Source organism: Allobacillus sp. SKP2-8 (assembly GCF_007559355.1).
GTDB lineage: Bacteria > Bacillota > Bacilli > Bacillales > Alkalibacillaceae > Allobacillus > Allobacillus halotolerans.
This window is the reverse complement of sequence record NZ_VMHF01000015.1, coordinates 1-47,084: the sequence shown is the minus strand read 5'-3', so window position 1 is coordinate 47,084 and position 47,084 is coordinate 1. Positions and strand designations below refer to the sequence as shown.

Annotated in this window: 54 protein-coding genes, 7 tRNA genes and 2 other annotated features; of the genes, 23 read left to right on the top strand and 38 right to left on the bottom strand. The window is 40.2% G+C overall.

Going from position 1 to position 47,084, the window contains the following annotated elements; translation table 11 throughout:
* Positions 1 to 263: 263 nt before the first annotated feature.
* From FPQ10_RS10690 to FPQ10_RS10665, 6 genes are all read right to left on the bottom strand, one after another.
* On the bottom strand, positions 264 to 989 hold the full coding sequence (locus FPQ10_RS10690; RefSeq protein ID WP_186278657.1) for a DUF1129 family protein: 726 nt from the start codon (positions 987 to 989) through the stop codon (positions 264 to 266).
* The gene (locus FPQ10_RS10685; RefSeq protein WP_144163496.1) at positions 986 to 1,312 is read right to left on the bottom strand and encodes a PadR family transcriptional regulator; all 327 of its coding nucleotides are present in this window, start codon (positions 1,310 to 1,312) and stop codon (positions 986 to 988) included. The genes FPQ10_RS10690 and FPQ10_RS10685 overlap by 4 nt, the downstream gene beginning before the upstream one ends.
* Positions 1,313 to 1,440: 128 nt before the next feature.
* Positions 1,441 to 2,316 carry an SDR family oxidoreductase gene (locus FPQ10_RS10680; RefSeq protein WP_255439900.1) on the bottom strand — a complete coding sequence of 292 codons (876 nt, stop codon included), beginning with the start codon at positions 2,314 to 2,316 and terminating at the stop codon, positions 1,441 to 1,443.
* A gap of 88 nt (positions 2,317 to 2,404) precedes the next feature.
* Positions 2,405 to 4,003: an ABC transporter permease gene (locus FPQ10_RS10675; RefSeq protein ID WP_144163495.1), complete on the bottom strand. Its 1,599-nt coding sequence runs from the start codon at positions 4,001 to 4,003 to the stop codon at positions 2,405 to 2,407.
* Entirely contained in the window at positions 4,000 to 4,899 is a 900-nt protein-coding gene (locus FPQ10_RS10670; RefSeq protein WP_144163494.1) for an ABC transporter ATP-binding protein, read from the bottom strand. The genes FPQ10_RS10675 and FPQ10_RS10670 overlap by 4 nt, the downstream gene beginning before the upstream one ends.
* A gap of 13 nt (positions 4,900 to 4,912) precedes the next feature.
* Positions 4,913 to 5,548, bottom strand: coding sequence for a TetR/AcrR family transcriptional regulator (locus FPQ10_RS10665; protein WP_186278656.1), 636 nt, complete (start codon positions 5,546 to 5,548; stop codon positions 4,913 to 4,915).
* Between the two features lie 147 nt (positions 5,549 to 5,695).
* Here FPQ10_RS10665 and FPQ10_RS10660 point away from each other — a divergent pair, with 147 nt between their 5' ends.
* Both FPQ10_RS10660 and FPQ10_RS10655 read left to right on the top strand, forming a co-directional pair.
* The gene (locus tag FPQ10_RS10660) at positions 5,696 to 6,094 is read left to right on the top strand and encodes a potassium channel family protein (protein ID WP_144163492.1); all 399 of its coding nucleotides are present in this window, start codon (positions 5,696 to 5,698) and stop codon (positions 6,092 to 6,094) included.
* 79 nt (positions 6,095 to 6,173) lie between these two features.
* On the top strand, positions 6,174 to 6,599 hold the full coding sequence (locus FPQ10_RS10655) for a cupin domain-containing protein (protein ID WP_144163491.1): 426 nt from the start codon (positions 6,174 to 6,176) through the stop codon (positions 6,597 to 6,599).
* 111 nt (positions 6,600 to 6,710) lie between these two features.
* Here FPQ10_RS10655 and FPQ10_RS10650 read toward each other — a convergent pair whose 3' ends face one another.
* Entirely contained in the window at positions 6,711 to 7,361 is a 651-nt protein-coding gene (locus tag FPQ10_RS10650; RefSeq protein WP_144163490.1) for an SDR family oxidoreductase, read from the bottom strand.
* Between the two features lie 127 nt (positions 7,362 to 7,488).
* On the opposite strand from FPQ10_RS10650, the gene FPQ10_RS10645 reads away from it, so the two are divergent.
* Entirely contained in the window at positions 7,489 to 7,809 is a 321-nt protein-coding gene (locus FPQ10_RS10645) for a hypothetical protein (protein WP_144163489.1), read from the top strand.
* Positions 7,810 to 7,890: 81 nt separating this feature from the next.
* On the opposite strand, the gene trhO is transcribed toward FPQ10_RS10645, so the two are convergent.
* Complete coding sequence (gene trhO, locus FPQ10_RS10640; protein ID WP_144163488.1) at positions 7,891 to 8,871, bottom strand: oxygen-dependent tRNA uridine(34) hydroxylase TrhO; 981 nt, start codon at positions 8,869 to 8,871, stop codon at positions 7,891 to 7,893.
* A gap of 261 nt (positions 8,872 to 9,132) precedes the next feature.
* Here trhO and FPQ10_RS10635 point away from each other — a divergent pair, with 261 nt between their 5' ends.
* The 3 genes from FPQ10_RS10635 to FPQ10_RS10625 all read left to right on the top strand — a co-directional run bounded on the left by FPQ10_RS10635 (position 9,133) and on the right by FPQ10_RS10625 (position 10,362).
* Positions 9,133 to 9,591: a hypothetical protein gene (locus FPQ10_RS10635; protein ID WP_144163487.1), complete on the top strand. Its 459-nt coding sequence runs from the start codon at positions 9,133 to 9,135 to the stop codon at positions 9,589 to 9,591.
* Between the two features lie 100 nt (positions 9,592 to 9,691).
* Positions 9,692 to 10,021 (top strand): chaperone CsaA, encoded by a 330-nt coding sequence (csaA, locus tag FPQ10_RS10630; RefSeq protein ID WP_144163486.1) that lies wholly within the window; start codon positions 9,692 to 9,694, stop codon positions 10,019 to 10,021.
* A 14-nt stretch (positions 10,022 to 10,035) separates the two neighbouring features.
* Entirely contained in the window at positions 10,036 to 10,362 is a 327-nt protein-coding gene (locus tag FPQ10_RS10625) for a TIGR04104 family putative zinc finger protein (RefSeq protein WP_144163485.1), read from the top strand.
* 269 nt (positions 10,363 to 10,631) lie between these two features.
* On the opposite strand, the gene FPQ10_RS10620 is transcribed toward FPQ10_RS10625, so the two are convergent.
* A complete protein-coding gene (locus FPQ10_RS10620; RefSeq protein WP_144163498.1) occupies positions 10,632 to 11,258 on the bottom strand; it encodes an alpha/beta hydrolase in 627 nt (208 codons plus the stop codon).
* Positions 11,259 to 11,557: 299 nt separating this feature from the next.
* Here FPQ10_RS10620 and FPQ10_RS10615 point away from each other — a divergent pair, with 299 nt between their 5' ends.
* Positions 11,558 to 11,965: a secondary thiamine-phosphate synthase enzyme YjbQ gene (locus FPQ10_RS10615; protein ID WP_144163484.1), complete on the top strand. Its 408-nt coding sequence runs from the start codon at positions 11,558 to 11,560 to the stop codon at positions 11,963 to 11,965.
* Positions 11,966 to 12,654: 689 nt separating this feature from the next.
* Here FPQ10_RS10615 and FPQ10_RS10610 read toward each other — a convergent pair.
* Positions 12,655 to 13,059 carry a nucleotidyltransferase substrate binding protein gene (locus FPQ10_RS10610; protein WP_144163483.1) on the bottom strand — a complete coding sequence of 135 codons (405 nt, stop codon included), beginning with the start codon at positions 13,057 to 13,059 and terminating at the stop codon, positions 12,655 to 12,657.
* A gap of 187 nt (positions 13,060 to 13,246) precedes the next feature.
* Positions 13,247 to 13,496, top strand: a binding site (T-box leader).
* Positions 13,497 to 13,539: 43 nt separating this feature from the next.
* Positions 13,540 to 13,758 (top strand) — a binding site (T-box leader).
* Positions 13,759 to 13,824: 66 nt separating this feature from the next.
* Between FPQ10_RS10610 and trpD the strand changes: the two genes are divergently transcribed.
* From trpD to FPQ10_RS10585, 6 genes are all read left to right on the top strand, one after another.
* Positions 13,825 to 14,847 carry an anthranilate phosphoribosyltransferase gene (trpD, locus tag FPQ10_RS10605; RefSeq protein WP_144163482.1) on the top strand — a complete coding sequence of 341 codons (1,023 nt, stop codon included), beginning with the start codon at positions 13,825 to 13,827 and terminating at the stop codon, positions 14,845 to 14,847.
* 1 nt (position 14,848) lies between these two features.
* Positions 14,849 to 15,643 carry an indole-3-glycerol phosphate synthase TrpC gene (trpC, locus tag FPQ10_RS13140; protein WP_186278655.1) on the top strand — a complete coding sequence of 265 codons (795 nt, stop codon included), beginning with the start codon at positions 14,849 to 14,851 and terminating at the stop codon, positions 15,641 to 15,643.
* Positions 15,633 to 16,250: a phosphoribosylanthranilate isomerase gene (locus FPQ10_RS13135; protein WP_186278654.1), complete on the top strand. Its 618-nt coding sequence runs from the start codon at positions 15,633 to 15,635 to the stop codon at positions 16,248 to 16,250. The genes trpC and FPQ10_RS13135 overlap by 11 nt, the downstream gene beginning before the upstream one ends.
* Positions 16,247 to 17,452, top strand: coding sequence for a tryptophan synthase subunit beta (gene trpB, locus FPQ10_RS10595; protein WP_144163481.1), 1,206 nt, complete (start codon positions 16,247 to 16,249; stop codon positions 17,450 to 17,452). Before FPQ10_RS13135 ends, trpB begins: the two co-directional genes overlap by 4 nt.
* Positions 17,445 to 18,230: a tryptophan synthase subunit alpha gene (gene trpA, locus FPQ10_RS10590; RefSeq protein WP_144163480.1), complete on the top strand. Its 786-nt coding sequence runs from the start codon at positions 17,445 to 17,447 to the stop codon at positions 18,228 to 18,230. The genes trpB and trpA overlap by 8 nt, the downstream gene beginning before the upstream one ends.
* A gap of 114 nt (positions 18,231 to 18,344) precedes the next feature.
* Entirely contained in the window at positions 18,345 to 18,578 is a 234-nt protein-coding gene (locus FPQ10_RS10585) for a hypothetical protein (RefSeq protein ID WP_144163479.1), read from the top strand.
* 106 nt (positions 18,579 to 18,684) lie between these two features.
* On the opposite strand, the gene FPQ10_RS13130 is transcribed toward FPQ10_RS10585, so the two are convergent.
* Positions 18,685 to 18,855 (bottom strand): hypothetical protein, encoded by a 171-nt coding sequence (locus FPQ10_RS13130; RefSeq protein ID WP_186278658.1) that lies wholly within the window; start codon positions 18,853 to 18,855, stop codon positions 18,685 to 18,687.
* 182 nt (positions 18,856 to 19,037) lie between these two features.
* On the opposite strand from FPQ10_RS13130, the gene FPQ10_RS10580 reads away from it, so the two are divergent.
* Both FPQ10_RS10580 and FPQ10_RS10575 read left to right on the top strand, forming a co-directional pair.
* Entirely contained in the window at positions 19,038 to 19,763 is a 726-nt protein-coding gene (locus tag FPQ10_RS10580; protein ID WP_144163478.1) for an ABC transporter ATP-binding protein, read from the top strand.
* Positions 19,760 to 20,527 carry an ABC transporter permease gene (locus FPQ10_RS10575; RefSeq protein ID WP_144163477.1) on the top strand — a complete coding sequence of 256 codons (768 nt, stop codon included), beginning with the start codon at positions 19,760 to 19,762 and terminating at the stop codon, positions 20,525 to 20,527. The genes FPQ10_RS10580 and FPQ10_RS10575 overlap by 4 nt, the downstream gene beginning before the upstream one ends.
* A gap of 74 nt (positions 20,528 to 20,601) precedes the next feature.
* On the opposite strand, the gene FPQ10_RS10570 is transcribed toward FPQ10_RS10575, so the two are convergent.
* The 4 genes from FPQ10_RS10570 to FPQ10_RS10555 form a co-directional block, all read right to left on the bottom strand.
* Entirely contained in the window at positions 20,602 to 20,784 is a 183-nt protein-coding gene (locus FPQ10_RS10570; protein ID WP_144163476.1) for a YozQ family protein, read from the bottom strand.
* Between the two features lie 91 nt (positions 20,785 to 20,875).
* Complete coding sequence (locus tag FPQ10_RS10565) at positions 20,876 to 21,082, bottom strand: zinc ribbon domain-containing protein (RefSeq protein WP_144163475.1); 207 nt, start codon at positions 21,080 to 21,082, stop codon at positions 20,876 to 20,878.
* Between the two features lie 22 nt (positions 21,083 to 21,104).
* Positions 21,105 to 21,806 carry a CBS domain-containing protein gene (locus FPQ10_RS10560; RefSeq protein WP_144163474.1) on the bottom strand — a complete coding sequence of 234 codons (702 nt, stop codon included), beginning with the start codon at positions 21,804 to 21,806 and terminating at the stop codon, positions 21,105 to 21,107.
* 133 nt (positions 21,807 to 21,939) lie between these two features.
* Positions 21,940 to 22,512, bottom strand: a complete 573-nt coding sequence (locus tag FPQ10_RS10555) for a thioredoxin family protein (RefSeq protein WP_144163473.1) — start codon at positions 22,510 to 22,512, stop codon at positions 21,940 to 21,942.
* Positions 22,513 to 22,684: 172 nt separating this feature from the next.
* Here FPQ10_RS10555 and FPQ10_RS10550 point away from each other — a divergent pair, with 172 nt between their 5' ends.
* Positions 22,685 to 23,944, top strand: coding sequence for an MFS transporter (locus FPQ10_RS10550; protein WP_144163472.1), 1,260 nt, complete (start codon positions 22,685 to 22,687; stop codon positions 23,942 to 23,944).
* A gap of 173 nt (positions 23,945 to 24,117) precedes the next feature.
* Entirely contained in the window at positions 24,118 to 25,092 is a 975-nt protein-coding gene (guaC, locus tag FPQ10_RS10545) for a GMP reductase (RefSeq protein ID WP_144163471.1), read from the top strand.
* Between the two features lie 105 nt (positions 25,093 to 25,197).
* Here the strand turns inward: guaC and FPQ10_RS13125 are convergent, their stop codons facing one another.
* The 3 genes from FPQ10_RS13125 to FPQ10_RS10535 all read right to left on the bottom strand — a co-directional run bounded on the left by FPQ10_RS13125 (position 25,198) and on the right by FPQ10_RS10535 (position 27,153).
* On the bottom strand, positions 25,198 to 25,368 hold the full coding sequence (locus FPQ10_RS13125) for a hypothetical protein (protein WP_186278652.1): 171 nt from the start codon (positions 25,366 to 25,368) through the stop codon (positions 25,198 to 25,200).
* A gap of 77 nt (positions 25,369 to 25,445) precedes the next feature.
* Entirely contained in the window at positions 25,446 to 26,141 is a 696-nt protein-coding gene (locus FPQ10_RS10540; protein ID WP_255439887.1) for a DUF2306 domain-containing protein, read from the bottom strand.
* Positions 26,142 to 26,280: 139 nt separating this feature from the next.
* Positions 26,281 to 27,153, bottom strand: coding sequence for a putative RNA methyltransferase (locus FPQ10_RS10535; protein ID WP_144163470.1), 873 nt, complete (start codon positions 27,151 to 27,153; stop codon positions 26,281 to 26,283).
* A 289-nt stretch (positions 27,154 to 27,442) separates the two neighbouring features.
* Between FPQ10_RS10535 and FPQ10_RS10530 the strand changes: the two genes are divergently transcribed.
* Entirely contained in the window at positions 27,443 to 27,868 is a 426-nt protein-coding gene (locus tag FPQ10_RS10530; RefSeq protein WP_144163469.1) for a DUF2935 domain-containing protein, read from the top strand.
* 127 nt (positions 27,869 to 27,995) lie between these two features.
* On the opposite strand, the gene asnB is transcribed toward FPQ10_RS10530, so the two are convergent.
* From asnB to FPQ10_RS13540, 3 genes are all read right to left on the bottom strand, one after another.
* A complete protein-coding gene (gene asnB / locus FPQ10_RS10525; RefSeq protein ID WP_144163468.1) occupies positions 27,996 to 29,825 on the bottom strand; it encodes an asparagine synthase (glutamine-hydrolyzing) in 1,830 nt (609 codons plus the stop codon).
* 486 nt (positions 29,826 to 30,311) lie between these two features.
* Entirely contained in the window at positions 30,312 to 30,545 is a 234-nt protein-coding gene (locus tag FPQ10_RS13545; RefSeq protein WP_370512043.1) for an SUMF1/EgtB/PvdO family nonheme iron enzyme, read from the bottom strand.
* The gene (locus FPQ10_RS13540) at positions 30,542 to 31,345 is read right to left on the bottom strand and encodes an SUMF1/EgtB/PvdO family nonheme iron enzyme (protein WP_370512042.1); all 804 of its coding nucleotides are present in this window, start codon (positions 31,343 to 31,345) and stop codon (positions 30,542 to 30,544) included. The genes FPQ10_RS13545 and FPQ10_RS13540 overlap by 4 nt, the downstream gene beginning before the upstream one ends.
* Positions 31,346 to 31,574: 229 nt before the next feature.
* Here FPQ10_RS13540 and FPQ10_RS10515 point away from each other — a divergent pair, with 229 nt between their 5' ends.
* Positions 31,575 to 32,066 (top strand): hypothetical protein, encoded by a 492-nt coding sequence (locus FPQ10_RS10515; RefSeq protein ID WP_144163467.1) that lies wholly within the window; start codon positions 31,575 to 31,577, stop codon positions 32,064 to 32,066.
* A gap of 86 nt (positions 32,067 to 32,152) precedes the next feature.
* Here the strand turns inward: FPQ10_RS10515 and FPQ10_RS10510 are convergent, their stop codons facing one another.
* Positions 32,153 to 33,580: a sodium:solute symporter family protein gene (locus FPQ10_RS10510; protein WP_144163466.1), complete on the bottom strand. Its 1,428-nt coding sequence runs from the start codon at positions 33,578 to 33,580 to the stop codon at positions 32,153 to 32,155.
* Between the two features lie 338 nt (positions 33,581 to 33,918).
* On the opposite strand from FPQ10_RS10510, the gene FPQ10_RS10505 reads away from it, so the two are divergent.
* Both FPQ10_RS10505 and FPQ10_RS10500 read left to right on the top strand, forming a co-directional pair.
* Positions 33,919 to 34,131, top strand: coding sequence for a helix-turn-helix transcriptional regulator (locus FPQ10_RS10505; protein WP_144163465.1), 213 nt, complete (start codon positions 33,919 to 33,921; stop codon positions 34,129 to 34,131).
* Positions 34,124 to 34,516, top strand: coding sequence for a DUF2178 domain-containing protein (locus FPQ10_RS10500; protein ID WP_144163464.1), 393 nt, complete (start codon positions 34,124 to 34,126; stop codon positions 34,514 to 34,516). Before FPQ10_RS10505 ends, FPQ10_RS10500 begins: the two co-directional genes overlap by 8 nt.
* Positions 34,517 to 34,673: 157 nt before the next feature.
* Here the strand turns inward: FPQ10_RS10500 and FPQ10_RS10495 are convergent, their stop codons facing one another.
* Positions 34,674 to 35,276 carry a CadD family cadmium resistance transporter gene (locus tag FPQ10_RS10495; RefSeq protein WP_255439902.1) on the bottom strand — a complete coding sequence of 201 codons (603 nt, stop codon included), beginning with the start codon at positions 35,274 to 35,276 and terminating at the stop codon, positions 34,674 to 34,676.
* Positions 35,277 to 35,671: 395 nt separating this feature from the next.
* On the opposite strand from FPQ10_RS10495, the gene FPQ10_RS10490 reads away from it, so the two are divergent.
* Both FPQ10_RS10490 and FPQ10_RS10485 read left to right on the top strand, forming a co-directional pair.
* Positions 35,672 to 36,208 (top strand): DUF3990 domain-containing protein, encoded by a 537-nt coding sequence (locus FPQ10_RS10490; protein WP_144163463.1) that lies wholly within the window; start codon positions 35,672 to 35,674, stop codon positions 36,206 to 36,208.
* Positions 36,209 to 36,538 (top strand): hypothetical protein, encoded by a 330-nt coding sequence (locus tag FPQ10_RS10485; protein ID WP_144163462.1) that lies wholly within the window; start codon positions 36,209 to 36,211, stop codon positions 36,536 to 36,538.
* A gap of 396 nt (positions 36,539 to 36,934) precedes the next feature.
* On the opposite strand, the gene FPQ10_RS13535 is transcribed toward FPQ10_RS10485, so the two are convergent.
* From FPQ10_RS13535 to FPQ10_RS10410, 15 genes are all read right to left on the bottom strand, one after another.
* A complete protein-coding gene (locus FPQ10_RS13535) occupies positions 36,935 to 37,066 on the bottom strand; it encodes a hypothetical protein (protein WP_144163461.1) in 132 nt (43 codons plus the stop codon).
* A 437-nt stretch (positions 37,067 to 37,503) separates the two neighbouring features.
* Complete coding sequence (gene glmS / locus FPQ10_RS10475) at positions 37,504 to 39,306, bottom strand: glutamine--fructose-6-phosphate transaminase (isomerizing) (RefSeq protein ID WP_144163460.1); 1,803 nt, start codon at positions 39,304 to 39,306, stop codon at positions 37,504 to 37,506.
* 384 nt (positions 39,307 to 39,690) lie between these two features.
* Complete coding sequence (glmM, locus tag FPQ10_RS10470; protein ID WP_144163459.1) at positions 39,691 to 41,037, bottom strand: phosphoglucosamine mutase; 1,347 nt, start codon at positions 41,035 to 41,037, stop codon at positions 39,691 to 39,693.
* Between the two features lie 22 nt (positions 41,038 to 41,059).
* Positions 41,060 to 42,301 (bottom strand): CdaR family protein, encoded by a 1,242-nt coding sequence (locus FPQ10_RS10465; RefSeq protein WP_144163458.1) that lies wholly within the window; start codon positions 42,299 to 42,301, stop codon positions 41,060 to 41,062.
* Complete coding sequence (gene cdaA / locus FPQ10_RS10460) at positions 42,294 to 43,115, bottom strand: diadenylate cyclase CdaA (protein ID WP_144163457.1); 822 nt, start codon at positions 43,113 to 43,115, stop codon at positions 42,294 to 42,296. The genes FPQ10_RS10465 and cdaA overlap by 8 nt, the downstream gene beginning before the upstream one ends.
* Before the next feature lie 163 nt (positions 43,116 to 43,278).
* Positions 43,279 to 43,893 carry a zf-HC2 domain-containing protein gene (locus FPQ10_RS10455; protein WP_144163456.1) on the bottom strand — a complete coding sequence of 205 codons (615 nt, stop codon included), beginning with the start codon at positions 43,891 to 43,893 and terminating at the stop codon, positions 43,279 to 43,281.
* A 4-nt stretch (positions 43,894 to 43,897) separates the two neighbouring features.
* The gene (sigW, locus tag FPQ10_RS10450) at positions 43,898 to 44,476 is read right to left on the bottom strand and encodes an RNA polymerase sigma factor SigW (RefSeq protein WP_144163455.1); all 579 of its coding nucleotides are present in this window, start codon (positions 44,474 to 44,476) and stop codon (positions 43,898 to 43,900) included.
* Positions 44,477 to 44,654: 178 nt separating this feature from the next.
* Entirely contained in the window at positions 44,655 to 45,554 is a 900-nt protein-coding gene (gene rocF / locus FPQ10_RS10445) for an arginase (protein ID WP_144163454.1), read from the bottom strand.
* Between the two features lie 728 nt (positions 45,555 to 46,282).
* Positions 46,283 to 46,354, bottom strand: a tRNA-Gln gene (locus FPQ10_RS10440).
* 6 nt (positions 46,355 to 46,360) lie between these two features.
* Positions 46,361 to 46,442: transfer RNA gene (locus tag FPQ10_RS10435), tRNA-Tyr, on the bottom strand.
* Positions 46,443 to 46,450: 8 nt separating this feature from the next.
* Positions 46,451 to 46,526, bottom strand: a tRNA-Thr gene (locus FPQ10_RS10430).
* 5 nt (positions 46,527 to 46,531) lie between these two features.
* Positions 46,532 to 46,607 (bottom strand) — tRNA-Val (locus FPQ10_RS10425).
* A 7-nt stretch (positions 46,608 to 46,614) separates the two neighbouring features.
* A tRNA-Glu gene (locus FPQ10_RS10420) sits at positions 46,615 to 46,686 on the bottom strand.
* A 14-nt stretch (positions 46,687 to 46,700) separates the two neighbouring features.
* A tRNA-Thr gene (locus FPQ10_RS10415) sits at positions 46,701 to 46,773 on the bottom strand.
* Positions 46,774 to 46,775: 2 nt separating this feature from the next.
* Positions 46,776 to 46,850, bottom strand: a tRNA-Asn gene (locus tag FPQ10_RS10410).
* Positions 46,851 to 47,084: the final 234 nt, after the last annotated feature.

Genomic DNA, 47,084 nt, shown 5'->3' with positions numbered 1-47,084 from the left:
GTTTTCTGCCCGCTCGGGGGTATAGAGCACTTCTATAGGACTTTTCGAACTCGTTTTTTGTCCGCTCGGGGGTATAGAGTGCTTCTATAAGACTTTTCGAAGTCGTTTTCTGCTCGCTCAGGGGTATAGAGCGCTTCTATAGGACTTTTCGAACTCGTTTTTTGCCCGCTCGGGGGTATAGAGTGCTTCTATAAGACTTTTCGACTTCACTTGCCTCCCGTTCGTGGGTATAGAGCGTTTCATAAGACTTTCCAGTTTTCGCACTACTCACGATTAAAGTTTGAGCCTTGATCTCTCGATGCTTTTTTACTATTCCCTTTTAACTTAAATATGCCATAAACAATAAGTCCTAACAAGATCCCTGCAATTAAATAGCTATATACCGGGACTTCAAACGATGTACCGAAATCGGGCAGGAAGTAAATGGGCAAAACGAAAACACCGATACTCAAAGCGCTAATTAACCATAAATAAAAAAATTCCAGATATTTATTGATGTTCTTAAACATGGACCACTTTAAATATTCCATAACGATAAATAAGAAGAAGAATGCAATCAACAAGGAGATGCTGGATTGGACGATGGCAGTTCCAAGATAAACCTCATCCATCGCGCTTCCTTTACCAAAGATATAATACATGACCGTATCAATTAATCCATTAAATATGAGCACGGATGCAAAAAATGAAAAACTTCCTAATAAAAATAAATTGAATCGTTCTTTTGTCATGGATTTTGGTATTTCTCCAAGCAACTCATTCGCATATTGCTTTGGATCATCACCGAAAACCTCGGTGAAGTCTTTCCCTTCTTCTTGGGCTTCTAATAAATGGTCAAGCAGCTCGTTTAACAACTCCTCGGTTTCTTGTTCTGATTTAAGAAACGATAAACGAAGGTAAACCAACATGTCTTCGTAATATTTTAGGTTTTCTTCATTGAGCTTTTCTCTTTTTTTGTTGTTTAACTTGATTAATTCTTGAGAATTCATCCCTTTCGCCTCCCCATTAATTGATCGACTGGCGTTTTAATGGCTTCCCAGTTGTTTACAAATTCTATTAATGCTTCCTGACCTTTATCTGTGATGTAATAATATTTTCGATTCGGTCCGCTCGGTGACTTCTCCATCTTTCCATAAATTAGATCGTCTTTTTGTAACCTCAAAAGAATTGGATAGATAGATCCTTCACTGACCTCCAGCCCTTGATCTTGCAGCTTTTTCGAAAGTTCATATCCGTAAACCGTTTCATTGGAGATGACGGCTAACAGACAGCCTTCCAGCACTCCCTTTAGTAACTGACTTCGCATAGACACACTTATCAAACCCTTTTCTCATCTATCTTGTAATACATGATAGTATATCTTTCAGTATATTGCAATACAAGATAGCGGATTAAAAAAAGAAGAATCCGAGTATCAATCGGATTCTTCTCCTCTAATAATTATCCGTTCAAGATTGCACCACCATTGACATGAATCATCTGACCGGAGACATACGTAGAATCATCACTTGCTAGATAAACATAGGCTGGTGCCAATTCGGCTGGTTGGCCTGGCCGCTTCATCGGTTGACTTCCACCGAAGTTATCCACTTGTTTTTCAGAAAATGATGCAGGAATTAATGGTGTCCAAATAGGACCTGGTGCAACCCCATTGACCCGAATGCCCTTTCCGACAACATTTTGAGAAAGGGAGCGGGTAAATGACGTGATCGCTCCTTTAGTAGCTGAGTAATCAATCAACACTGGATTCCCTTCATACGCTGTGATCGAAGACGTATTAATAATACTGCTTCCTTCTTTCAAGTGTGGCATGACAGCTTGCGTTAAATCAACCATACCAAAGAAATTCGTTTCGAACGTGCGCTTTAGTTGGTCACTTGTAATATCCATGAAGTCTTTTAGGACATGCTGTTCAGCAGCATTATTTACGAGAATGTCGATCTTACCAAACTGGTTAAGTGTCTCATCGACAATTTGCTTAGAGAAGTCTTCTTTTCCGATATCTCCTGCAATCAGTAGACACTCGCCGCCTTCTTTCTCAATCAATTCCTTCGTTTTGTTCGCATCTTCGTCTTCATCGTAATAAACAACGACGACCTTCGCCCCTTCAATGGCAAAGTGGAGACTGACGGCTCTACCGATTCCGCTATCTCCTCCAGTTACAATGGCGACTTTATCTTTCAGTTTGTCGCTACCTTTATAGCCTTCACGAATGTACTCAGGCTCTGGATTCATTTCATTTTCAAAGCCTGGTTGACGAGATTGTTTCTGAGCTGGAGGTGTTATTTTTCCATTTTGTTTTTCCATTCCAGACATGTAATCTCTCCTTTATCGAAAATTAGATACACGAATATTTTACCCATTTTCAATAAGAATCAATCTCGCCCACCAATGTCCATGTGAATTACCCTTGAATATCTCGTTTCGAGTAAAACGTAAGTCCAGCGACAACAAGAACAACGGCCACTCCTATTAACCCAAAGAACGGTACGACTTCGAATTCATCAACAGGCAGCTGTGATACATGACCGAATGGTGTAACGTTACTAAACCATTCATCTAATTGAAATAGATTCCCCATATAAACGATGATGAATGAATACACTAAGTAAACCCATGTCAGTGAAACAACATATGGTCTAAAACCGATCAATAAGACGGATAAGCCAATCATGACAAACATAGCAGGAATATATGCCAACGAGGCACCGATCATCGTTCCGAACGAAACAGGATCATCCATAACTGTTGAACCTGCTGCCCATAAACCAATCCCTGCAAGAATCACAGAAACGAACGCATTGATCACTGCAACCAATAAGTAACTGCCCATCATCGTCTTCCGAGAGACAGGCTTGGCATAAAGTAATTCTAGTCTAGATTTCTTTTCTTCACCGTATAATTTATTCATTGAGATTAGTGCAGGTATCGTAGCTATCATTCCCATGACTGTCATGATAATCGAAATAAACTGCTCCGCAATTGAATACCCTTCTTCTTGCACAAGAATTTTCTCTACCATTTCATTTCCTTGAAAAAATGAATCCAAATCACCTAACACAGATCCATATGAGATTCCCAATAAGAGCATACCGACCGCCCAAGAAATAAAAGCCGTGCGTTGCAAGCGGAATGCTAAACCAAAAGGACTCAATAAATTGTTTGAAGCGCGAGCTTTTCCAGGTTTAGAAGGAAATAATCCCGCCTCTAAATCCCTTTTCGCATTTAACCGGTAGGCGAGCAATAAGACGACAAAAGAAAAAGCGAGCATTAAAAAGATTGGCCACCAATGATTCTCTGTGAAAATCATCGTTTTCGTCGTCCAGCCGAGCGGTGAAAATAACGACAATGCTTCACTCCCGATATCACCGATTGCACGGAGGACATAGAAAAACAGTAATAGACCAATCGACCAACCAGTAGCTCCGCGGGAACTGTCAGATAGCTGAGTAAATAGGGCAGTAACCGCCGTAAAACAGATGCCCGTTCCTCCGAGTGTGGCTCCATAAAGAAGTGCCCCTTCGATTCCAAGACTTTCAATCGGTTGTACCATAAAACCAACCGCAACCAGCACTGCAAGAGCGACATTCACAAAAACAACGTAGATCGTAGTGGCATGGAGCGTTGCTAACCGTCCCACTGGCAGGGCTCGAATCAATTCAACTCGACCTTCTTCTTCATCTGTACGGGTGTGTCGTACAAACAGCAGAATACTCATAATCCCTACAAACACTGCAGTAATCAATACCATTTGATGAGCAGACATGGCGCCAATCGTATAATTGTCCAAGTCTCCTTCACCGACCATCGCAACCATCGCCGGATTTTCCATTGTTACCGCCATTGCATCACGATCCTGTTGATCAGGATAAAGATTTTGGAAGGATCCCGGAATAATTAAGGTGAAAAACGCTAGCGCGAAAATCCATATGGAAGCACGTATGCGATCACGTCGAATCGTCAATTTGAACAATTGAAAGGATCGTTTGAATAACTCGCTCATTCAACCACCTCATCAGTTCCTTCATAATGACGCATAAAAAGATCTTCTAAGGTAGGTGGGGCACTCTCGAATTTTTGAATCGGATATTGACTCGCAAACTTAATCACTTGGTCCATCTGTTCAGCATTTACTTGAAATCGATACGTATTCCCATCTTGATTTACGTCATGCACCCCCTCTACATCTCTCAGTCCATCAAGACTCGAAGTCGTTTCTAGTAAAACATGATGGCGCGTTAAATGACGCAATTCTTCCAAACTACCTTGTTCAATGATTGTGCCATCCCGTATGATTCCAACTCGATCGCAAAGCTTTTCGACTTCAGATAAAATATGACTGGACAATAATACGCTCTTTCCTTCTTGTCGTAGATTCCGCACATCCTCTTGAAAGGTCTGCTCCATCAGCGGGTCCAATCCCGACGTCGGTTCATCGAAAATATACAAATCGGCTTCTGATAATAGAGCGGAAACGAGTGCGACTTTTTGACGGTTTCCCTTTGAATACGTGCGACATTTTTTCGTTGGGTCAAGTTTATAGCGTTCCAGCAACTCTTCACGCCGTTTGGTCTGACGCCCACCACGAAGCTTGGCAAACAAATCGATGACCTCTCCACCGGTTAAATTCGGCCATAAATTGACATCACCAGGCACATAGGCAATCTGGCGGTGAATCTCCATCGAATCGTTCCATACGTCTTTTCCGAAAATGGTTGCTTGACCTTCAGTTGCTTTTAAAATCCCTAACAGAATCCGAATCGTCGTCGACTTCCCAGCTCCATTCGGACCGATAAAGCCAAAGACCTCTCCCTTTCGAACGGAAAAATCTACTTCATCAAGTGCTTTGAAATCCCCGAACTTTTTCGTAACGCGCTTAATGTCAACTACCTTTTCCATCCATGTGACCCCCTTATTGGTAATATACTTTTTTCAGTAAATCTAAGTACTCATAAAACTCATCCCAATAGTTCTTCAAATTAATCGAACTAATTTGTTCACCTTTCAATTGATGTTCAAGTTCTTGCTGGTAACCATCAAGTGACCACCGAACTAGATTCAATGCTTTCTCCGAATCGATATCATCTTTGAACAATGAGAGGTCAATATCTTTATATAAAAGGTCATAGGCTTGCTGTTGTAACGTCTGCATTTTCTGCTGAATTTCCGTCGGTAAACTGAGAAAATCTTGTAGAATAAGCGAACTCATAAAATTAAACACATGAGGTTCTTTCGCCATATACTCAGCCTTAAGACGTGCAGTGATGTAATATCGTTCAATGAAATCACCCTTCGATTCCTGGATGGCTGTCTGTAGTTGAGCAACCATTTGTGAATAAATTCGATCTAAACAGTAATGCATCAAATAAGTGTATAAGTCTTTTTTGCTGTTGAAATAATAAAATAACATGCCCTTTCCGATTCCCGCGTTTTTTACAATCCGGTTCGTTGAGGCATGTTCAAAGTCAAAGGCGCTAAATTCTTCTAAAGCCGCTTGTATGATTTTTGATTGTTTTTCTGAATCTAAACGTTCAAATTTTTCGTGCAAGATTAACCTCTCCTAAGATATGACGTTACTTATTTCGACCACCTCGGTCTATTGAACTTATCACATGTGGACCACACTGGTCAAATTGATTTTTGTTGTTTAATCATCCCCCTTTTAGTGAATTACCTACATAGGGGGTGGCCAGCCATGACGACAATCCTCATCGTGATCGCATTATTAGTCATTGTTATTAATCTGTTTTACTTTTTCACCAACAAATCATATAAGAAAAGTTATTTTCATCTGGCTTTATTCATTAAATTATTTTTCGTATTATCCATTCTGACTGTCGCGTTTGCAGTCCTTTATTATGCCATCGGTTTAGAACAAGTTTCTTTGAGACATAGCGATGAAAATGGCGATCCTGTAGAACCGACTTTTTGGAATATGTTTTATTATAGCGGGGTTACCATGTTATCCGTCGGTTATGGAGACTATGTACCTGTCGGGATCAGTCGTTTCTTTTCATTATTACAAGCCTCGCTTGGCTTTTTGTTACCTACGGCTTACTTTTTGACGGCACTCGGCCAAAAGGAATCCAAATAAGTTGTATCTTTTCAAGAATTATTGTACATTAATTATAGTGAGTTTTTAATTATAATTATTATAAATAAGGAGGATTTGTATGGAGTTAAAAGATTATGGAGCAAACCCATTCGTTACAGATATTGAGGAAGCCACGAAGCAAAACGAGAACTATCGTACAGCACTTTGGACAGGGAAAAATCTACAGGTAACGTTAATGAGTATCGCTGTTGGTGAGGACATCGGATTGGAAGTCCACAATCACATCGACCAATTCTTGCGCATTGAAGAAGGCGAAGGCCTTTGCCAAATGGGTGACAGCAAAGACAATCTAGATTTTGAGAAAAAAGTAGGGCATGATGATGTCGTTCTTGTACCTGCAGGCAAGTGGCATAATGTCACCAACAAAGGGGACAAGCCTTTAAAACTATATTCCATCTATGCACCGCCAGAACATCCACACGGAACTGTTCATGAAACAAGAGCAATTGGCATGGAAGCCGAAGAACATCATGACCATGAATAATTTTTCTAAAATGGAACGAAAACGTATGTCTCTATAATTGCACAACACCCGTACGACATTTAAATTTCATCGTACGGGTGTTACTTTATCGTTTACTTTTTGCCTTTTTCATTATAATTCATCAAGGGCGTCATTTATTTCTTGATCACCGGATATCAAATCGAAGCTTTTATATTCAGTTGATTTTTTATCTAAGCAAGCTACAAGCACGCGTGCGACGTCTTCACGCGGAATCGTACCTCGTTCAATAAGGTCCTTACTGCCAATTTTTATTTTTTCAGTACCTGGATCATTCACAAGTCCGCCTGGTCTCACGATTGTATAAGCTAACTTACTTCGTTTCAGTTCTTTATCTGCAAAATGCTTTGCCACATAGTAGTAAACAATCTCCTCATTCCAATTTCCCCGATTATTTGCTTGAAAAGCACTCACCATTAAAAATCGCCCAACACCAGCTACTTCAGCTGCCTTGATCATCTTAGCAGCACCATCCAAATCAATTCTTAATGTCATATCTGCTCCTGTTTTTGGGCCCGATCCTGCTGTGAAAATGACCGCATCAAATCCTTCAACAGTTTGTTTCAAGGATTCTACGGAGTCGAGCAGGTCAGCTACAGTTGTTTGAATGCCTTTTGACTCGAAATAATCTTTTTGCTCTTCATTTCGAATCATAGCAACAACTTCGTGCTCATCTTCTTCTTGGAGCAATTGCGTTGCATGCCTGCCAATCTGACCATTCGCTCCTACGACAAGTGTTTTCATGTTTGTATACTCCTTTCTTCAGGCGAACATTGCATTCGATTAAACTTACCGTGCTTCCGTATTTATACTCCTATTCATTCCCTTCCCTAGAACATAAAAAACCAATTCTAAGTCAACTGTTGAGGCTATGACAAAATTTTTAAAGAGATCGCGAATTAACCCTGAAGCCTCGCATATTAACCCTGAAGATTCACAAATTAACACTGAAGCCCGGCAGATAAACCCTGAAGATCTCCAATTTAACACTGAAGCTCAGCGAATTAACCCTGAAGGACTTCAAATTAACACTGAAGCACCGCGAATTAACCCTGAAGGTCTCCAAATTAACCCTGAAGCTCTAAGAACTAGCATTGAAAACGTCACAGATGTCGACTTATTCCCCTCCAGTACAAGCATCCGCCGTAAGCGGTCACCTTACACCAACGGCCATCATCGAAACCTACGCTAAGTTGTGTATTTACCCCTACAAATGTTTTAGAGCAAAAAAACCGAACCACCTATTGGTGATCCGGTTGATGTGCTTTTAATGTTATTGAGCTTGCTTATTCGCATGTCCTTGTTCTTCTATTGCTTGAAGTTTCTCGTCAATTTCTTCGTCTGTCATTTTATGCTCAATGACGTAGCGGTTACGTGGGTGCACACGGCACTCATGTGAACAGCTTCTCATATAGAAATGTTCATTTTCTTCAGACATAATGATTTGTTCATTACATTCTGGATTTGCACAGTTCACATAGCGTTCGCATGGCTCACCAGTGAAATAATCACGGCCGACAACAACATGTTTCACTCGATTAATCGGTACACTGATTCGCTCATCAAAAACGTAGCATTGACCGTCCCATAGCTCTCCCTTTACTTCAGGGTCTTGGCCATAAGTGACAATTCCGCCATGTAATTGACCAACATCATCGATGCCCTCTTTTTTCAGCCATCCAGTGAACTTTTCGCAACGGATACCGCCTGTACAATAAGTGAGTACGCGTTTCCCTTCAAGCTTTTCTTTATTTTCACGGACCCATTCAGGCAATTCACGGAACGACCGAATATCCGGACGAATTGCTCCACGGAAGTGTCCGAGGTCGTATTCATAATCATTTCTTGCGTCTAAGACAACGACATCATCTCGTTGCAACTCTTCGTAAAATTCCTTTGGTTCTAGAAATTCAGCTGTATCTTCAGTTGGATCAGTATCTTCTTCACCAAGTCGAAGGGTTACAAGCTCGTCGCGATGTCTCACATGCATCTTTTTGAATGCATGGCCATCAGACTCATCAATCTTAAAAACCATATCCTTGAATCGCGGATCAGCATGCATCGTATCCATGTACTTTTGCGTTTGTTCAACCGTACCGGAAACCGTTCCGTTAATGCCTTCCTCCGCAATTAAAATTCTTCCTCTTAACCCCAAATCCTTACAGAACGTCAAATGTTCCTCGGTATATTCCTCTGGGTTTTCGATCGTTACATACTTGTAGTAAAGCAAAACACGATATGCTTCTTTTTCCATGTCAAAACCACCTTGCAATGATAATTTTTTAATGGAAAGATGTCTTTCATAAGCATATGAAGTATATGTTTATAAAAATAAATATCTTCCTTCCAATCAGATATTGTATCATAAATTGATGACCTTCGCAATCTTCCTACCATGCTACTTAATTTTGAAGAAAACTTTCCTCAAAAAGTGATGCAGTATTCGAATTCGGGTAAACAAAGGAATAACACACATGATGACCAATCTTCAGTCAGACAGCAAAGGAGAGAACAAATGAATTGGAAGTTATTCGTTTTGCTACTGATAACACTTGTTGTGTTGGTAGCTTGTAGTGAAGTTGATCAAACAGAAGATACCAATGTAACAGCAGAGGATCAAGAGACTGAAACAGAGCAGAAAACGAATTCCTCTAATGAATCAAATTCCGGCGAAAGCATTACTGAGGAATCCGTCGACCAAGCAGAATTACAGCCGGTAACTGAAGTCGAAATTACTGAAGCTTCCGAGCCGAGGGATCTCGAAGAATATATAGAAATGGACCGAGTCATGAAAGATGTGGATGTCGACTCCCACGCTTTACATGTCGTTACTGATCATCCTGGTAAGAGAGTTATTATTTATACGAAGGATGAAGAACAGTTATATAAATCCGTTTATGTAAAAAGAAACGCCCTCTTCAAATTAATCGACTTACAAAAAAGTAAACCGGTCGCCGTTGAAGAAATTCAATAATCTATTTACCCAAGTTCAGCTTAGCTTGGGTTTTTTTGTATATGTTTTTTGCTATAATGAAGAATAATGACAATAAGCTATATAAAAGGAGTTTAAGAATATGCCAGACTTTAATGATTTTCATGCATTGGATATTCGGATTGGAACAGTGACGGCTGCGGAAAATTTTGAAGAAGCCCGAAAACCTGCAATCAAATTATGGATTGATTTTGGTGAGCTTGGGACGAAACAATCGTCGGCACAAATCACCAAGCGCTATTCACCAGAGATCATGGTCGGTCGTCAAGTTGTTGCGGTAACTGGATTTGAGCCCCTGCGAATCGCTGGGTTCAAGTCTGAAGTCCTTGTTATTGGTGGCGTGCCAGAACAGGACGATGTTGTTTTATTAACACCGGACGAGAACGTTCCGAATGGCACGAAGGTTTTATAGTCAGGAGGAAAATCATGCACTTACCAGTATGCTCGGTCTGTAAACAAAAATGGACATGGAAAGAAACATGGAAATCTTCACTTCGCTTGGATACTCGCATCCCTTGTCCGAAATGCCAATCAACCCAGTTCATCACGAAAAGATCCCGACGTAAGCAAATGTTTCTCACATGGCCATTACTTCTCCCTATTCTTTTACCGCTAACTGGCCTTTCTTTCGTGTGGATTATTCTTCTTTGGGCACTGTTGATTCTTTTATATATTGTCTTCTATCCTTATTTTGTTCGGTTATCAGATCAAGAAGAAGACCATTTCACCGACTCACTTAAGAACCACAGTTAATGTTCAGTAACTATACTTCATCACCACACTTCCCCAGCCGAAAGATGTTTACATTTAATTGAATCCGGGGATTGACCTGTGAGTAACTTACAGAGGATGGTGATGGTATGTTACGTACGATTCTAATGATTATTGGTGCCATTGTAGTGATTAGCTTAATTCTTTCTTTGATTTAATATTGAAAAATCTAGCCAAAAAAACCTAACGACTTTGCGAAGATCCAGCCATTTTATCCTGCAATACATCGTTAGGTTTACATAGATATCCAATTATATGAGAGTGTTTCGATACCACTCAGCTGCTGCTTTTACTTCTCCGATTGTCAGCTGATGGCCCTGGCTTTCCCAATGAAGGTCGACTTTCGCTCCCGCTTCAGTTAACAATGCTTTTAGTTCTTCCGATTCTTGCGACGGGCAAATCGGATCATTTGTCCCTGCCGCGATAAACACCGCCTTATCCGTCAAATCAGGTAATTCGATTCCTCTTCTAGGAACCATCGGATGATGTAAGCTTGCACCTTTTAATGCACCTTCATAATGAAAGAGTAAGCTTGCAGCAATATTTGCCCCATTCGAATAACCGACTGCGATCACTTGTCCCCGGTCAAAACCATACTCTTTAGCCGCTTCATCAAGAAACGTATTCAACTCTTTTGTTCTGAAAATCAAATCCTCTTCATCAAAAACACCTTCCGCTAAGCGTTTAAAGAAACGTGGCATACCATTTTCGGATACATTTCCTCGAACACTCAACACATTGGCTTCTGGGTCAATATAATCTACTAAAGGTAGCAGATCTTCTTCTGTTCCGCCCGTCCCATGCAATAGTAACAATGTATGTGGTGTATTTCCTGTTCCTTTTTTAAATACATGTTTTAATGCTAATTCATTCGACATTTTGTTCGTCCCCTTCTTTTTCATACGCCTTTCTTTGATTGTATCAAACGTTGAAATAGCTAACCCAATGTTCAGCTTTTCAATGACGCTAAAACGTGTTTGAAGTACAAAACTTTCGGCAATCCCTTTACTAAGAACGTTATATTCATAACCTCTTTCAAAGATGACTTTGAGTCTCGTTTTCATAGATGTTTTCACAAATTGAATCGGGCTCTCTAAAACTTTTATCACTGTTGACAATTAACTTCTCTGAGAATAAAAAAAGCAAAAAGATTATGCTAACGGAAAGGAGTATGACAATGCTACGGAAATTTTCCATACAAACAAAGCACCATAGTGAAATGGTGGATATCACTTCTCTTGTACAAGATTTCATCACCGAGGAGCAAGTCATTAACGGAAGTGCTGTCGTTTACTCACCACATACGACTGCCGGCATTACAATCAATGAAAATGCCGATCCTGACGTCAAAACGGATATGCTAAGACGATTTGATGAAGTTTTCCCTTGGGTCAACGAACAAGACCAACATGCAGAGGGGAATACAGCAGCACATATGAAAACAAGTACAGTTGGTTTATCAGAATTTGTCATCGTCGATAACCGGGAGTTGTTATTAGGCACTTGGCAAGGCATCTATTTTTGTGAATTTGACGGACCTCGCGAGCGAACTTTTTATGTGAAAATCAACGAGAAAAAGGATTAATTCAAGCAGACTTATAGTGCATGAGGGCTATCTTAAACCAAAGTTGAAGTGAAGGATGTCGATGCTCTACTCCTTAAGGAAGGATTATATTATCGAGCATGAACCGATGGGGATTGTAGAAGACCGGTGATCCACTTTGCACTATGACATGATCAACAATATCGAATTTAACCCAACAGATCTCATTACACATTAAATCGACTTGGAAGATGCCACTCATGCGTATGATTTTTTTGACAAAAAAGAAGATGATTGCATTAAACTTTGAAGCCTTAATAAACTTACGATTATTCGAAAACGGGTTCATCTAAAACGAAGTAGTTCACTTTCAGCACATCAATTAACATATCATTGGTGTGCTTATTTTTGTTGTTATATAAGCGTTTCAGATGCAATTCAGTTGTTTTAGCATATAAATTAGCGGCGTTTTGATATAGTTACAATAAAAAGCGGAGTATATTTCCGAAGCAGTTATTTCCGACACGCTAATTTAGAATGTTCGTATCTGAGTCTACTTAAAAGATTTTGTCCCAGCCTCTTATTGTTTTAAAGTCACGCTTAAATGTGCGTTATTTGTATTGCCAAGAGACCTGGAACTCAGCGTGATTTGAAGTGCTCGTTGCGTTGGTATTTCGCTTTCTCTTCGCCAAAACTACTTAGTCTAAAGCGGCTGAACCAGTTTTTCCTGACTATTTTTTTATATGCTGCTGGATTGTTTCATAAAACTCTGCATACATCGGATAATACCTCTGTTGAATATCCTCTGTAATTTCTTTTTCCACTTTTTCTGTATATAAGAAATACACTAAGTTTTTCCGGTTGAATGCACGGTGCCACACTTTTTCAGTTGAGATCAACTCGTGTTTTGCCGCTTCTTTAACCGCCTGTCTCGGAGTACTGACCGCAATTCCTCTAGCTTCCAAAAAACCATAAATTGTTTTTCTGGCATGTTCAAGACACATTTCATGTAAATGAACAAGACTGGCTGTTTCATAGATGTCTTGTGGCATTTGCGTCACTTTATTTCCCAAGAGAGCGAAAGACTTTTCAAATCCCTCAAAAAGCTCTCGCCATCGTGCCTCTTTATAATCCATCCTACTCTTCCTCTCCACTTCTATGACGTTTGATGTACCACAAATTTTAACGAATCACCAAGATAGAAACAACTTTTCGCATAAACAATATGTGAACGGACTATAATAAGATTGAATAGAAAAATAATTTACATTTTTTATTGACAATGAATCGGATTCGATTTATGCTATTGAATAATCATATGAATGAAAAGCGTTGACGAAGAAGAGTAATTCGTTTTCTGTACTTCAGAGAGCTGGTGGTTGGTGTGAACCAGTGTGCGAAATGAATGAATGGCCTTCCGAGCTTCCAAACCGAAACGAGTGCGTAAGTAGGCTTTGGCGAAATGTCTCGTCGTTATCTGAGACACACATTCAAGCAATTAGGCTGGATGTCGTAAAGAGAGCTTCATGTTGAAGCTAACAAAGGTGGTACCACGGGTTCCCTCGTCCTTTATTTAGGATGTGGGAACCTTTTTGTTTTCGGTAAAATTATATAACGATTAATCAATGACGAAGAAGAGTAGGCTTATGGCAGATCATCAAAGAGAGCTGGTGTCGGTGGAAATCCAGCATGGTCGGTAAGCTGAATGGACTTCAGAGAGTTTTTCCGAAATGCAAAGAGTAGGAAAAAACGGTTTCCCGCCGTTATCGGGTATTGAGCGGAAGAGGTAATGCTCTTCAACTAAAGGTGGCACCGCGGTTTCGATCGTCCCTTATGAACACATAATTATTGTGTTTGTAAGGGACTTTTTTTATAGGAAAACGAAAAAAGGAGCGATTGACATGTTGGATTATTTACGAACGATCACAGAACGGAAAAGCTTGTCTTTCAATGAAATGAAGCTTGCAGCAGAGCAGTTATTCTCAGAAGAGATTACCGATATTGAGCGTGGAGCATTTTTATCAGCCTTACGAGTGAAAGGTGAAACACCGGAAGAAATTGCTGGGTTAGCAGCGGCGATTCAGGCAAAATCACTGCAATTACCAGTCGACTCCCCGGATATTATCGACAACTGTGGTACAGGAGGCGATGGGTCGATGAGCTTCAACATTAGTACGACAGCTGCATTCGTCATGGCTGGTGCTGGACTGACCGTTGCAAAACATGGCAATCGTAGCGTTTCTAGTAAAACCGGCAGTGCAGATGTGTTGGAAGAACTCGGTGTCAATTTATCTTTGTCTGGTCACCACGCAAAAGAGCTTCTCGAACAAAATGGCATTACCTTTTTATTCGCCCCGACCATCCATCCGGCGATGAAAAAGCTGATGACAGTTCGAAAGACTTTACGAATTCCGACGGTCATGAATCTTATTGGCCCATTGACCAACCCAGTATCACTTTCTTCTCAATTTCTGGGGATCAACCGCGCGGATATGGTCACGGATATGGCTGAAGTTCTTCGTCAACTAGGCAGAAAACGTGCCATTGTCGTCCATGGTGCAGGTGGAATGGATGAAGCCTCTCTTGCCGGCTATAATCAACTGGCTCTGTTGGATAAAGAGGCCATCTCTGATTTCCGGTTGCATCCAGAAGAAATCGGCTTACCCGTATATCCACTGGAAGCGATTCGTGGCGGGGACACGAAAGAAAACGCAACGATTTTAAATAGTGTCTTGCGAGGGGAAAAAGGTGCTTATCGCGATACGACGCTACTGAATGCAGGACTTGGGATTTATGCGAATGGAAAAGTCTCATCTCTTGAAGAAGGAATCCTTGCAGCCAAAGAAAGCATCGATTCCGGAGCAGCGAACGAAAAATTAGCGATGTTGATTGAGTATAGTCAACGTGTAAAGCGAGGTGCATAACATGACCATTCTTGATGAAATTTTAGCGAAAAAACAACAGGAAATTACCGAATTAAAACGGTCTTATCAAAGGCATTCGAGTCAAAAGAAGTCTCTCGTTTCTCTATATGAATCCTTTCAGCAATCTGACCGAATGAATATCATTGCAGAATTCAAGCGCGCCTCCCCTTCCAAAGGTCCGATTAACGTCGATGCGGACCCAGGAATTCATACGAAAATGTACGATCAATTTGGCGCAAATGCTATTTCTGTTTTAACCGACCAGCCTTTTTTTCAAGGAAACATGGAAGATTTACAACGTATCCGACAGGTCGTCGACATCCCTGTTTTAAATAAAGATTTTATTTTAGATGAGATTCAAATCGACCGCGCACTCGATTATGGTGCAGACGTCATCTTATTAATTGCTGCAGCCATGAATCCAGCTCGCTTAGAGCAGCTTTATCGCTATGCAACCGGATTAGGCTTAGAAGTTTTACTGGAGATCCATACGGAAGAAGAAGCCGCAATCGCGAACGATTTAAATGCGAATATCGTCGGCATCAATAATCGTGATTTAAAAACGTTCAACGTTGACCTGGCGACAACAGAACGACTAGCTGAACGGATTCAAAATCCGGCGACACTACTGATCAGTGAAAGTGGCATGAGAACAACGGCAGACGTCGAGCGTGTTCAAAGGGCCGGTGCACGAGCAATTCTTGTCGGCGAAACGATGATGCAATCCAGTGATTTAAAACAAACATTTGACGAACTGCGTATTCCTTTAAACGAGGTGAGCTTGCATGATCGTTAAAATTTGCGGTGTCCAGGATAAAGAGACTGCATTAGCCGTAGCCGCTTCTGGCGCTGATTTTATTGGATTTGTTTTTGCGGAAAGCTCACGACGGGTGAAGCCAGAGGTCGTCAAAGAAATCATCGCTTTTTTACCGGATACGATCAAAAAAGTAGGTGTCTTTGTTAATGAATCGCCTGATGAAATTAATCGAATTGCCGCTTTCGCCGGGCTAGATATCATCCAATTACACGGGGATGAAACGCCGACGGAGTGTGAGCAGATCGACTATCCGGTCATCAAAGCTTTTCCTATTCGGGAACCACATAATCTAGAACGACTTTCTCTGTATGATGTTGCTTATTCGTTAGTCGACCATCCAGGGGGAAAATATCGTGGTGGTTCGGGGCATGCATTCGATTGGCAATTATTGAAGCAAGCAACTCCGAGTCATAGCCAGATTATTTTAGCCGGGGGACTGCATCCGGACAATGTACAGGAAGCGATCCAAACAGCGCAACCATTTGGAGTCGATGTTTCCAGCGGTGTAGAAACAGATGGCAGAAAAGATGTTTCGAAAATCCAAGCATTTGTGACGCAAGCAAAAAATAAGGAGATGAAAATATGACAACGACTCAACAACCGAACACTCAAGGGTATTATGGTGAATTTGGCGGCAGATTTGTCCCAGAGACGTTGATGCCAGCAATCCTGGAGTTAGAAGAAGCTTATCATGAAGCAAAGCAAGACCCAGCTTTTCAACAGGAGTTAGGCCAGTATTTACGCCAATACGTTGGTAGAGAAACACCTTTATATTATGCCGAAAGACTCTCTAAATCACTTGGCGGTCCAAAGATTTATTTAAAACGCGAAGACCTTAATCATACCGGTGCACACAAAATCAATAATGCACTAGGCCAAGCACTGTTGACCAAACGAATGGGCAAGCGAAAAGTCGTTGCTGAAACAGGAGCCGGCCAACACGGCGTAGCAACGGCTACCGTGTGTGCTTTACTCGATTTAGATTGTGTCATTTTCATGGGAAAAGAAGATATCGAACGACAAAAGCTGAATGTTTTTCGGATGGAATTATTAGGTGCGACCGTCAAAAGTGTCGACCAAGGAAGCGGTACGTTAAAAGATGCCGTCAATGAAGCATTGCGTTATTGGGTGAGCAACGTAACCGACACCCATTATATTATTGGCTCTGTCGTTGGACCGCACCCCTTTCCGCACATTGTCCGGGATTTTCAACGTGTAATTGGGGATGAAACGAAAGAACAAATCATGGCACAAGAAGGAAGGCTGCCGGATGCCGTTGTTGCTTGTGTCGGTGGCGGGAGTAATGCGATGGGCATGTTCGCACCCTTCGTCGAAGAAGAAAACGTTCAGTTATACGGAGTTGAAGCAGGCGGATCAGGTATCGAAACCGGAAAGCATGCAGCGACATTAACCGGCGGATCCGCTGGCATCTTACACGGAACATTGACTTATTTACTGCAAGATCAAGACGGTCAAATCCAAGAAGCACATTCGATTTCCGCAGGTTTAGATTACCCGGGTATCGGTCCGGAGCATAGTTATTTACACGCATCAAACCGAGTAGCCTATGATTCGATTACAGATGCAGAAGCATTGGAAGCCTTACAACTTTTATCGCGAACAGAAGGAATTCTTCCTGCGCTAGAGAGTTCACACGCTATTGCTTATACAACAAAATTAGCCAAAGAGCTTACGAGCGATCAAGTGGTTGTTGTCTGTCTATCCGGGCGTGGCGACAAAGACGTTGAAGCGGTTCGCGACCATTTAGGAGGTGTCACACATGGGTAAATTAAAGGTCGATGAAGCAATCAATCGCGTTTTAGAAAATGGCGATAAAGCCTTCGTTCCATATATCATGGCTGGTGACGGCGGTTTAGACCAATTGGAATCACAAATTCAATTATTGGCCGATGCAGGAGCAACCGTAATTGAATTAGGTATACCTTTTTCTGACCCTGTCGCTGATGGACCAACCATTCAAGAAGCTGGACAACGAGCTTTGAAAAACGGTGTCACGTTACGAAAAGTGTTGAATGAATTAAAACGATTTAAACAAGATCGCGAAATTCCTATTGTATTAATGACCTATATCAATCCAATTTATGCATACGGACCGAAGCAATTTGCCGAAGACTGCGAAGCCAGTGGCGTGGATGGCGTCATCATTCCAGATATCCCACTGGAAGAAACCAACCATGTTTCAGAAGCATTGAAGGAGCACGAAATAGCCTTCATCCGGTTAGCCAGCTTGACCAGCACACCAGACCGTTTGGCAAAAATAAGTGAACAAACGGAAGGATTTTTATACGCCGTGACAGTTAACGGAATTACAGGTGTGAATAGCGGATTTGGAGAATCACTAGGTGAACATTTATCGAGCTTGAAGCAACAAACGAACAAACCTATTTTTGCCGGATTCGGCGTTTCATCTCCTGAGCATGTACGACAGCTTACGGAATATTGTGATGGAGTCATTGTCGGCAGTAAAATTGTCGACCTACTTCATAAAGGAGACGAGGATGAGATTCGAACATTAATTCAGTCGGCAAAAATTACTCATGTATGATTGATTCCTCCAGATTGCTATATCAATAGTTGATGGAGTGTTTATCGGTAGATAGCGCGTGTTTATCAACAGTTGGGGTGTGTTTATCGACAGTCAGAATGCGCTTATCAACAGTTGGGGCACGTTTATCGACAGTCAGAACACCTTTATCAACAGTTAGCACACATTTATCGACAGTTAGAACGCGCTTATCAACAGTTAGCACACGTTTATCGACAGTCAGAACAGCTTTATCAACAGTTAGAACACCTTTATCGACAGTTAGAACGCGCTTTTCAACAGTCAGAACAACTTTATCAATACGGCCTCACCGAAGAGTGTTGGATCGCACTTCAATTAATTGAATGAACACCCATACGATTAAGATTCATACCTTATATCGTATGGGTGTTATTTCATTTTTTCTTTGAAAAAGTACGAATGCTAATTCACAAATGCTTCTTCTTTAAATAAGTTAGCTTTTTGAAGAGCGATTTCCATGTTGGCCTTGTCCCAGCATATTGGTGACGCCAGGAATCATTTGCTGAAGTTGGCCTCCCTTGCCTGTCATCATACTGTAGGCAGCAGCACCAATTCCGATCGAAGCAACAATCGGCAACCAATCAACATTCCTCATTTGTAACATCACACCTTTCTCATATGATCACTTATATTTTGTGTTGTCCATACAGATGCTATGTATGACAATAGATGGGATGTATTTTTATATGTTTTTCTTTCTTTTGTATGTATGCTTAATCACTTTGCAGAACGGGAACGTTCATTTATGATGAGAAGAGACGATCAATAAAAAGGAAGTGCTGAATAATGGATTCCAATCAAGCCATTCGATTTGATCAAGTCAATTACACGATCGATGACTCGTACATATTAAAAGGTATTAACCACGGATTTCCACAAGGTAAAATCACAACGCTTGTCGGTCCTTCCGGAGCTGGAAAAACCACCTTGATTCGACTTTGCAATGGACTGATCTCTCCTACAAATGGACGGATTTACGTTCTCGGCAAGCCAGTTGATGAATATAATCCAGTCGAACTTAGAAAAAAAGTCGGAATGGTCATGCAAGGTGTCACGATGTTGAGAGGAACGGTTAGAGAAAACTTGGCGATTCCGAAGAACTTACAAGGTAAAACATTGTCAGATAAAGAAGCCAATGAATTATTGGATATGGTGGGACTGCCGGCCTCTCTTTTGGATAAAAACAGTAATAACTTATCCGGCGGACAAAAACAGCGCGTCTCTATTGCACGCTCACTCGTAAACCACCCAAGCATTCTCCTGCTTGATGAAATCACTTCTTCGCTTGATACCGTTTCGCAACAAGAAATCGAAACATTGATCAAACGGATTAACAAGGAATATCAAACAACGATTATTTGGATTACCCACAATTTACGCCAAGCGTTGAACATTGGCGATTTTAGCTGGGTGATGATGGACGGTGAAGTCGTCGAAACAGGAAAAAGCGAATTTTTAAATGATCCGAACGACGAAAGGGTCAAAGAATTTGTAAGGAGCGAATTCCAATGAGTTTTTTAACGCTATCATTCTCACTCATATTTGTACTCATTCCACTCATTATATCTAGAACGCTAAACTTAGGTTTGGAAAAAGATACACTCATTGCAACCATCCGCTCCATTATCCAGTTGCTTGCGGTCGGTTATATATTGCAATTCGTTTTTGATTCGGATAATTCCATTTATATCTGGCTTATGGTTGGCTTGATGATTATTGCGGCCACCCATAACGCAAGAAGAAAAGGAACAAGCATTCAAGGGATCACTTGGAAATTGGTCGGAACTTTTACGTTTGTTGAAATTTTGACTCAAGGTGTTTTAATCGGAATGGGCATTACTCCGGCTACAGCACAGTATGTCATTCCGATCAGCGGCATGGTCATCGGTAACTCGATGGTACTCAGCATATTATTTTTAAATCGTTTTACTGCTGAAATGGATGATAAGCGAAATGAAACAGAGCTGATCTTATCGCTCGGTGGAACGCCCAAACAAGCGGTCCAACGGCAATTAAAAACATCCATTCAAGCAAGTATCATTCCAACCATTGAAAGCCAAAAAACAATTGGACTCGTCCAGTTGCCCGGGATGATGAGCGGACAAATCATTGCCGGGGCTGACCCTGTTCAAGCTGTTTTATTTCAACTACTGGTCTTATTTATACTACTGACGAATGCTGTGATCACCAGTGCGATCCTCGGCTTTCTTTCTTATCCAACATTATTCAACGAACGCATGCAGTTATTGCAGGACCGAATTAAGACGGATAACTAAAGTAAGCCTTCTTGGAAAATACACCTAAAATAAAGCAGGCATATCATTGTGAAATGATTATGCCTGCTTATTTTTTATTTATTGTCTTTATCTTTCTTTTGGTCAATGGTTCCTTGTTGGTAATCATCGGCAACTTGCTCGCGTGTTTCGGCTAGGCCCTCTTTAAACTGTGAGTCATCCGCTTGATCGTAGGATGAATCATAGTTATTCTCGGCAATTTTCTCGCTGTCTTTCAGGTTGTATTTCTTTTCAGACATGTTTAGCCTCCATTCATGTTGTGTTGAGTATATAGAAATTCGAAGCTTACTCTATACATGTTCCCGATGATACCATTTTTTAATCTAAATCTTATCCGCCGAAAAATAAATCAATGACATTCCCAGCCGTTGAAGTGCTTCGATTGTACAGCTCTGAATATCCACAGTTTTTGCAGTAAACCACTTGAAACTTATTATGTTGGACATCAAATAACTTTGAGAACCCCGAACCGCTTGTGGCAATTTCTTTGGTACCCGCATCTTTACTTCCGCATTTCATACACCCTTCTGAATTCATTCAAAATCCCCTCCCTCAGTGTTTATTGTATTCGCAAGAAATCCCATCTTGTCATAATACCTAATAAACCTTCGTCTTCTTCACCATTTTCAGTGATCAGTAAAGCATCAATTTTTGTTCCTCTTTCCAAATTGTCTTTGAAAATCTCCTTTGCATCGTAGATAGACATTTCCCGGTCGATGAACTGGTAATTTTGTTGTTCTTCTTCATATGAAATAACTTGATGCAACTCGGTTTCGACGAGTGAAATAATGTCATCTTTCACATTCTTTGATAACCAGTTTGTAATTCCGCTTTCTGAAAGAAGACCGATAAATTCCTCATCTTTATAGACAGGAAACTGCGTAATTGCTTGCTCACGAATGATTTGTAACATTTTTGCCAATGAATCTTCCGCTTGAAATATAATGACCTCTTTTTGGAAAGTCGGAAACACTTTTCGCGGGTGAATGATTTCCTCTTCAATCATTTTAATTTTTTCAACGGTCGAATCATGCGGTTCTGCAATGGTAAATGCAGGGTTTGTAGAATTATGTACAATCGCATTACGCAAGTCCGCAAACTCACGCAGATCATTCTCATAACGTTTTACAACGGCATTCTTTTTCGATGCCTCCCTTACCATAAAACTGAACGTTTGATATTCATCACTTCCCACCTGCGTCCGCAATGCTTTTTCAATTCGATTAAATGCTGCTAAGTAGCGATCGGAATTATCCGGCATCCTTCCACCTCTCCTTTACATCATATCTCTATTATCTTTCGAGATTTGTCCTGAAATATCCTACTTGCCTTGGAGTTAAATTAATTATACAAAAAAAGCTACCGCCCCATAACGATAGCTTCTTATGCTGCCATTATTCAATTTCTCCTTTGGCATCCAACACCAATAAGGTTCCTTTAACGTTTTCATATACATAATGCCAAAGCTCTGACTCTTCTTTATATCTTCGGGTCAATTCTTGAATCATTTCCTTTTGCTTTTCTTTGAAATCAGGATCCTCTTTGTCCGGAAGACTCTTTTGAAAGTCATCAACAATCTGTTGAACTTCTGGAGCTCGTGGCCCCCATTCGCCGACCAACTCACCTTGATCATTCAAAATTAACACAATCGGAATCGAACGTGAACCATTGGTTAAGTGACGGTCAATCAGATCCGTATCTTCATCACGTAAAACAACACGCGTCTCTTTACCAGCTGCTTCAGCCAGTTTACGAATAACCGGATTGATCATCATCGCATCACCACACCAATCTTCCGTGATGACCAAAAAATGCACCGGAAAATCCTTTAACTGTTCAGCAAAGCCATCATTCGGAAGCTCAAATTTTTCATAAACTTGAAAGCTCTCTTCTTTGAGTTTACTCATCTGATCCATATATTCCTGAATCGTTTGGCCTTCTTCAAAGTATTGCTGCTCTGTTTTCATCACACTCAACCTCTTTCTGTCATTAATCTCGCTAATTCCAGTATGACGGATGCTGTATAAAGTAAGCAACAAGTTGGCTCATATCTTTTGGTAATTTTTTCTGAATATTGTTTCTAATTTATTGAAATTAAGATACATTAGAAATAACAAGTTAATCAAGGGGGAGTGCGGATTGGGTAAGTACACGAAAGCAGAAAAAAGCTGGATGAAGTATGACATCGCAAATTCAGCCTACTTTGTCGTCATTACAACGGCTATTTTTCCGATCTATTATAAATCAGTTGCGAGTGAAGCAGGAGTAAGTGCCGCCAACTCAACGGCTTATTTAGGTTATACCATATCGATTGCAACCTTTATTCTAGCCATGCTCGGACCTATTCTCGGTTCGTTTGCGGATTTTAAAAATATGAAACGAAAATTTTTCTTATTCTTTTTCTTGCTTGGATCGCTTTCAACCATCGGTTTAGTGCTTGTGCCGAATGACCAGTGGCTTCTTTTATTATTTATCTATACGCTGTCAGCAATCGGCGCAAGAGGGGCTAATTTATTTTACGATGCGTATTTGGTCGATGTTACCGAGCGAGATCATATGGATGACTTATCTGCCAAAGGATTTGCCCTCGGTTACATAGGCAGTGTCATTCCATTCATCCTTTCTATTTCCATCATTATTTCAAGTCAGATGGAAATGCTTCCACTTTCCGTTGGAAGCGCAAGTAAGATTGCATTTTTGATCACCGGAGTTTGGTGGATTTTATTCACCATTCCATTATTAAAAAATGTTCGACAAAAACATTGGATTGAACGCAAGCCACGCATTGTCAGAAACAGCTTTAAAGAATTGAAAAAAACTTTTTTAGAAATTAAACAACATAAAGGAATCTTGCTTTTCTTGATTGCATACTTCTTCTATATCGATGGCGTCGGAACAATTATATCGATGTCAACGGCATACGGAACAGATGTCGGTTTAGGTGCAACAGATTTGATTATTGCCTTACTCGCTGTACAAATTGTTGCGGCCCCTTTTGCATTGCTCTTCGGTCGTCTTGCCCGTAAATACGGCGCAAAACAAATGATTTACACCGGTATTATCATTTATATCTTCGTCTGTTTTTACGCGATCTTCCTTGATACGGTCGTTGATTTTTGGATCTTGGCGATGCTTGTAGCCTCTGCTCAAGGCGGCATTCAAGCGCTCAGCCGGTCTTTTTTCGCACAAATGGTACCAAAAGAAAAATCGAATTCTTTTTTCGGGTTCTACAATGTATTTGGACGTTTTGCAGCGGTCTCTGGGCCAATCCTTGTAGGAGCCATGTCTCAGCTAACAGGCAATTCATCTTTCGGCGTCTTCAGCTTAATCATTTTGTTCATAATCGGATTTGTCATCCTTTTGTTTGTTCCGAATCCGCAAAAACAGCATACTGCTTAACGAAAAACCATGCAGGCGAACGGATCTGCATGGTTTTTTGCATGTGCAAACATAAGTTATTCATTACATCCGAACTTCGCTATTGACTTTCTTTACAAAATCAAGTAAATTACCTGTGGGCGAACAAATTAAATAAAATATAAAAAAATGTTCGTTTTTAAAGGAGAATTGAGATGAATAACGTATTTGATTATGAAGATATTCAATTGATTCCAAAACGATGCGTTGTCAGTAGCCGTTCGGAATGTGACACATCCATCAAATTGGGAGAGCATACGTTCAAGCTACCGGTTGTTCCTGCCAACATGCAGACGACAATGGATGAAAAAATTGCCAATTACCTTGCGGAGAATCAATATTTTTATGTCATGCACCGTTTTGAACCTGAAACACGTCAGGCCTTTATTGAAAATATGCATAAAAAAGGATTGATCGCTTCCATCAGTGTTGGCGTCAAAGAAGAAGAGTACGACTTTGTCCAACAACTGAAAGATAAGCAATTGATTCCTGACTATATTACAATCGATATCGCACATGGACATTCAGATGCGGTCATCAATATGATTAAACATATTAAAAACCATTTACCATCGACTTTCGTCATCGCAGGAAACGTCGGGACGCCAGATGCTGTCCGTGATTTAGAAGAAGCTGGTGCAGATGCTACGAAGGCTGGAATCGGTCCAGGCAAAGCCTGTATCACGAAACTGAAAACAGGTTTTGGCACAGGCGGCTGGCAACTAGCAGCGGTAAAATGGTGTGCTGAAGCTGCAACGAAGCCAATCATCGCAGACGGCGGAATCCGTTCGTATGGAGATATTGCTAAATCGATTCGTTTCGGCGCATCGATGGTCATGATCGGATCCATTTTTGCAGGTCACGAAGAGTCTCCTGGAAAAACGGTTGAAGTCGACGGAAAGCTCTATAAAGAGTATTTCGGTTCCGCTTCAGAGTTCCAGAAAGGCGAAAAGAAAAACGTTGAAGGTAAGAAATTGCTTGTCGAATATAAAGGAAAGCTTGCCGATACGTTAAAAGAAATGGAACAAGATCTACAGTCATCCATTTCCTACGCTGGCGGCAAAACACTCGACGCCATTCGTCAAACAGATTATGTCGTCGTCAAAAACACGATTTTTAATGGTGATTGATTTTCGTTAGCTTGACCAAAAACTGTTCATTATAGTTTGTAATTCATGAATCTCGAACTGTATGTAACCTGCATTCCTTTTGGAGTGCAGGTTTATTTTATATTTTTAAGATGACGTCAACGTGTCTTCTACATTAATTTGTGAAGCTTCTACATTAAATTGTAATTCTTCAACATTCATAGGCGCTGGTTCAACATTAATCCGTACTTCTTCAACATTAATTCGAATGACTTCAACATTAATTGCCAAAGCTTCAACAGTTATATTTTCGTTCACAAAAAATAAGCACCGACCGATGTCAGTACTCATTAATGTCCTAGTCTATTTATGATTATTCATCTAACTTAGAATGGCTACTGTCGTGAATTTCCTGCAAACTTTTGACCATAATGTCTCGAAAACAAAATAATCATCGGAGTAAAAATAATTGTCGGCAAAAACCAGATCAACAGGCTCACGGATTCCACTTGTAATAGACGTGGTGCACCAAATACGACAAAAGCTGTAATCGCTGCGATCGAGCTAGCGAGCATTCCGCTAATATGCTCAACAACCCAATGAAATCGGATTTTTGGCACGGGTATCCAATAAATGAATTGTGCCCCACCAAGGAACAATCCGATTATCGGAAAATATTGAAGTAACGGAAACTCGACACTCCAACCATAAACCATAATCGCGAAACTCGAAGTCAGTAACGCTAGTGTGAATGTTAGATCGATTGACTGGCGATGTGCCCCTTTTCTTCTCTTGAACCTCAACACACGCAAACCATACCACACGGATGCGCCGCTTAAAATAGCAATATAGATTAAAAACCATGAAAAAGAACGCGTTTCCGCCTCAATAGGCGGCGTTGATAAAAGTCGATAACATCCCATATAAATAGCTGAAAACGATATAATAGTCATTGAAACAACAAAAATCCAGCCTGACTTTCGATGAAGTTTGTTGCCTTTCTTTGTTAGAATAGGAACCCACAAAACTAGAATCGCTGTAAACCCTGCAATCACATGGATCCAAAGAACAAATTGAAAAAGAATCGCCACTCAATGACCTTCTTTCTGTCGGATTTTTCAAATAATTTATTATAGAATATCATACTTTTGAATGGATTTGAGGTTAAAGAAACAAAAAATACAGCTAGGCTCAACCGCCCAACTGTATATCTACGTCGTCATTAGTAACCTAACGATCTTTACGCCTGCCCACTAAAACATCTAGGTCAACAGTAATCTTGTCGGAAGTGTCTTCAATAAAATGATCGATCTTTTCTTGCTCTGCATGCCATGCTAATGGCGCCATTTTTGTTAAATGAGCGCGTTCTTCAGAAGAAAGTTCTACTCGATCCGTTATAGATATTTCATCCACCACATAAAAATGTTCTCTGAAAAGCGATGTTATTTTTTCATTGTCGTAAGCTTGTTCATTCTTTTTTCCTAACGCTTCACGAAGCTCTGCAAGGTACCCAGCACGTGGCACAACTTTAACCACCAGGCCATCATCTTGTAAGACACGTTTAAATTCTTGGTAATTGGCAGGTGAAAGAATGTTCATGATTACAGCTACTGACTGATCATTAAGAGGCAAGTTAGCCAAATCAGCAACAAACCACATCTGATCCTTATATTTTCCTGCAGCCATCTTGACGCCTTCTTTGGAAATATCAATCCCGATACCGGCATTGAAGCGTTCCTTTTCTCCTTCCATTACCTTACCTAAATGCGAGCCTTCCCCGCATCCCGCGTCCAATAGAATTTGATTACTACGCCCCGCTAAATGATCCGCTATGACTTCGGAGATTTTATGATGTAATAATTGATAAAGGTTCGTTTGTGTAATGATCTCACGCCTTGAATTGAAGAGCTTTTTGTCGTATTGACTGTCACTCGGCTGATTCAATAAATTCACATAACCTTGTTTCGCAAGATCAAATGCATGGTTATTCTGGCAGACTAATTTGCTGAATTCAACAACACGAACGGATTGCTGACATAAAGGGCACCGTAATTTTTGCTCATAACCTTGTATTAATTTCGCCATTTTTTCTTTACTAGACATCTCTATTGCTTCCTTTCAGTAACTACACTGACTGTTGTTTTTTATTATACGGAAAGATATGCATTGATTCCATTTTAGTGTTCAATTAACGGGTGGCGAATGCTTAACTAAGTATTCGCCTTTTTCGTAAAGGATCGGTTTGTAATTCTGAGGCTGATAAAGTAAGAAAAGAATTCCCAACATGCTAGAAATATTTGAATATGATGTAGGTAGTTTTTTTAAAGAGTTCTTATTTAATATGCTTTGAATATATATGAAATGACGATTCAAAATGATGGAGGGTTGATGAATGCAATATTATTATGGCAACCAGATGCCGTTACGTGTTCTTGACGAGGCTGAGTTTTGGAAGCACCAAGAAGAGGAACATACCGTTGTTATTAGAGAGCTTGTAGGAAATCTTGAACAGCAATATGTAAATGCATTAAAGGAATGGGAACTGGAATTTAAAAATACACACCACCGAGTCATAAGGTTTATTGAAACAGTAAACCGTTCAAATGGACAAGTTTCACAGGCTCTCTATCATGATACAATGCAGCTTCTGTCTTTTTGCCTACAGCAGAGCCAACAGTTTATTAACTTTTGCCATACAATCATGGAAGAAAGCCAACCGATTAGCACCAATCCAACAGCCAAAGTTGTGTTGAACCATATTATTGTTGAATCAGAATATTTTATCGGAGTTGCTCAAACGATTTTATACCAGCAATAAGCGTTGAACGCTGTGTCTTAACGGGAAAAAGATAGTCAGCCGATCATAACTTTGTAGAAAAAATTAGATTGTTGATGAATTCGCACATGAAAAAAGACCGGGCGCTTGTCCCGGTCTATTAAAGAAACTAACTCAACATCTCACTTAAAGGTTCCTCCTCTTTTTCTTCGTGTTCCATTGCTTGCTCATGCCATATAATAAATACCAATATTGCCCAAATTTTTCTTGAATAATCGATTTTACCTTCTCGATGAGCCTCTAATAGACCTAAGGCATAGTCTTTGTTAAATAAATCGTCGACTTTACTTTCTTCAATCAGTTGCTTTGCCCAATCAAAGAGTTCATTTTTGAGCCAATAGCGAATGGGAACTGGGAATCCCAACTTACGATTGTAAAGCACGGAATCAGGAACAATCCCACGGACCGCTTCTCGCATCGCATACTTGGTTGTTTCCTTCGTCACACATTGTTCGGGTGTTAATTTAGATGCGACGTTAAATACTTCCAAGTCCATAAAAGGTGAACGAATTTCTAACCCATGCGCCGCCGTCATCCGATTCGCTTTTAAGAGAATGTCGCCACGAACCCATGTGTGCAAATCGATATACTGCATCTTTTGAACATCTGGATAATGAGTGACTTCTTTGTATAAAGGTGCAGTAATGTTTCTGTGGTCGTATTCCGCATGATAGTTCCTCAGGAGCATCGCTTTTTCAGACTCACCGAAAAGTTTGGCATTCCCTATAAAACGGTCTTCCAGCGGTGTTGTTCCTCGGTCGATGAAACTCTTACCTTTCGTACCTTCTGGTAACTTGCTCGCCAGCTGATTCAATGTTGCATGCATAGATTTAGGTACATATTGGAACATCTTTAACGAGCTCGGTTCACGATAAATGTTGTAACCACCAAATAATTCATCTGCCCCTTCACCGGACAGAATCACATCAACATGCTTCTTCGCTTCCCTAGAAATAAAATATAATGGAATGGCTGCTGGGTCGGCTAGTGGCGTCTCCATTTCTTCAATAATCTTTGGTAGCTCTGAGACAAATTCATCGATACCGACAACGTAATGATGGTTATCGACACCTAGTTGAGCCGCTGTTTCCTTGGCAATATCAATCTCGCTATAGCCTTCCCGCTCAAATCCAACCGTAAATGTTTGGATCGTCGGATGAATTTCCTTTGCCAACGCTACAACTGCACTAGAATCAACCCCACCGGATAAAAACGCACCAATTTTTCGATCTGTCTGTAGGTGAGCGTGAACAGAATCTCTCAATGTGTCCCTTATTTCTTTCAACGGTGCACCAGTTGCTTGTTCATTTGGTTGAAAGTTCGGTTTCCAATAAGTAGTGATGTTCATTGGTTCATTTGGTTTCTTTGTAAAGTAATGACCTGGCTCGAGTCGCTTGATTCCTTGCTTCATCACCTGAGGTTCAGGTACATACTGATAGGTTAAGTAATGATGGAGTCCTTCTTCATTCAATTCGCATGTCTCGCTATCCACAAGGTACTTCACCTCTCCTGCGACGGATAAACCCGATTCGCTTTCTGTATAAAAAAACGGCTTAATCCCAAATCGATCACGCGCGCCAAATAACTCCCTTTCTACTTTGTCCCAAATCAACAGACTAAACATACCACGTAACTGCGTTAGCATTTTCTCCTTTTCTTCCTGATACAAGTTTAGTAAAACTTCCGTCGTTGATGTGGTCGCAAAAGAATAACCACTGTCTTCTAGCCTAGTTTGAAGTTCCTTTTTATTATAAATTGCTCCAATAAACACAATGCAATAGCGTTCATTCTCGTAGATTCTTTCTTGTGGGGTAACCTCATTCGACAATTGAACATAGCCTAGGAAAATAGATTCATCTCTATAATGAAATTCATCTTCCATTTTGTTCAGGTTTTCAATAGCAGGATAATTGTATAAAAATCCATGAAACTTAGTCATTTTATACCCTCTTTTCTTAGAATGATCTTTTTATAATGCATTCCATTTACCAGTACCTAGGTTTAGACAGAGATTACTTCCTATTGGTGTCTATATAACGAAAGTTTTTGTACATAAGATTCAGAAAAGTAAAATTTATATAAAAAAGACTGACTTTCGATGAAAAGCCAGTCTTTTTTATATTTCATTAACTTTGTTTAAATCTTTTTACTTGCTGAGGGTTTTAATTTAAAAAGAATTGGATTTTGTAAAGGTATGGCTGACACCCCCCTAGTTTCACACATCATCTGCTAATCGGATGCCACTGAACTGCCAACGCATATGTGGAAAGAAGAAGTTTCGATAGGTTGACCGAATGTGCGTCCGTGGAATGACACAAGAGCCACCTCGCAAAACCATCTGATTAGCCATGAACTTGGCATTGTACTCTCCGAGAGCGCCTTCTAAAGGTTTCGTTCGTGGATAAGGAACATATGGACTTTGTGTTCACTCCCAAACGTCGCCATATGCTTTCATGAACTTCTCTTCCGAATACTCCGAATGAGGCTGATAATGTCCGTCTTCCATAAATTGGCCATCCATCGGCTGGTTGCTCATCACAAATTCCCATTCCTGCTCTGTTGGCAATCGTTTACCTGCCCATCTCGCAAAAGCATCCGCTTCATAGAAGCTCACATGACTCACAGGTGCATGTGGGTCGATTTCTTGTAAGCCACTCAATGTGAAGAGATACCATTTATCGTCTTTTTGTTGCCAATAAGCAGGGCTCTTCCATCCTTCTTTTTCCACCCGTCAGACAGCCAATATTTTGGACTCTCGTATCCGCCATCCCCGATGAATTTGATGTATTCACCGTTTGTCACTGGCCGATTTGCCAGCTTGAAAGGATATAAATAGGTTTTATGTCTTGGACGTTCATTGTCAAAAGAGAAACCTTCTTCGTTATGGCCCACTTCAACGAGGCCACCTTCAAAAGAATGAAACGCTAATTCTGGTGCTTCCTGTTGTTTTTGTGGAACCTCTTCCTTCTTAAAAACAGGATACAAGGGATTGAAAGAAAAGTTGTATTTGATATCCATTAAAATTAATTCTTGATGTTGCTGTTCATGATGCAAACCGATCTCAATAAGGTCTCGTAGATCACTATCAAACTCTTTTTCTTTCAATAACTCTACAACACGCTCATCAACAAATTCTCTATATTCCATTGTTTCTTCAACGGTCGGTCGTGAAATCAATCCTCGTCTAGACTGAGGATGAGGGGTACCCACTGTTTCGTAATATGAATTAAACAGATAGAGGAAGACCGAGTTAAAATGCTCATAATCTTGGATGTAGTCTTCTAAAATGAACTTTTCAAAAAACCAAGTCGTATGGGACAAGTGCCATTTTGTCGGACTGACATGGGTGGCGGCTTGGAGAATAAAATCCTCCGTCTCTAAGTTCGAAACTAATTGTTTAGTTTTCGACCGCACTTCTTGAAAGCTTTGAATCATTTTTTCTTTGTTATCCAACCGCATATTTTCACTTCCTTTTCCATAAAACTGGTGGTTTTATTGTTCTCTTAATATTCAGTTTAACAGACCTACCTTTTCGATTGCGACTTTTAAGGGGTTGGGAAGCACAGCCGAATGAGCTGTTAATAAATGAAAACACTTGTTATAATTCTATTACACAGAGTCTCTATGAATGATATTTAAGGATTGAGCTCAGTCCGTTATAAACATATAGAAAAGATAGGCGGTATACGTGACAAAACGACAAATACACAAAGGAAGTACTCCACGCCATAAACGAATGAATCGGTCCCGCAGATTAGAAGCCGCTAAATATTGGATTCCCAAGTATGAAGGGAATAATCTTGTTTCTGGTTACAGCAAGCATTTTGGAGTTGATAAAAAATGTGCAGTGAACGAATTGGAAATACTAGGATATCCAGTAAAAAGCAGTTATAAGACAGAATTAAAGAATGCAGACCACCAAAAAAAGTATGAGAATAAAAAACGAAAGAAATTGAAACGAGAGGAACAGATCGAGGAGAAATTATTAGAAAATAGCAATGAAAGGTTTGCATTTATTGCTGGGTATACTTCCGGAGGAGTACCTTTTGGGGTAACGTGGGAGGAGTGGAATAAGCTAGAAACAACAAAAAAATATGATCTTGAAAAAAGTGAAAAAAACAAAAAAACGGTAAAACACAATAATCATTATTATATGGATGATGATGAATTGCCATTTTAATAGGTATAAAGAAAAAATTAAGGCAAGACCATGAAAATGGTCAAGCCCTATTGAATCAGTATATAACCTCAATTAAATCTTCTCTCTTAAGAAATAACTTCTTGATGCGTGTTATTTTTGGTAAAAAGCGTAACAATCAATAAAATTGCTATGGATAAAGGCAAGCCTATAAATACAGGATGCAAACCGAAAGGATGTCCTAAAACTTGCCAAATGACTGCAGCAATAAGACCGCCCCACATAGATGCGATTCCTGCAACCTTCGTTACTCTTTTCCAAAACAATCCAAACATAACGGGTGCTAATAAACCGGAAACGGACATCGCTGTCCCCGTTACCATCAGATTCACTAATCCTGGAATCGCCAAAGCAGCAACAAGTGCGATCACAGACACAATCAAAACGGAAATCTTACTGTAAGCTAACATTTTTTTGTTATCAAAGTGTTTTACGTTCGGTCTGATCAAATCATTTGCAATCGATGATGAACCTGCAATAAAAAAGGAATCTGCGCTTGATATGACCGTCGCCAATAATACAACAATCATGACGACGACAAGTGGGAATGGAAATAACTCCCCAACAACCCCATAATAAATAAGTGCTGGATCAACATTTTCTATACCTAACCCAAAACGGCTAAAGACACCAATCGCTACAACGAGTGCAGCTAATGAAATCGCAATAATCATAGAAATCCAATAACCATTCCTCGCCGTCTTGATATTCTTTGCTGCCCAAACACGTTGCCATAGGTCTTGTCGAATAAATTGATAGACACCTAGTGTCAGTAGATAAACAAAGATCTCGCTTGCTTCGATATTGAATATACCGACCATATTCACTTGATTGACAGAATTGGCATTTTTGACGATTAAATCCCAGCCTCCCGCAGCGACTACTACGACAACAAACAAGGCGACTATGCCTAACGTTTGGATGGTTCCATGGAAGATATCCTGCCAAATAACGGCCTTCAATCCGCCCAAGTAAGTCTTTAACGTTAAAATAAACCACCCTAGGATAATCCCGAACGTTATATCAAGTCCAATAATCAGGTTCAAGATAGTTGCAATCGCCACAAACTGCATACCCGTCATCGCACAATAGGAAAATAATACACTAATCACAGTTGGAATCCGCGCCTTCTCGCCATAACGCAAAGCTGTGTAATCACCCAATGTGACCATGTTATGTACTTCACCTAGATGCCTAACCCGCTTCAGCAAAAAAGATGCGAAAATAATGATGGAAAATAGCATCGTGATATTGATCCACTGCTCACCCATCCCCAAGCGGTAACCATTCTCCATATAACCTAATAACGTCGATCCACCAACGCCCGTTCCGATAAACGTCAGCATAATCGGGAATAAACCGACTGATCTCCCAGCAACATTAAAATCTTCGTATGTTTTCGTTTTTCGACTCATGTATAGGGCCAATGCAAATAAAATAATAAAGTAAACGAAAACAGTTACAGCTAAAACCGTTTGTTCCTCTCCGTTGAACATTCAGACACCCCTTCATTCAATGATGTAGCGATAGATTCCTAGATTATCAGAAAGCGTTATCATTTGTAAGAACTCTCTACAGCAATCTATGCTAGCTCACTCTTTTTTAAAGAATCACTTATATAAGGGTAACTTATTTTTATAAGATTTTGCACCTATTTTTAAGAACCCATTTGTGTATTACCTTTGGTAGTGGTTGGATTCACTATGATGGTTATTTTAGTATTGAAGTATTTTATAGTTTTACGTGTAAAACATGTTTTACACTCCCTCTCCCCTGTATTAACATACAACCTGTAAAATTTTTTTTACGCCTTGTAAATGTGGAGGCAACAGAATTGGAGAATAAAATTAAAGAGTATAGAGAAAAAAACAGTCTTTCACAGGGTAAATTGGCGGAACTATGCAATGTAAGTAGACAAACGATTAACGCTATCGAAAATAATAAATATGACCCGAGTTTGCAATTAGCATTTGATATCGCAAAGACACTCGATGTAGCCATGGAAGATTTATTTAACTCACATAATGGAGGAAAGAGACATGGATAAAACTAAAAAAATTATCGCTATCTTAGCCTTTGTTGTTTTTCTGACCATCGGAGGAACGACCTTATACAAATGGCTATATTATGGAACGATTGATTCCGCTGGTATATTCTTCAGTTTTTTAGCTTTAAGCTATTTTTTTAACTGGTTGAACTGGGGCGATCACGAAGGTAGAGGTGAGAAGGATGAATTAGATCGGCATATTGAAACCCAAAGTGCCAAAATCGGTTATTATGTTTTAATGATCCTATCTGGTTTAATACTATTTATTTCTGAAGGCACAGGCAGGCTCAACGAAATTGACAATTATCCACTCGTCATAGTGGTAGGTCTTACTTTCGTTACAATTCCGATTACAAAGTTTATCTATTCAAAGAAGTTTAAATAACAGGGTGATACACAGCTTACTTCTCAATCTTCACATGGACTCGGTTCTAAGCAAACTTTAAGGAAGTAGAATTTATGGCAAGTGAATGGGAACCAAGGCTTTGAAGCCCTTATTGCTGACCTCTCTACTTCGGAAGGCTCAAAAAACTTCCTTGAATTTAATTCAGGAAAGATAACAATGTTTGAACGGTTTTATTTTCATAAATAATTAAGACACCTACTCCTATATAAACGATTGCTATAATCCACCTGCTGAATTTTTCAATAACTTCTCCAACACCTGGAATATTCGAAAGGAGTCCAGCAGAAAACACAACCACAAAAATCAGTATAAAAAAGACAATTAACGTCGTTATAAGTTCATTTACTTCCAATGTGATAAAGTAAGGTGTGAATAATCCGATATTATCGGCACCACAAGTGGCGATCACCACGACAGTTACGGTTCTTACTAATTGGCCTAGTCCTTTCTGATCCATCTGTTTTTCTGCTGCAGCTCCCTCGTCATCACCAAAAAACGCTACTTTAAGACCGAAATAGATAGGAACCAAACCTAATAAACCAAGGATCCATTTATCAGGAACGAAACCTAATACATAGGCTAAAAATAGACTAATGACAATTAACGTTGAGGAACCAATAAATTGACCAATATATATCTGCCTTCGTTGCTTTTTAGTCTCAGCTTTCGCGAAAAAGATCAGTAATATAGCGATTAAATCGAATGCAGTTGCCGTATAAATAATTGCTGCCCTAACAATAACCTAAACCATAAATACTACCGCCCTCAGAGCAAATTATAGATCCCTAATAGTATTCGTCACATTCCCAAAATACATCCTTGTCACACATTATATAGAGAGCGGCAGAATCTTTCTTGACCTACACCGAGGTGTATGCACGCTCGAGCTTATAACTGGGTTGACGAGCTCATTTTGATGCATCTGTGATCATGTCCAATTTGATTGAGTGCTGAAATAAAAAACCTCCGCAAATCCCCGTTGATTCATTGGCATAATAATGCTTAACCTTTTTTGCGTTTAGTCATCGAATCCGTAATTTTGCTTGCATGATGCCACTAAATAAGGGGCACGGTGGACAAACAATTTTGTTCTACTAAAACTACATGGTATAATTGAAGAAAAAGGATAAGTATATGTTAAAAAGTAATGAGTATGACTACAGTAACTTTCCAAACACTTTTTACCATGGTACTACAACAGAACATGTTCAATCGATTTTAACAAGTATAGACGTAACCAAGGGAAGAGAATTTGTTGACTTTGGTAGAGGTTTTTATTTAACTTCGGACTATAATCAAGCATACCGACAGGCCAAAAGAAAAGCTAATAAACCCTACAAAGATGCAATAGTGCAACTCGAATTAGATCGCCACAGACTTTTCAAAGAATATAATGGTCTAATATTTGATACTATGAACGAAGACTGGGCTGAATTTATTTACATGGCTCGATCAAAGAAAGTTAAAAATACTTCAGATTATGACTTTGTGTATGGACCAGTTGCTGATGGAAAAATATTCCGTTTAATTGATTTGCTTGATAATGATAGGATTGAATTGAAGGCATTTCTCGAGGGAATTTCCCAATATAGCAGTTATAAACAGTTGTCCATTCATAATCAAGGCATTGTTGCATATAATATATTATCAGATATTAGGGTGGTGAAATGAATGAATAAAAAAAAGCTATCATACGAAGAGTTAATTGAAGTCTTAGAAAACGAAGAAAAAAAAGAACTTCCAACTTTAAGAAAAGCTACACTTGATATATTGATTAAAGAGTACAACGTAAATAACACGGTAGCATCGCGCTTAATAAAAAATAGGCCTTTAATAAATAAAATGATGGAAGACCCTAATTGGGCGGAACATATGGGGCCAGATTATTGGGCTCAATATCTTTACAGAAATTTAAGAAAACACTTGCGCCCATCAAAAATATCCCTGAAAAACTCCAAAAATATTCCTAGAAAGAAAGGAATCAAAGCAACTAAAGTATAGACACCTCTGACAAAGGTAGAGGTGCCTCTCTTACATATAAATTTTATTTGTGCAATAAATATACTTTTTATTTAATTTTATTAATCTTCTATATACTCCTTCAGTTCCTCTTTAAATTCTTACCGGATATTAGACCTACGCTAGACTTTCCACGGCTTGACGACCACAACATTTTGTTCCATGTCTGCAAGAATAGTTTTAACTCTTCTAATCTGAAATGATTGATCTATTCAGTGACAGCGTTAATAAATCCAACTGTTTGAGGTAGCTTATTCTCGTGTTTTTCTATCATTGAAACAGTACCCACTCCCTGCATCAGCCTTTTACAACTGACACGTCTCCACGGCCTTTGATTCAAGACCCATAAGCTTCTTGTGATTTCTTGTCTCGCTGTTCCTAGTCAGAGGGATAACCTGCTAGTCTAATCGATTGTTTTATTGGCGAGTGATTATCCAACCATTCTCTGTAGTGTCTGTACAAGGATATATAAGTAGAAGCGTTTTTCTTTCTCAGGGTCGTCTTTGACAAATCTGGATAATCTTAATCTCCGACCTCTCACACCATCGTACGTACGGTTCAGTATATGGTGGTTCAATTTTATGTTATGCATGTAATTTCATATAGTGTTGTACACGGGAGATTAGCTGAACCGGGCCAATCTTTTATTTGTGATAATAATAGTAAGAATCCACGAATAAGCGATGCGGACTGCACCCTTACTCGTATAGCTATTCATGAAGGCATTATATTTGCTCATACCCAGTATGCCAAGGGATGAAGGGGTTCAGATGAAGCGGGATGGAACACAAAAAAACTGACATCGTCTGTTACAACGACATCAGCTCTTCCTGTTTTCCTGCTCTATTCCTGATCTTATTTGCAACTCTCTACTCTCTTCTGGTAAGTTTGAATTTCAAAAATAAATTTGAGTTTTAGGGAGACAAGTAATGCTCCCAAGATCTTTCCTACTCCACCGTCACACTCTTCGCCAAATTCCTCGGCTTATCAACATCACAGTCACGATGCAATGCTGCATAATAAGCCATTAACTGAAGTGGCAAGACACTAACGAGTGGGGCAAGTAACGGATGAACATCCTGAATGATGACATCATCTTCTGCTCGCTCTAATCCTTCTCTCGTCACCATGCACACATTCGCACCGCGGGCTTCTACTTCTTGAACATTGCTGCGAATCAAGTTGTTCACATGTTCTTGGGTAGATAATGCGATGACTGGTGTGCCTTCTTCGATTAAGGCAATGGTTCCGTGTTTCAGTTCTCCTCCAGCAAATCCTTCTGCTTGGATATAAGAGATTTCTTTTAGCTTTAGTGCTCCTTCTAGGGCTACGTGATAGTCCATTCCGCGGCCGATAAAGAAACAATTTCGTGTAGTGTACAAATATTGATACGCAATTTTTTCGAATCGATCTTTTTGGTCGCATAAAGCTTCCATCGCATTTCCGACGATGGCTAATTCTTTCAATGGATCGAAGTCTAATTTCAAATCTTTGGCTTGTGCTGTATCTACCGCAAGTATCGTCAAAACAGCCAATTGAGCCGTATAAGCTTTTGTAGAAGCTACAGCAATCTCAGGGCCTGCGTGCAAGTGTAGTGTGTGTGTTGCTTCACGAGAAAGGGTAGAGCCTGGAACATTCGTTATCGTAATCGATGGGTGTCCCGTTTTCTTGATTTCCACTAATACAGCACGTAGGTCAGCTGTTTCTCCGCTTTGTGAGATGAAAATAAACAATGGCTTTTTAGACAGCAATGGCATGTTGTATGAAAATTCACTGGCAATATGCACTTCAGTTGGCACTTCTGCTACTATTTCAAGTAATTCTTTGCCGATCAATCCTGCATGGTAACTTGTTCCCGCGGCGATAATATAGACACGATCGCAATCTTTCATCGCATTGCGAACACCTTCATCCAATTTAATTTGATCGGACTCATTCTGATATTCTTGAATGATTTTCCGCATGACAAAAGGTTGTTCGTCAATTTCCTTTAACATGAAATGTGGATACGTTCCTTTTTCGATATCATCTACATTCATGTCAACTTCAAATGATTCGCGTTCCACCTCTGTACCATCAAGTTGTTGAATCGTCACTTGATCTTTTTGAACAAGGACAATTTCATCATCCATCAACTCGACAAATTGATCTGTCACTTGCAGCATCGCCATTGAGTCACTGGAAACAACATTGAATCCTTCTCCTCTTCCAACAAGGAGTGGGCTTTTATTTTTTGCAACAAAAATTGTTTCCTCATCTTGTTGATCCAATAGTGCAATGGCGTAAGAGCCTTCCAATAAGTAGATTGTTTTCCGAAAAGCATCCATCGTTGAACCTGTTTCTTTGGCAAACTGCTCCACTAGTTGAACGATGACTTCTGTATCTGTTTCACTGACAAATTCGACATCAGTTAAATATTCGCTTTTCAATTCATGATTGTTTTCAATAACCCCATTATGAACGAGTGTATAACGTCCTGACTGGCTCATATGTGGGTGAGCATTTGTTTCATTCGGTTGGCCATGTGTCGCCCACCGTGTGTGTCCAATTCCAACGGTTGCTTCCGTATTTTCATCTACCGCTTCACGTAACGTAGCAATACGGCCTTTGACTTTGAAAAGTTTGAGATCTTGGGCTGATTGAACAGCAATCCCAGCTGAATCATACCCTCGATATTCAAGTTTCTCTAAGCCATTCAATAATATTCCCTTTGCATCATTTTCACCGATATATCCAACAATTCCGCACATATTTTTTACCTCCAATGGAAAGAGGCAAACAAATATCCTTTGATGTGGGGCATTCGTTTGCCCCTTTCTCGTGTTTGTTATGTCCATCTTGTCTGTGGCTTTGTACATGAAGTCACCTTCATGCTTTAACCACAAAACATAGCAGTTGAGATGGGCAACCGGGAGGCATCCGCCGAAAACATCGATAAACCTCCTCCTCGTCAACTATCTTCTTTACCGAACAGAAAATAGTCCAGGCGCTTTACATGTTACTGTTTCTTCTATCCTCCTTGCTTTTTCCAAATAAGTCTAACGTTATCATTTTAAAGACATTTAACCGATTCGTCAACAAAAAATGAAAAGGGAGTATAGCATTTTTAACCCTACACTCCCTTTTATCTTATGTTATTTTAAGCCAAACGTTTTCTCGATTGCTTCTACCACTTGATCGACTGCTTTTTCACACTCTTCTTTCGTTGGTGCTTCCGCCATCACACGAACGACAGGCTCAGTGCCAGAAGGGCGGACAAGTACTCGACCTTTATCGCCAAGCGCTTCTTCAACGCGGTCAATCTCTTCTTGAATGACGTTACTCGTCAGTACTTCGTTTTTATCCAATACGCGAACATTTTTCAAAACCTGTGGGAAAATTTCAATCTCACTAGCCAACTCGGATAGTGGTTTTTCTTTTTCGACCATGACATTGATCAATTGCAAGCCGGATAGCATGCCATCGCCAGTCGTATTATGATCCAAGAATATAAGATGGCCTGATTGTTCCCCACCGAAGTTATGGCCCTGCTTGACCATTTCTTCCATTACATAACGGTCGCCTACAGCTGTTTTATCCGATGTAATGCCGACTTCATCGAAGGCACGGTATAGACCAATATTACTCATGATTGTCGTTACAACTGTATCATTTTTCAACTGACCTTTTTCTTTCAGATGTTTCCCACAAATGTACATGATTCGGTCGCCATCAATAATATTCCCTTTTTCATCAACAGCGATCAATCGGTCGCCATCTCCGTCAAAAGCAAGACCGATATCTGCACCCTCATCGAGTACGGCCTTCTGTAAGTTTTCCGGGCTCGTTGACCCGTAACCATCATTGATATTCAGGCCATTCGGCGCTGCACCAATGGATTGGATATTCGCTTCAAGGTCGCCGAATAAGTGGGAGGCAATCCATGAAGTAGCTCCGTGCGCACAGTCTAGTACAACTTTAACATCATCAAAGTCAACATCAACCGTGTCTTTCAAATGCTGAATATATTTCTGAGCACCTTCAAAATAATCGATGATTTGACCGACATCACCAGCAACAGGACGTTCGAGGTCATCTTCTCCATCAATTAATCGTTCAATAGCCTCTTCATTTTCATCACTTAATTTATATCCACTTGCTCCAAAGAACTTAATTCCATTGTCTTCTACCGGATTATGCGAAGCAGAGATCATGACTCCTGCTTGTGCTCCGGAAGCTTTTGTTAAATAAGCAACTCCTGGTGTAGAGATGACGCCTAAGCGCATGACGTCTACGCCTGCTGATAGGATTCCAGCAATCAGTGCACTCTCAAGCATTTCACCTGAAATTCGTGTATCTTTCCCTACTAAAATACGCGGTTTCTCTGTTGCATCCTTCGTTAATATATAAGCTCCATAACGACCTAACTTAAAGGCTAGTTCTGGTGTTAATTCTTTGTTTGCTACTCCTCTTACTCCATCCGTACCAAAATACTTTCCCATATTGTTCACTCCTTCATCTGAACTATCGTTCGATTTGAATGCGTATACGCTCTTCTTCTGTACGTAAACGTGTGTTTTCAGGTCCTTTTAGTTCTATTTCTGCAAATACTTCACCTTCGACATACTCACTGACGTCAATCGAAGCTCGTACATCTTTTCGTTTCAAATGATCTAGGTCTTCTTTCGTACCAATCGCCGTGATATCAATAACTGGCTCTTCACGATCAACGAATGTAATCGTAGCGTCTTCTGGTGCATTCTCAATCTCGATTTCCACGTCTTCGAATACTTTTTCTTTGGCTTCAGAAACGTTAATTTCAACTTCCACGGTTTCTGGCTCAATTTTTGCTGTATCGGAAGGTTTTGGAACATCCATTTCAATGGTTGTCGATTCGGTAATTTCAGATAGGTCTATTTCCAATGGATCTAATGCACTTATTTGATCTAATCGCTCTTCTTTTGCATGAAGCGTTGCTGAGACTGGTTGAACATTAATCGACTCCAAGACCAAGCTATCATCCAATTCTCCGATTTTTTCATATTGGATTGGATAACGACGATCACGTACGGACACATCCGCCTGTACTGAAGCAGTCGTTGGGGTCACAAATACATTCAGTTCATTTCCTTGGTTATCATATACGCGAATCGGAATATTCGTGACTTCCCCATCATTCTCTAACTCATTAAAATTGATTAAAGCTCGTACGGTTGCGATTTTGTCTACTTCCGATTCAGATCCCGTCACTTCGACTTCCTTTGGCTCAATTGTCGGCTCTTCAGCAAACACTTCCGTAATATCGGCATCCCCTTGACCGATATACTCTTTTTCTAATGGAAAGGTCGCCGTTGCTCTTTCTTCCAAAATGACCTCTACTGTCTCCGGTTCAATGTAAACCGTTAACTGATTCGACAGTCCATTATGTTGCAGGTTGACATTATGTACACCTGCTTCATATTCATTCAAATCAATATAAACATCAAAGTCCCGTTGTCTCGCTGTCTGCATGACAACGCTTTTAGGTCCTTCTATTGATAGATCAACCGTTTCTGGAACCCCTCGTACAACATATTGTTCGTCATCCATCGATACTTGTAGAGGGATATCGTTGATAGTTGTGACATCTGTTGAAGATGAGGGTAAAAGCGTATTACTTGGTGCCTGTGAATTTGCTTCATCAATTGCTACGGTAATGTATAATAAGATTGCTAAAAACAACGAAACAACTCTTGTAAACCATGGGCTTTTCAACCATTTATCCATTTGATTTCCCCCTCCAGTTCCATGACTTGGATGTTGAGGAGTCTTCCAATACGTTCAGTTCTTTCATGAGGATTTTACGTAATTTTTCTTCATCCAATTGGCGATGAAGCTCGCCATTTTTTGAGCACGAAATATGACCCGTCTCTTCAGATACAATAATCGTTAACGCGTCGGTCACTTCGCTTATCCCCATCGCCGCTCTGTGTCTTGTACCTAATTCTTTTGAGATGAAAGGACTTTCACTTAATGGTAAATAACACGCAGCAGCGACGATTTCATCATCTCGAATAACGACAGCTCCATCGTGTAGTGGAGCATTTGGGATAAATATATTGGTAAGCAGTTCACTCGTCAGCTTCCCACCTACTGGAATCCCCGTTTCAATATAATCATTCAAACCCGTTTCGCGCTCAATCGACATTAATGCGCCGATCCGTCTCTTGCTCATATAATTACAGGATTTAATAATTGCATCGATTGATTCTTGAATCGTTTTCTCCTCTGATTGCGAATATCGAGAAAACAAACTACCTCTTCCCAGTTGTTCCAATGCTCGTCGGATTTCTGGTTGAAATAAGATAATTACTGCTAAGAAACCCCAATCAATCGCTTGGTAGACTAACCATTGCACGGTTTGGAGTTCGAAAAATGAACTCAATAACCAAATGGCCAAAATGACAAATATCCCTTGTAATAATTGCACCGCTTTCGTTCCACGAATCACGGAAAATAATTTATAGATAACGAACCAAACGAGGGCAATGTCCACAACGATTCGCAAAATATCGAGGAGGTTAAACTCTTCCCAACTCATGCCCACACTTCCTTCATTAATATCAGTTTACCGTTCTCTCAAATGTACCCTTTATTATAGCATAACTATCCCCCTCATTTACATTTTCCGTTAGAAGAAATATGAAAACGTCCAATTTCTCCTCACAAAGAAGATGGACGTTTTCATAAATTCACTGCATATTTCATTGGTAGATAAATTGCTGGAAAAACTCAGTGACTTCCCGTGAAAGGCGCATTGATGCCCATTTAAAGAAACGATTCACCTGTACGATTTCTCCGCTGATGTTACTGTTCGTCTGCGCAAGTTCGCTATTGACCAATGTTAAATTTCCGTTTACATGTCCTTGAATTTCAACAATTGCATTTTCAATCGTCAAATCTCCATGAATCACTTTGCCTTCTGGTACAATCACTCGATTCCCTTCGACCTGAATGCCTTCATAATTTGAAACATACACATTTTGATCTGATTGGAATTCGATGAAAGCTGACGTCATTAACATAACCAAAAACATGGCACAAGCTGTAATGAAAGGATGCTCCTTGATCGTTTTGGCAAATTTCTTTGGTTTTGATTCCTTCGGCAAACGGTTGATGATGTCCTGTTTAAAAGTTGAAGGTTGGGAGATGGCAGGTGCGTTTTTTAACTGTTTTTCCACATTGTTTAGTTCTCTAAAATGCAGTAAACAATTCTCGCAATTCATCAGATGGTTTTTAAACGTTAGCTCTTCATTGTAACTCATTTCTTGATCGATATATTGATGAATTTTTTCTTGATATCCATGCGTGCAAGCCATCTCGTCACTGACCTCCCTTCGCTCGTCCGTGCATTAACTCTCGAAGCGCTTCTCTTCCTCGGTGTAACTGGGTTTTAATCGTTCCTATTGGTAAATCAAGCACTTCCGATATTTCTTTTATCGATAATTCGTCCATATAACGTAATACGAGTACAACACGATATTTACTTGGCAACTGCAACAAGTATTGCTGCATTTCATCCTGATTTTCTTTTTGTTCAATTGTCTCTTCCGGTGTTTCAGATGTATTTTTTACGTGATCTAAATACGTGATATTTTCACCGACAGCAATTGGTTGATCTAGTATGTACAAAGGCTTTTTCTTACGCATCCAATCCACTGCTGTATTCGTCGCTATTCGATATATCCACGGTGAGAATTTTTGCTTGTTTTTAAACGTATGAATTTTGGTATAAGCTTTGACAAAGGCTTCCTGGGTTACTTCCTCAGCGTCATGAAAGCTACCTAATAATCGGTAACAATGCTGGTAAATCCGCCTTTCATAAGCATCGATGATTACCCCGAAAGCATCCTTATTACCCTTCTTCACCTGTTTGATGATTTGATTGATTTCATTTTCCATAAACATGACCTCTGTTCGCCACTTTGGCTAGCTAATAGTAGTACGTTTGACTGATCATTGAGGTTTCATTTGTTTTAAAGTTCTATTTAATCGTTCAGATTTGAAAAACTGGCGTGAAGACACGTAATATTAAAAGAACTACCTGCTTAATGTCAGGTAGTCTCTAACTCGAAATAAATTATATATATCGTTCACCTAATAACGATCCAATTAGTTCAACCGTTCGCTTAGCTGTTTGATTTTTTTCATCCAATAATGGGTTCACTTCAACGAACTCTACAGAAACGATTTTTTCAGACTCATTCAGCAATCTTAATGCATAATGAGATTCTCTTACGGATAACCCACCTTCAACCGGTGTTCCAGTTCCAGGAACGTAAATCGGGTCTAAAGAATCTACATCGAAGCTCAAATGAATTCCGTCTGTTCGGGCTGCTAAATAGTTAAGAGATTCTTCAATAACGGATTCAATACCCTGTTGTTCGACTTCATGTGCTGTGTAGACTTTGATCCCTTTCTCTTTAATCAATTCCCTTTCACCAGAATCGATTGATCGAGCACCAATAATAATCACATTTTCAGGTTTAATCTTTGGTTTGTTTTGTAAAATTGAAGTCAACTTTTCATGTCCCATACCTAAATTGACAGCAAGGGACATCCCATGGATATTTCCTGAAGGTGAAGTTTCCTCTGTGTTAAAATCCGCATGAGCGTCATACCAAATAACACCTAGATTTTCATAATGCTTTTGCACCCCAGCAATTGTTCCGATGGCCATACTGTGATCGCCACCCAATAGGAGTGGAAACTGACCCTCTTGGATCATCTCTGAAACTTTATTGGCCGTCAGTTCACTAGCAGCTGCGACTTCATTTAAATTTTTTAAATTTGTTGCTTGATCTATTTGATTTGCTTCTTCATTTTTTATCTGTACATTACCATAATCCTGATAACTTGCATTCAAATTTTGTAACACAGTATATAAACCTGCATGTCTAATGGCATCAGGACCCAAATCGGCACCTTTATTCGGTTGACCGATTGTGATTGGTACGCCTAATATTCCAAACTTATTCATTCGAGAATGCCTCCTCTTGCTGCAATCATTCTAAACATATTATTAGTTTGGTTCAACTGCACAAAATATTGAATATTTATTCAAGGAGTTGTGGATTGTTTGATGTGGAACTCCTTCTGTTAAAAGAATAGCTAGTACTAATCTGAAGTTTAATGAATTTCTGAGTTGAAGGGAGTTAGGAGTGCTTGTCAAACACGGAAGAAGCTATTTTGGCTCGCCTTCCGGTGTTGAGAGCGCCTATCAAACACGGAAGAAACTCTTTCTCTTCGTCTTCCGGTGTTGAGAGCGCCTATCAAACACGGAAGAAGCTATTTTGGCTCGCCTTCCGGTGTTGAGAGCGCCTATCAAGCACGGAAGAAGCTATTTTGGCTCGCCTTCCGGTGTTGAGAGCGCCTATCAAGCACGGAAGAAGCTAGTTTGGCTCGTCTTCCGGTGTTGAGAGCGCCTATCAAGCACGGAAGGAGCTAGTTTCATTCGCCTTCCGGTGTTGAGAGCGCTTATCAAGCACGGAAGGAGCTAGTTTGGCTCGCCTTCCGGTGTTGAGAGCGCCTATCAAACACGGAAAAATCTATTTTCATTCGCTTTCCGGTATTGAGAGCGTTTGTCCACGAGCAAAACTCTCCTACCAACAAGGAATTCAATCGTTGATAGCAACCTATACGCACTGTCGAAACAAAAAAGTGCTACGCAGCCAAATTAATGACTAAGTAGCACTTTTTCATATGATACTGGGCTACCAGGATTCGAACCTGGGAATGACGAGACCAAAACCCGTTGCCTTACCGCTTGGCTATAGCCCAATAAAATGGAGGGGGAGAGATTCGAACTCCCGAACCCTGAGGGAGCGGATTTACAGTCCGCCGCGTTTAGCCACTTCGCTACCCCTCCGTCTAAAATGGTGCCGGCCAGAGGACTTGAACCCCCAACCTACTGATTACAAGTCAGTTGCTCTACCAGTTGAGCTAGGCCGGCATAAATGGTGGAGGATGCAGGACTTGAACCTGCGACCCCCTGCTTGTAAGGCAGGTGCTCTCCCAGCTGAGCTAATCCTCCGATTATATGACCCGTACGGGATTCGAACCCGTGTTACCGCCGTGAAAGGGCGGTGTCTTAACCACTTGACCAACGGGCCATGTTCTACATAAAAGCTTCCTGCCGGACTTGAACCGGCGACCTCATCCTTACCATGGATGCGCTCTACCGACTGAGCTAAGGAAGCAATGGCTCCAGCGGCAGGATTCGAACCTGCGACCAATTGGTTAACAGCCAACTGCTCTACCACTGAGCTACGCTGGAATTTAATAAGAGAAATTTATATGACACACACTTTATTCAACCTACTCAGTGCTTGTCTTGCTTCCTAGCTTCCAATTATACAAAAAAATAAAATATAAATCCAATTATATTTTATTCAATCATCTATAAAGATGACATTCAGTGACTTGCTATGTATATTGCCCGGCAACGTCCTACTCTTGCAGGGGAAAAACCCCAACTACCATCGGCGCTAGAGAGCTTAACTTCTGTGTT

Excerpts from the sequence above, each read along its gene's own strand:
- FPQ10_RS10690 (WP_186278657.1), bottom strand. The coding sequence starts at position 989 with ATGAATTCTCAAGAATTAATCAAGTTAAACAACAAAAAAAGAGAAAAG.
- FPQ10_RS10680 (WP_255439900.1), bottom strand. The coding sequence starts at position 2,316 with ATGTCTGGAATGGAAAAACAAAATGGAAAAATAACACCTCCAGCTCAG.
- FPQ10_RS10675 (WP_144163495.1), bottom strand. The coding sequence starts at position 4,003 with ATGAGCGAGTTATTCAAACGATCCTTTCAATTGTTCAAATTGACGATT.
- FPQ10_RS10670 (WP_144163494.1), bottom strand. The coding sequence starts at position 4,899 with ATGGAAAAGGTAGTTGACATTAAGCGCGTTACGAAAAAGTTCGGGGAT.
- FPQ10_RS10660 (WP_144163492.1), top strand. The coding sequence starts at position 5,696 with ATGACGACAATCCTCATCGTGATCGCATTATTAGTCATTGTTATTAAT.
- FPQ10_RS10655 (WP_144163491.1), top strand. The coding sequence starts at position 6,174 with ATGGAGTTAAAAGATTATGGAGCAAACCCATTCGTTACAGATATTGAG.
- FPQ10_RS10650 (WP_144163490.1), bottom strand. The coding sequence starts at position 7,361 with ATGAAAACACTTGTCGTAGGAGCGAATGGTCAGATTGGCAGGCATGCA.
- FPQ10_RS10645 (WP_144163489.1), top strand. The coding sequence starts at position 7,489 with ATGACAAAATTTTTAAAGAGATCGCGAATTAACCCTGAAGCCTCGCAT.
- trhO (WP_144163488.1), bottom strand. The coding sequence starts at position 8,871 with ATGGAAAAAGAAGCATATCGTGTTTTGCTTTACTACAAGTATGTAACG.
- FPQ10_RS10635 (WP_144163487.1), top strand. The coding sequence starts at position 9,133 with ATGAATTGGAAGTTATTCGTTTTGCTACTGATAACACTTGTTGTGTTG.
- csaA (WP_144163486.1), top strand. The coding sequence starts at position 9,692 with ATGCCAGACTTTAATGATTTTCATGCATTGGATATTCGGATTGGAACA.
- FPQ10_RS10625 (WP_144163485.1), top strand. The coding sequence starts at position 10,036 with ATGCACTTACCAGTATGCTCGGTCTGTAAACAAAAATGGACATGGAAA.
- FPQ10_RS10620 (WP_144163498.1), bottom strand. The coding sequence starts at position 11,258 with ATGTCGAATGAATTAGCATTAAAACATGTATTTAAAAAAGGAACAGGA.
- FPQ10_RS10615 (WP_144163484.1), top strand. The coding sequence starts at position 11,558 with ATGCTACGGAAATTTTCCATACAAACAAAGCACCATAGTGAAATGGTG.
- FPQ10_RS10610 (WP_144163483.1), bottom strand. The coding sequence starts at position 13,059 with ATGGATTATAAAGAGGCACGATGGCGAGAGCTTTTTGAGGGATTTGAA.
- trpD (WP_144163482.1), top strand. The coding sequence starts at position 13,825 with ATGTTGGATTATTTACGAACGATCACAGAACGGAAAAGCTTGTCTTTC.
- trpC (WP_186278655.1), top strand. The coding sequence starts at position 14,849 with ATGACCATTCTTGATGAAATTTTAGCGAAAAAACAACAGGAAATTACC.
- FPQ10_RS13135 (WP_186278654.1), top strand. The coding sequence starts at position 15,633 with ATGATCGTTAAAATTTGCGGTGTCCAGGATAAAGAGACTGCATTAGCC.
- trpB (WP_144163481.1), top strand. The coding sequence starts at position 16,247 with ATGACAACGACTCAACAACCGAACACTCAAGGGTATTATGGTGAATTT.
- trpA (WP_144163480.1), top strand. The coding sequence starts at position 17,445 with ATGGGTAAATTAAAGGTCGATGAAGCAATCAATCGCGTTTTAGAAAAT.
- FPQ10_RS13130 (WP_186278658.1), bottom strand. The coding sequence starts at position 18,855 with ATGTTACAAATGAGGAATGTTGATTGGTTGCCGATTGTTGCTTCGATC.
- FPQ10_RS10580 (WP_144163478.1), top strand. The coding sequence starts at position 19,038 with ATGGATTCCAATCAAGCCATTCGATTTGATCAAGTCAATTACACGATC.
- FPQ10_RS10575 (WP_144163477.1), top strand. The coding sequence starts at position 19,760 with ATGAGTTTTTTAACGCTATCATTCTCACTCATATTTGTACTCATTCCA.
- FPQ10_RS10570 (WP_144163476.1), bottom strand. The coding sequence starts at position 20,784 with ATGTCTGAAAAGAAATACAACCTGAAAGACAGCGAGAAAATTGCCGAG.
- FPQ10_RS10565 (WP_144163475.1), bottom strand. The coding sequence starts at position 21,082 with ATGAATTCAGAAGGGTGTATGAAATGCGGAAGTAAAGATGCGGGTACC.
- FPQ10_RS10560 (WP_144163474.1), bottom strand. The coding sequence starts at position 21,806 with ATGCCGGATAATTCCGATCGCTACTTAGCAGCATTTAATCGAATTGAA.
- FPQ10_RS10555 (WP_144163473.1), bottom strand. The coding sequence starts at position 22,512 with ATGAAAACAGAGCAGCAATACTTTGAAGAAGGCCAAACGATTCAGGAA.
- guaC (WP_144163471.1), top strand. The coding sequence starts at position 24,118 with ATGAATAACGTATTTGATTATGAAGATATTCAATTGATTCCAAAACGA.
- FPQ10_RS10535 (WP_144163470.1), bottom strand. The coding sequence starts at position 27,153 with ATGTCTAGTAAAGAAAAAATGGCGAAATTAATACAAGGTTATGAGCAA.
- FPQ10_RS10530 (WP_144163469.1), top strand. The coding sequence starts at position 27,443 with ATGCAATATTATTATGGCAACCAGATGCCGTTACGTGTTCTTGACGAG.
- asnB (WP_144163468.1), bottom strand. The coding sequence starts at position 29,825 with ATGACTAAGTTTCATGGATTTTTATACAATTATCCTGCTATTGAAAAC.
- FPQ10_RS13540 (WP_370512042.1), bottom strand. The coding sequence starts at position 31,345 with ATGCGGTTGGATAACAAAGAAAAAATGATTCAAAGCTTTCAAGAAGTG.
- FPQ10_RS10510 (WP_144163466.1), bottom strand. The coding sequence starts at position 33,580 with ATGTTCAACGGAGAGGAACAAACGGTTTTAGCTGTAACTGTTTTCGTT.
- FPQ10_RS10500 (WP_144163464.1), top strand. The coding sequence starts at position 34,124 with ATGGATAAAACTAAAAAAATTATCGCTATCTTAGCCTTTGTTGTTTTT.
- FPQ10_RS10490 (WP_144163463.1), top strand. The coding sequence starts at position 35,672 with ATGTTAAAAAGTAATGAGTATGACTACAGTAACTTTCCAAACACTTTT.
- FPQ10_RS10485 (WP_144163462.1), top strand. The coding sequence starts at position 36,209 with ATGAATAAAAAAAAGCTATCATACGAAGAGTTAATTGAAGTCTTAGAA.
- glmS (WP_144163460.1), bottom strand. The coding sequence starts at position 39,306 with ATGTGCGGAATTGTTGGATATATCGGTGAAAATGATGCAAAGGGAATA.
- glmM (WP_144163459.1), bottom strand. The coding sequence starts at position 41,037 with ATGGGAAAGTATTTTGGTACGGATGGAGTAAGAGGAGTAGCAAACAAA.
- FPQ10_RS10465 (WP_144163458.1), bottom strand. The coding sequence starts at position 42,301 with ATGGATAAATGGTTGAAAAGCCCATGGTTTACAAGAGTTGTTTCGTTG.
- cdaA (WP_144163457.1), bottom strand. The coding sequence starts at position 43,115 with ATGAGTTGGGAAGAGTTTAACCTCCTCGATATTTTGCGAATCGTTGTG.
- FPQ10_RS10455 (WP_144163456.1), bottom strand. The coding sequence starts at position 43,893 with ATGGCTTGCACGCATGGATATCAAGAAAAAATTCATCAATATATCGAT.
- sigW (WP_144163455.1), bottom strand. The coding sequence starts at position 44,476 with ATGGAAAATGAAATCAATCAAATCATCAAACAGGTGAAGAAGGGTAAT.
- rocF (WP_144163454.1), bottom strand. The coding sequence starts at position 45,554 with ATGAATAAGTTTGGAATATTAGGCGTACCAATCACAATCGGTCAACCG.